We start from the raw sequence: 57,671 nt of genomic DNA on the forward strand, positions 1-57,671 counted from the left end.
CCCTACGGCTTCAAGCGCCAGGACCCGTACACCAAGCTCTTCGAGGACCGCATCATCTTCCTCGGCGTGCAGGTTGACGATGCCTCGGCCGACGACGTCATGGCACAGTTGCTGGTCTTGGAAGCTGATGACACCGATCGTGACATCACCCTCTACATCAACTCTCCCGGTGGATCGTTTACGGCCATGACGGCCATTTACGACACCATGCAGTTCATCCGCCCGGAAATCCAGACAGTCTGCCTGGGCCAGGCTGCCTCGGCCGCAGCTGTGCTGCTCGCCGCCGGAGCCCCCGGGAAGCGTCTGGCCCTGCCGAACGCCCGCGTGCTGATCCACCAGCCGGCTCTTTCCGGTGGCCAGGGCGGTCAGGCTTCCGACTTGGAGATCCAGGCCAACGAGGTCATGCGCATGCGTGAATGGCTGGAGAACACCCTGGCCGATCACTCGGGCCGTACGCCCGAACAGGTCAGCAACGACATCGAGCGTGACAACATCCTCACGGCAGCTCAGGCCAAGGAGTATGGCTTGATCGATGAGGTTCTGGCACCCCGCAAGATCAAGCCGGCAGCGATCACTCGCTAGTTCGGCGTCAATAAATGCCGGAACAAGGGAGGAAAACCCCTTGTTCCGGCGTTTATCTTCCACTCAATGTCCATGCGGTGGCTTAGAGTGGAAACTAGTTTGTAGGACGTTCCTTGCAACAGCTCTGGGACGCATCAGGTTTAGGGTAATTTCGCCACCGGCGAGTTAGTCGCGGAAGGACACATCAATGGCCAGGATGGGCGAAAGCACCGATCTGCTGAAGTGCTCTTTCTGTGGCAAAAGTCAGAAGCAGGTCCGCAAGCTGATTGCCGGCCCAGGCGTCTACATTTGCGATGAGTGCATTGAACTCTGCAACGAAATCATCGACGAGGAACTCTCAGAGGTTGCCGAACTCGACGCCTTCGAACTGCCCAAACCACGGGAAATCTTCGACTTCCTGCAGGAATATGTCATTGGTCAGGAACCGGCCAAGCGATCGCTCGCTGTGGCTGTCTACAACCACTACAAGCGCATCCAATCCGGCCACGCAGTCAAGAGCAACACCATTTCCACGGGTGTTCATGACGAAGTTGAGATTGCAAAATCCAACATCCTCCTCGTGGGCCCTACAGGGTGTGGCAAGACCTACTTGGCACAGACCTTGGCCCGACGCCTGAACGTTCCGTTCGCCGTCGCCGATGCCACCGCACTGACCGAAGCCGGCTACGTGGGCGAAGATGTGGAAAACATCCTGCTCAAGCTCATCCAGGCTGCAGACTTCGATGTCAAGAAGGCCGAACAAGGCATCATTTACATCGACGAGATCGACAAGATTTCGCGCAAGTCAGAGAACCCCTCCATTACCCGTGACGTATCCGGTGAGGGCGTGCAGCAGGCGCTGCTGAAGATTCTCGAAGGCACGGTTGCCTCGGTTCCGCCGCAGGGTGGCCGGAAGCATCCGCACCAGGAATTCATCCAGATCGACACCACCAACGTGCTCTTCATTGTGGCCGGTGCGTTCGCCGGACTGGAAGACATCATTGGGTCCCGCGCTGGCAAGAAGGGCATTGGCTTCGGTGCCCCGCTCAGCGCTCTCAAGCAGTCAGAGGCCAGCTATGCCGACGTCATGCCCGAGGACCTGCTCAAGTTCGGCCTGATCCCGGAATTCATTGGCCGCCTGCCGGTCATCACCACCGTAACGCAGCTTGACCGCAAGGCGTTGATCCAGATCCTCACCGAACCCAAGAACGCCCTGGTCAAGCAGTACCAGAAGATGTTCACGCTCGACGGCGTCGAGCTTGAGTTTGATGAAGAGGCCCTTGCCGCGATTGCCGAGCTGGCGTTGGACCGGGGAACTGGTGCTCGTGGCCTGCGGGCCATCCTCGAAGAGGTTCTGCAGCCTGTCATGTTTGATCTGCCGAGCCGGGAAGACATCGCTACCGTGGTTATCACAGCCGATGTTGTGGGCAAGCGGGCCGAGCCCACCCTGATCCCGCACGAGGTTGTTGCCAAGCGACGGAACAAGTCCGCCTAATTCAAACGGTTGGCTGTCCACGGTGCCCGGAATAGTTTTCAGTCCGGTGCCGTTGGACTAACTGTTGGGCTTTGTCCCCGTCCGTAGCTGGAATCCATGCTCTACCAAGGAGAATTGACGTGTCTGAAACTGCTTTGAACGCCGCCGAAACGGCCGATTTCTGGTTTGACCCCACCTGCCCGTTCGCCTGGGTAACCTCGCGTTGGATCGGCGAAGTGGAACAGGTGCGCGATATCAAGGTGAACTGGCACGTCATGAGCCTCTCCGTGCTAAACGAGAACAAGGAAGACCTCTCGGAGTTTTACAAGGCGCACATAGCCAAGGCATGGGGACCCGTTCGTGTCATCATTGCAGCCGCTCAAGAGCACGGCGAAGAAGTCATCAAGCCCTTGTACGACGCCATGGGCACGCAAATCCACAACAACGGAAACAAGGACCTGGCCGACGTTATCGCCAAGGCCCTTGCCGAGACCGGTTTGCCGGCAGAACTGGCCTCCGCTGCCACGACTGACTCATACGATGTGGCACTGCGCGCCAGCCACGCAGAAGGCATCAGCAAGGTTGGCCAGGATGTTGGGACCCCCATCGTGGCCTTCAACGGGACCGCGTTCTTTGGGCCCGTCATCACCCGCATTCCGCGCGGTGAAGACGCTGGCAAACTATGGGATGCAACAGTAACGTTGGCCAGCTTCCCGTACTTCTTTGAGATCAAGCGCAGCCGCACAGAGGACCCTCAGTTCGGCTAGAAAACAGTGATTTGCAAGGCCAAGGGCGGGTGGGAAAAATTCTTGAGAATTCTACCCACCCGCCCTTGCTCTTGCCGAAACACAGGCGCATACTTGTTCTTACCCAATCCGCCAAGGAACGGGCTGATAGGTACTAAAAATTTCAGAGACTGAACCCCTTCGATCAATGAGCACCGTTTCGACGGGACGCTCGCAAGGGTTCATTAGCACCGGTGACGCGGTGAAAAGTCCTGAAAATCATTAGAACCCATCAGGCTGCGAACGTCACCCGCGGCATGAAAGTCGAAGCCCCACCGACGGCAATTAGCCGATGGGGCTTCCCCTTTGCCCAAAAACAACCCGATCCTCGTGATGCAGCAGTTCACCAACTCTTCACCGCCGCGTTCCCACATTTGCCCGCGACGGCAATCTTGGGCGGTCATGGTTAAAGCGTGAAGGTTGCCATCGTTGCTGAATCGTTCCTGCCCGAGATGAATGGGGTTACCCATTCACTGCTGAAAATCTTGCAACATCTGGATGCGCGCGGGGACCAGGTTTTGGTCATCGCCCCATCCACGCTTGAAAACGCTCCATGTCTGGTGGAGGGGGCAACTGTCAGGCGACTGCCGGCAGTTCCCTTAGCCGGTTACCGGAACATTCGGATAGCCGTTGGTGGAGTCGCCCGGGTAAAGACCCTGTTGGCCGAATTCAACCCGGATGTAGTCCACCTGGCGTCTCCTTTCGTTCTGGGTTGGCGTGCCGTCAGGGGAGCGTCTGCGCTGGGCATTCCCTCGGTAGCTGTCTACCAAACCGATGTCCCCGGATACGCGGCCAGATATGGCATGCCGTTCCTGGAAAACTGGGCCTGGCAGCGGGTGGAACGAATCCATACGGCCGCCACCAAGACGCTGGTCCCCTCAACGGATTCGCTGCAGAAGTTGCGTGGCCACGGCATTCCCCGAATTGAACTATGGCGCCGCGGTGTGGACACGGAGCGTTTCCACCCAGAGAAGCGCAGTGCTGTGTTCCGCCAAAAGGTGGCGCCACAGGGACAGAAAATCATTGGCTACGTAGGTCGCCTTGCCCTGGAGAAGCAGGTCGAGGATCTTGCCGTTCTGGCCTCCATCCCAGACACCCAGTTGGTCATTGTCGGGGACGGGCCGCAACGCGAATACCTGGAACAAATCCTGCCCAACGCGTACTTCACCGGCTTCCTCGGTGGCGAAGAGCTCGCCTCCGCGATGGCCTCCTTTGACCTGTTTGTTCACCCTGGCGAGCTTGAGACGTTTTGCCAGACAATCCAGGAAGCCATGGCCTGCGGCGTGCCAGTGGTAGCCACGGGTCGTGGGGGACCGGTTGATCTGGTCGATTCGTCCCGCACGGGCTGGCTCTACGCACCGGGGGACCTGCTCCAATTGCGGGACTACGTCCTGGACCTCATGGGGGATGAGGCCAAACGTACGGCCTTCGGTGCAGCAGCCTTCCACCAGGTGCAGGGACGCAGCTGGCATGTTGTCTGCGAACAACTCATGGACATTTACTCCCAAGCCATTGCAGACCACCCGCGGCTACCGGCCGCCCTGAAAGGAATCAGATGAAAATTTCGGTTATCGGTGCTGGATACTTGGGCACAGTGCATGCGGTCACGCTGGCGCATATGGGTCATGACGTGATTGGCCTCGACACTGATGCCGCGCGTATCGCACAGCTTTCTTCCGGCGTGGCGCCGTTCCATGAGCCCGGCCTCGCCGAATTGCTCAGCGAAGGACACTCCCGCGGCCGCCTCGCGTTTACCACTGACCCTGCCGATCTCGCCGACGTCGAGGTCCATTTCCTCTGCGTGGGCACGCCACAATCGAAGACGGCCAACGATTCTGACCTGTCCTTCCTGCTGGCCGCGATTGACTCATTGCTGCCGTACTTGCGCCCGGACGCCCTGGTGGTGGGCAAGTCCACGGTACCGGTGGGGACCGCGGTCGTCGTGGGATCCTTGATCGCGCCAACGGGGGCCGCGCTGGCGTGGAATCCCGAATTCCTGCGGCAGGGCACCGCCGTCAATGACTCGCTTGTCCCCGACCGGCTGGTTTATGGAGTTGCCGATGGTGAGCCGGGGGCCCAAGCCGGTGCCATGCTCGACGCCGTTTACGCACCCCTGCTGGAGCGCGGGACGCCGAAGGTGGTCACCAACTATGCCACGGCGGAACTCATCAAGGTCTCCGCCAACGCCTTCCTGGCCTTGAAACTCTCCTACATCAACGCGGTCGGTGAGTTTTGTGAACAGGCAGGGGCCGACGTCGTACAGCTCTCCCAAGCGTTGGGGCACGATGACCGGATCGGCGGCAAGTACTTTCACGCCGGGATTGGATTTGGCGGCGGCTGCCTGCCCAAGGACCTGCGCTCGTTCCGGGCACAGGCGCAACGTCACGGCGTGGACTCCCTCGATGAAATGTTCTCGCTCGTGGACGGCATCAACGCCGACGCACGCTACCGGACGGCGGAGACCGCCGCGCGTCTCTGCGGCGGCTCCTTGGCGGGGCGGCGCGTCACAATTTTGGGGGCCTCCTTCAAGCCACACACTGACGATATCCGCGATTCGCCGGCCCTTGACGTGGCGGCCCAGATGGCGGCACAGGGCGCGCTCGTGACGGTCAGCGATCCCCAGGCAGCCGGCAATCAGTGGCTGCAATTCCCGCAGCTTGCCTTTGAACCTGACGTGGCGGCGGCACTGGCCGGAGCCGAGCTGGTGCTCCTGTTGACGCAGTGGCCCGAATTCACGTCCCTGGATCCAGTCCGCGCAGCAACGCTGGTTCACCGGCCGGTAATTCTGGATGGCCGCAACGCCCTGGACGCGGCGGCATGGCAGGAAGCCGGCTGGGACTACCACGGGATTGGTCGCGCTGGCGTGGGCACTAGTGCCCCGTCGCGGGCCGCCGTCTAACGTCCCGTGATTGATCCAGGACCGGGCCGGTACATTGCCCTGGGCGACTCCTTCACTGAGGGAGTGGGCGATCCCAGCAAGAGCAGGCCCAATGGAGTCCGGGGATGGGCAGACAGGGTGGCAGAGGGGCTGGCTCGCGACAGTCCCGGCTGGGAGTACGCGAATCTGGCCATCCGCAGCAAACGCCTGAGACACATCATCGCGGAGCAATTGGAACCAGCCATCGCCTTGGAGCCCACACTCATCACCTTGTATGCCGGTGGTAATGATGTCATGGATTTTGGCACCAAGGTTGCGGACATCCTCAGTGAGTACGAACGCCTTGTGGCAGGGCTGGCTCAATCGGGAGCCACGCTGGTGCTGTTCACCGGATATGACGTGGAGGTCTCGCCCATCCTGGGGCCGCTGCGCCGCAAGAACCATGCCTACAACGACGGCGTCCGGCTCATCGCCGCGAAGCACGGTGCCATGCTGGTGGACTATGCCAGTTTCTCCGTCTACGCGAACTCCCGCATGTGGGGACCGGACCGGCTCCACATGTCCAAGGCAGGGCACAGGTACTTGGCTGCCAGGGTTCTGGACATCCTCGAGGTGCCACACGAGATCAGGCACAAGACGAAACACCGGGCACCGACACCTACCGCGAAACAATGGGCATTGGAGCAGCACGCGTGGGTCACGGAGTGGGTCTTGCCCATGTTTGCCCGCAAACTCCGGGGGACCACCTTGGGTGATTCCCTGAGCCCCCGATGGCCCGAACCGGTCCGGGTCCCGCCGAAGAAGGGCCTGAAGAAGCTGGCCGGAAAAATCCCCGATCGCCCTAGCTAACCCCGACGCTCGCTCACTTGTGGGCCATTTTTCACGGACGCTCGCTCACGCGCTGCAGGAGCGTTGTCCAATAACGCCCCGGATGTGAGCGAGCGTTGGAAACGGCTGTGGCCGCCACCCGTAATTGGATGGCGGCCACAGCCGTGCTTTCGCCGAAGCTTAAGCCTGTGCCGGCTCCTCGGCCGACGCCAGCACGACGTCGGACACGGTGAGTTCGTCGTCGCCCACGGCAACCGTGAGCTCCAGTGCGTTGGCGGCTGCCTTCAAGTCACCCAAACCAGCTGTCAACTGCGCGGCCTGAACCTCGCCGGCGGTGACGGTGGCGGAAACAACCTGCGTGCGCTGCTTGACCTTGGCCTCGGACTTGGCCTTGCGGATGCCGCTCAAGGCATCGCCGACAGTCGCGAGCAAGGTGGTGTCGCCGTCGTCCACGGCAACAGCTGAAGGCCACGGTGCGCGGTGAACCGAACCGGCACGCCACCAGCTCCACACTTCCTCCGTCGCGAACGGCAGGAACGGTGCGAACAAGCGCAGCAGGGAATCCAACGTGGTGGCCAGGGCGGCCAGCACGGAGGCCTGTCCTTCGTCGCCGCTGGCGCCATACGCACGGTCCTTGATGAGCTCAACGTAGTCGTCCGTGAAGTGCCAGAAGAAGCTCTCGGTGAGCTGCAAGGCGCGGGCGTAATCGTACTTTTCAAAGGCGGCGGTTGAGGCACGGACAACTTCTGCCAGCTGCGCCAGAACAGCGCGGTCCAACGGGTTCGTGAGAACGGCGTTGTCAGCGGCGACCACATTGGCCTCGGTTGCGCCCAGGTTCAGCACGAACTTGGATGCGTTGAGCAGCTTGATGGCCAGGCGGCGGCCAATCTTCATCTGCGCAATCTCATACGCCGTGTCGGCGCCGAGCTTGGCGGATGCTGCCCAGTAGCGGACAGCGTCGGCGCCGAAGTCGTTGAGCACGTCGGTTGGGACCACCACGTTGCCCTTGGACTTGGACATCTTCTTGCGGTCCGGGTCAAGGATCCAGCCCGAGATGGCGGCGTGCTTCCACGGTGCGCTGCCTTGCAGGGCGTCGGCGCGCACGGCGGAAGAGAACAGCCAGGTGCGGATGATGTCGTGGCCCTGGGGACGCAGGTCGAAGGGGTAAACCTTGCCGAAGAGGTCCTCATCCTGGCTCCAACCGCCCACAATCTGCGGGGTCAGGGAGGAGGTGGCCCAGGTGTCCAGGACGTCGGCGTCACCAACGAAGCCGCCAGCCGCGTTGCGCTGATCTTCCGTGTAGCCCGGGGCAGCATCAGCGGCGGGGTCAACGGGAAGCATTTCCGAGGTGGGCAGGATCGGGTGATCGTAGTCCGGGTTGGCGTCGGCATCCAGCGGGTACCAAACGGGAACCGGCACGCCGAAGAAGCGCTGGCGGGAAACCAGCCAGTCGCCGTTCAGGCCGGAGATCCAGTTGTCGTAGCGTGAGCGCATGAACGCGGGGTGGAATTCAATTTCCTTACCGCGGTTGATCAGCTTCTCGCGACGGTCCTCGTCGCGGCCACCGTTGCGGATGTACCACTGGCGGGAGGACACGATCTCGAGGGGCTTGTCGCCCTTTTCGAAGAAGTTCACGGGGTGCATGATCTTCTTGGCTTCGCCGTCGAGCAGCTCCGCCTCGCTGAGCATGGCAACCACGCCTTCCTTGGCGCTGAAGACCGTCTTGCCGGCGATGGCTGCGTAGTTGGCGCGGCCTTCCTCGGTGGTGATCCACTCGGGGGTGTCGCCCAGGATGCGGCCGTCACGGCCAACAATGGCGCGGGTGGGAAGCTGCAGTTCGCGCCACCAGGTGACGTCGGTGAGGTCACCGAAGGTGCAGACCATGGCGACGCCGGAGCCCTTGTCGGCCTTGGCCAACGCGTGGGCGCGGACCTCAACCTCAACACCGAACAAGGGGGAGGTGACCTTCTTGCCGAAGAGCGGCTTGTAGCGCTCGTCGTCGGGGTTGGCCACCAGGGCGGAGCAGGCTGCCAGTAACTCGGGACGCGTGGTCTCGATGTAGATCTTGGTGCCGTCTTCGGCGAAGAACGGGTAGCGGTAGTACGCACCGGCAACTTCGCGGTCTTCCAGTTCAGCCTGGGCAACAGCGGTGCGGAACGTGACATCCCACAGTGTGGGAGCCTCTGCCATGTAGGCGTCGCCGTGGTTCAGGTTCTCCAGGAAGCCTCGCTGGGACACTGCACGGGAGTGGTCATCGATGGTGCGGTATGTAAGATCCCAGTCAACGGAGAGGCCCAGGGTCTGGAAGAGGTGCTCAAAGACCTTCTCGTCCTCAACGGCCAGTTCTTCACACAGCTCGATGAAGTTCTTGCGTGAGACAACATCGAAATCACGCTGGTTCTTGGCCGGAGTTGCCGGCGGGCGGTAGCCGTCAACGTAGGTGTATGTGGGATCGCAGCGAACACCGAAGTAGTTCTGCACACGACGCTCGGTGGGCAGGCCATTGTCATCCCAGCCCATGGGGTAGAAGACGTTCTTGCCGTTCATGCGCTGGAAACGGGCCAGCACATCGGTCTGTGTGTAGGAGAACATGTGGCCCACGTGCAAGGAACCGGACGCCGTGGGCGGGGGAGTGTCAATGGAGTACACCTGCTCCCGGGTGGTCTCACGGTCAAACTTGTAGGTTCCTTCGTCAAGCCAGCGCTTGGTCAGGGACTCTTCCAGGCCCTCCAAAACGGGCTTGTCGGGAACGTTGCTTGTGGTGGGTGCGGGCGTGTCTGTGCCCGGAATGTTTTCAGCCATGCGGCAATTCTTTCATGAGTTGCCCCGGAAGCAGGATTCTGCAGGACAATGGTGCCCGTGAAAATACCTGAAAGCGCGCAGCAACAGTGGCACAAAGCGGCGTTGGTGTGGGCCGATGCGGTCCTCGAGCCGGAAAGTTCCCACTATTGCGCTCACACATTGACGCTTGGCGGGCGCCCGGCCGTGTTTCGCGTGGCCAAGACCACACCCACCAAAGTTGGGCAGTTCGTGACGCTCTGGCAGCGTTCGGTGGAGGGTCCCATCCGCCCCTTTGACATGTCCGACGGTGTTGCCCTGTTTGTCATACAGGCAGGCGAAGGAGCGGGGCTGGGAATGTTCGTGTTCCCGGCAGATACCTTGGCCCACCACGGGGTGGTGTCCATCGAGGGGAAGGGCGGCAAACGAGCCATGCGGGTCTACCCGCCCGACGTTGAGACCACCAGCGTCCAGGCCCGGCGCACCCAGACGTGGCAATGCGAGTACTTCCTGCCGCACGATGCCGGTGTGGCGCGGGTCAGGGAGCTGTACGCAGCCTGACCCGGCCACCGGATCCTCCGAAAATTATGCGCTGAACTCGTGCCGGGTTCTGCGCGTAAACGTCTATGCGCAGAACCCAATGTGAGTTCAGCGCATAAATTCAGTCCACTGAACATATGCTCAGAACTGGCGGCCGATTTGACGCATAAGTTCACGGTTTCATCCAGGGACGGCTAGGCGCAGGGCTAAGATGCGGTCATGGGCACAGTGCGGATATTGCGGGTGTATGAGGAGCCGGAATCTGGGGAGTACCGCGTCCTGGTTGACCGGCTGTGGCCGCGTGGCATCGAGAAGGACACCATTGACCTCTGGCTCAAGGAAATCGCGCCCAGCACAGAGGTCCGGAATGCTTTTGGACACCTGCCTGAGCATTTCAGCACCTTTGAACGCGACTACACCGCTGAACTCAAGGGCAACCCGGCCCTGCAGCAGCTGCGCGGGATCATTGACAGCCACACGAGGGTGGCGCTGCTCTACGGGGCCAAGGATCCTGCGCAAAATCAGGCGGCCGTTCTGCTCGACTTCCTAAACAGCGCCGCATAGCCGCTACATTTGTTGCATGGCTGAAAATACCTCCAAGAATGCAATTGTCACAGGCGCCAGCTCCGGAATCGGGGCCGCAACCGTCCGCCAGCTCCGCAGTGACGGGTGGAACGTGATTGCCGTGGCCCGCCGCGAAGACAGGCTGGCCCACCTGGCCCAGGACACCGGCGCCACGCCGTTCGCCGCAGACATCACCAAGGACGACGACGTCGCACGCCTTCGCGCCTTTGCCACCGACACCTTTGCCCAGTCGGGCGGAGTGGACACCGTGATCAACATTGCCGGTGGCGCTCGCGGTGTGGACACTGTGGCCAACGCCCAGGAAGAAGACTGGGAATGGATGTACCGGGTCAACGTGCTGGGCACCATGAAGGTTCTCAAGGCCTTCCTTCCCGCACTCCGTGAACACGGCTACGGCACCGTGCTGAACCTGACCTCCACCGCCGGCCACACAACGTACGAAGGCGGTGGCGGATACAGCGCAGCCAAGTTCGGTCAGCACGCCCTGACAGGTGCCTTGCGCCTGGAAGAGGCTGAAAACAACATCCGCGTCATCGAGGTGGCGCCCGGAATGGTCGCCACAGAAGAGTTCACACTCAACCGTTTGGGCGGCAACCAGGAAGCCGCGGACAAGGTGTACCAGGGCGTGGAGAAGCCACTCACCGCGGAGGACGTAGCGGGTGTGGTGGGTTACGCCGTGGGGCTTCCGCACCACATCAACCTTGACCAGATTGTTCTGCGTCCCGTGGCTCAGGCCGCAGCCCACAAACTGATTCGCCGCTGATACGCAAGGATGCGCGCCGCAATGGCGCGCATCCCGTAGAATAAGGGACAAAGCGTTGACCCGGCCATCACCGGTGAGCTTCCGGAAGAACGCACCTTCAAAAAAGGTGCCAGTAGAACCGGACGGGTAAGCCCGTCACAGCAGCTAATGAGCGGCCGCACCTGTGTAAAAACGGGGTCGGTAAGCGAGGTGGTACCGCGGCGCAAGCCGTCCTTGCATCCTGAACATGAACACCCACAACCAGGATGATGTGATGACCCACTTCCCGAAGGCCTCTGCCGCCGCCGGCCTGCACGCCGAATCAAAGCACGTTCCCTCCTCCGTGAATTTCCCGAAGGTGGAAGAACTCGTCCTGAAATACTGGGATGAAGACGGCACCTTCCAGGCCAGCGTTGACGCCCGCGATGCCGGGGTTGACGGGTCAAACGAGTTTGTCTTCTATGACGGCCCTCCCTTTGCCAATGGTTTGCCACACTACGGCCACCTCCTCACCGGCTACGCCAAGGACCTTGTGGCCCGCTACCAGACCCAGCGCGGTCGCCGCGTTGAGCGCCGCTTCGGCTGGGACACGCACGGCCTGCCCGCCGAGCTGGAAGCCATGAAGCAGCTGGGCATGACTGACAAGGCCCAGATCGAGGCCATGGGCATCGACAAGTTCAACGACGCCTGCCGCTCCTCCGTCATGAAGTACGCCGGCGAATGGCAGGAATACGTGACCCGCCAGGCCCGCTGGGTGGACTTCGACAACGACTACAAGACGCTCAACGTCGAGTACATGGAGTCCGTCCTCTGGGCGTTCAAGCAACTCCACACAAAGGGCCTGACCTACAACGGCTACCGCGTGCTGCCCTACTGCTGGAAGGATGAGACGCCCCTCTCCAACCACGAGCTGCGCATGGATGACGACGTCTACAAGGACCGCCAGGACCAGACAGTCACCGTCACCTTCCCGATCCTCGCCGGTGAATCGGCGCTTTCCCAGGAGCTTGCCGGCGTTGCCGCCATCGCCTGGACCACCACGCCCTGGACGCTGCCCACCAACCAGGCCCTCGCCGTAGGGCCCAAGGTCAGCTACGCCGTCGTTCCCGTTGGACCCAACGGGGTCTCGCTGGGCGCAACGGCAGAGAAGTTCCTGCTGGCCGCCGACCTGGTTGGAGCCCACGCCAAGGACCTCGGGTACGACGACGCTGCTGCCGCAACCGACGCCGTCACCGCCACCTACGCGGGCGCCGAGCTTGAGGGCCTGAAGTACGAACCCCTGTGGGACTACTTTGCCGACGACGAAAAGTACGGCACCGCCAAGTCCTGGCAGTTCCTGCTGGCCGACTACGTCACCACCACCGACGGTACGGGTATTGTTCACCAGGCCCCCGCCTACGGTGAAGAGGATCAAAAGGTCTGCGAGCAGTACGGCATTCCCGTGGTTCTTTCCGTCGATGAGGGCGCCAACTTCCTGCCGCTCTTTGAAGGCGGCCCGCTCAACGACATCGCTGGCGTGCAGGTCTTCGACGCGAACAAAGCCATCACGAAGGTGGTCCGCGAGGCCGGCCGCCTGGTCCGCCAGGCCAGCTACGTCCACAGCTACCCGCATTGCTGGCGCTGCCGCACGCCCCTGATCTACCGCGCCATCTCCTCCTGGTACGTGGAAGTGACCGCGTTCAAGGACCGCATGGTTGAGCTGAACCAGGACATCAACTGGATCCCCGGCAACGTCAAGGACGGCCAGTTCGGCAAGTGGCTGGCCAACGCCCGCGACTGGTCCATCTCTCGCAACCGCTACTGGGGTTCCCCCATCCCGGTATGGCAGTCCGATGACCCCGAATACCCGCGCACCGACGTGTACGGCTCCATCGCCGAGATGCACGCCGACTTTGGCCGCCTGCCGCTGAACAACGAGGGCGAAGTCGACCTGCACCGTCCCTTCATCGACGAACTCACACGCCCCAACCCGGACGACCCAACAGGCAAGTCCACCATGCGCCGCGTAGAGGACGTGCTGGATGTCTGGTTCGACTCCGGCTCCATGCCCTACGGCCAGGTCCACTACCCGTTCGAGAACGAGGAATGGTTCGACACCCACAACCCGGCAGACTTCATCGTCGAGTACATCGGGCAGACCCGCGGCTGGTTCTACATGCTGCACATCCTCTCCACGGCACTCTTTGACCGCCCGGCGTTCGGCAACGTCATCAGCCACGGCATCGTGTTGGGCTCCGACGGACAGAAGATGTCCAAGTCCCTGCGCAACTACCCGGACGTTTCCGAGGTCCTTGACCGCGACGGCTCAGACGCCATGCGCTGGTTCCTCATGTCCAGCCCCATCCTGCGCGGTGGCAACCTGGTCGTCACCGAACAGGGCATCCGTGACGGTGTCCGCCAGGTCATCCTGCCGCTGTGGAACGTGTACAGCTTCTTCACCCTGTACGCCAACACGGCCAACGGTGGCAACGGCTACGACGCCGAACTGCGCTACGACGGCTATTCCGATCCCATGGACCAGTATCTGCTGGCCAACACCGGCGACCTTGTCCGCGAAATGCAGGCCAAGCTGGACGACTATGACGTCTCGGGTGCCTGCGATTCGCTGCGCAGCTACCTGGACATGCTCACCAACTGGTACGTCCGTCGCAGCCGCGGCCGCTTCTTTGACGAAAACAAGGATGCATTCGACGCGCTCTACACTGCCCTGGAAACCGTGTGCCGCGTGGCCGGCCCGCTGCTGCCCTTGGTAACCGAAGAAATCTGGCGCGGCCTGACCGGCGGCCGTTCGGTGCACCTGACCGATTGGCCCAACGCCGACTTGTTCGTTGCCAACGCCGCCCTGGTTGACCAGATGGACCGGATCCAGCAGATCTGCTCCACCGGCTCCAGCTTGCGCAAGGCTGCCAAGCTCCGTGTGCGCCTGCCCCTGCAGGAATTGACTGTGGTGGCACCGAACGCGGCCGCATTGGACGGCGCCAACGCAATTGTTGCGGACGAGCTCAACATCCGCTCCATCCGCTTCGTCGACGCCGCCGAGGCCTCCCCGGAGGAATTCGGCATCTCCCAGAAGCTCGTGGTCAACGCCCGTGCCGCTGGCCCGCGTCTGGGCAAAAACGTTCAGCTCGCCATCAAGGGATCCAAGTCGGGGGACTGGTCGCTCACCAACGGCGTAGTCACCGCAGGCGGTCTTGACCTGGAACCCTCCGAGTACACGCTGGAGACAGTAGTTGCCGACGCGCACGACGGCGGTTCCACCGCGGTGGCCATGCTGCCGGGCGGCGGCTTCGTGGTGCTCAACACGGAACTTACCCCCGAGCTTGAGGCTGAAGGCACGGCACGCGACATGGTCCGCGCCATCCAGCAGGCGCGCAAGGACACCGGCCTTAACGTCAGCGACCGGGTTCGCACCATCATCAGCGCACCGCAGGACATCATCGATGCCCTGCACGCCAACGCCGACCTGGTCAAGAGCGAGACACTCACGCTCAAGCTTGAACTTATCCCGGGCGACGTTGACACCACCATCACAGTTGAACGGAGCATGTCCTAATGACTGCAGACCACGACGCCTTCTCGGTGGAGAGCGTATACGCCGAGCTTTTGGGCCGGGCCCCCGAAAACAAGATGGAGCCGCGGTTGGCTCCCTTGTTCCGGGCCATGGACATCATGGGGGAGCCCAACAAGGCATTCCCCATCATCCATATCACCGGCACCAACGGCAAGACCTCCACGGCACGCATGATCGAATGTGGCCTGCTGGCCCATGATTTGCGCACGGGCCGGTACACCAGCCCGCACCTGACCCGGGTGACGGAGCGCATCAGCATTGACGGGGCCCCCGTCAGCGATGAGACGTTTGTGCGGATCTGGGATGAGATCCGCCCCTACCTGGACATTGTGGACGCCGAGCTCACCGACGCCGGCGAGGTTCGCCTGACGTACTTTGAGTGCCTCACGATCCTGGCGTTTGCCATCTTTGCCGATGAGCCCGTGGACGTTGCTGTCATTGAAGTTGGCCTGGGCGGAATCACCGATGCCACCAACGTAGGCGACGGTCAGGTAGCTGTGATCACGCCCATCTCGCTGGATCACACAGAGCTTCTCGGCGACACCACCGGGCTCATTGCGCAAGAGAAGTCCGGCATCATCAAGGAAGGCGCGTTCTTGATCAGCGCCGCCCAGCCCACCGATGCTGCCCAGGTCTTGCTGGAGAAAGCCCAAAACGTCAACGCACAGTTCCGTTTCGAAGGTGTGGAATTTGGCGTGGAATCGCGCACCATAGCCGTGGGCGGGCAGATGCTGGACCTGCAGGGTCTCGCGGGCCGTTACCCGGGTATTTTGCTCCCGCTGCACGGTGAACACCAGGCGCAGAATGCCGCCGTCGCTCTTGCCGCACTCGAGGCATTCCTGGGCGGCGGGGAGAAGGAACTGAATCTGGAACTGGTTCAGGAAGGCTTCGGTGCCGCGACATCGCCCGGCCGTCTGGAGGTCATGCGGACCTCGCCCACCATCGTGGTGGACGCGGCGCACAACCCCGCAGGCATCGCCGCCAGTGCCGCCGCTCTGCAGGAAGCATTCTCCTTCAGCAAGCTCGTTGTAGTTCTGGGTGTCCTGGCGGAAAAGGATGCCGAGGAAATCCTCAACACCATCAAGGAGTCCTACGGCGAGGAAGCCAGCGAGATCGCCCTGACCCAGTCCAAGTCCCCGCGGGCGATCCCGGCCGCGGAACTGGCTGAGATGGCAGTTGACCTGGGTTGGGCTGAGGAAGATGTACACATTTCCGAGAAGCTTGACGACGCCATCGAATGGGCCGTTGAGCGAGCCGAATCCAACAATGACCTCGCCGGTGGTGTGCTGATTACAGGCTCCATCACCTTGGTGGCCGAGGCCCGCATCTTGCTGGGACGGCCCGGGGAAAAGGAAGGTGCCTAGCCATGGCCAAGCTGACAAAAGCACAACGCGAATGGAAGCCCAACACGCCTAAGAAGCTCCGTTCCACCAAGATGATGTTCGCCTCGGTGGTGCTCATGCTCGAGGCCTTCGTGGCCTTGTTCCTGGGGTTGGCGTTGTTTGGCATTCACGACAAGAACCCGCTCTACCTTGTGGTGGCAGGCGTATTGGCCGTCCTGCTCGTGTTGGCGTGCGGTGTTGTCCGCAAAGCGTGGGGGATCGCCTTCGGCTGGTTCCTGCAGCTGGTGCTGATAGCCGGCGGCTTCTGGGAGGTGTCCATGTTCATTGTGGGCGTTCTCTTCACGGCGGCCTGGTGGTACGCCATTTACGGCGGTGCCAAAATCGATCGCGAGAACGTAGCCCGGGCGCAGGCTCAGGCGCAATGGGATGCCGAACACACCGAGCAGGCTTAAACGCCAGATGATCGAGCCCGGCCACCCGTTGGTCGAGCCTGTCCAGATCCCAGTAAGCTGATTCTAGATTGTCCTTTTTACCTATTTTATTTGGAGTTACCGTGAGCATTGAGCGCACCCTTGTCCTGGTTAAGCCCGACGGCGTGGCCCGCAACCTTTCCGGAGCTGTCCTGGCTCGCATCGAAGCCAAGGGTTACACCCTGGCGGAGCTGAAGAAGGTCAACGCAACCCGCGAGCAGCTTGAGGCACACTACGAAGAGCACGTTGGCAAGCCGTTCTACGAGCCCCTGGTTGAGTTCATGCTCTCCGGCCCGGTTGTGGCCGCGATCTTCGAAGGCAACCGCGTCATCGAAGGATTCCGCGCGCTGGCCGGCACCACCGATCCCACCACGGCAGCCCCCGGCACCATCCGCGGCGACTTTGGCCGCGACTGGGGCCTGAAGGTTCAGCAGAACCTGGTCCACGGTTCAGACTCGGTTGAGTCCGCCGAGCGTGAGATTGGCATCTGGTTCGCCTAAGCGCAACTAGCGCTGGCCGAGCCTGTCGAGGCCAGGATAGAACGACGAAGGGCACCTTCCCTATGGAAGGTGCCCTTCGTCGTCGTACCTCACCCCGCCTCCCGAACCCCGCCTCCCGACGCTCGCTCACATACGGGGCCTTAAACACAAACGCTCCCGCAGCGTGAACTGGTCAGCGGCTGCAGGAGCGTTGGTCAAGACAGCCCCGCATCTGCAGGAGCGTTTGACGGGTGGTTAGGCGTTGGAGGGGATGATCAGCGACATGAACTTGAAGAAGATCGAGGCCAGGGTTCCTAGGTACAGCAGGCCAACGATGACCCAGGCCCAGTCGTTCAGGAACTTCGTGAGTGCTGGCGGTGCGGCAATGACTCCATGGTTCAGGTTGCGCAGTGTTGTAAATACGAAGATGGGGATCATCATGGCCCAGACAATCATGCAGTAGGGGCACAGAACAGCCAGGACGTAGACGGCCTGGATCCAGAACCAGCAGACCAAGCCAATACCGGCGGTGATGCCCACTTGCAGGCAAATCCAGTACCAGCGGTTCAGTCGGGCTCCGGCCAACAAGACCACGCCTGTTGTCACCACAATGGCGAAGGCGACCACGCCGATCAGCGGATTCGGGAAGCCCAAAATGGCGGCCTGTGGGGTCTTCATGACTTCGCCGCAGGAAATCCACGAATTGAAATCACAACTGATTTTCGCGTCGGGGTTGGTGTACAGATGCAGGCGTTCGAGCACCAGCGTGAAGGAAGAGATCCATGCAATACCGCCGGCAATAACAAGGAACCAGCCAAAGAACCTTGACCGCGACAGGGCTGGCAGGTCCGCGTCCGCTGGTGAGCTGGTTGAAACGTTGGAGCTGGGCATGACGTCCTTACTCAAGGGGCTGGGCTATTTGTGTCCTGATTGTAGCCCGAGTTTCTTGGCGCGCCCTGCGAGCAAACGCGTCGTGAGGGGGTGCGTATGAGACAATGGTTTCGGCTGACCGGTGATCCACATGCGCCCTTCAGTCCAATGGGAAGCCCACTGGCTACCGGTGACGACGCTGCCAACGCGTGCAGCCATCCGCCGGCCAGTTCGTGGCAAACCATTGGCTTTTCAGAGCTTGCGCACCCAGGAGTTGGTGCCGCCTGAGGAGTAATTAGACGACTTCCGTCAGCGCCCGCGGGTGCTGACACATCTGCCGCATTTGGGGCCTGATGTGGGGGCGCCAATTCGGTGCGAAAGTAACGCCCATAATGGAAAATGAACAGCGCACACCTGCAAGCACGGAAGCTGCACCGGTAAAAGCAACTGCCAAAACTACCCGCTCACGCCGCGCAACGGCAGCCGTCACGAGTACCTCGGCCGCCAAAGCTGCTGCCGTGGAAGCACCCGCCGTGGAAGCACCCGCTGCGGAGACCGCGGCACCAGCCAAGAAGGCACCGGCACGCCGCAGCCGCGCCAAGAAGACCACACCGCTGGAAGCCGAGAGCGCAGCAGCAACCAGCGCGGCATCCACCCAGGGTGCAGAACCTTCACTCCTGGATGGCATCCCTGAAGCCGCTGCACCGGCACAGACCGCTGCCAATGAGTCTGTAGCAGCGACTCCGGCCAAGCGGGCCACCCGCCGTCGTGCCACTGCACCTGTCACGGCACCAGCCGCCGCACCGGCCGAACAAGGCGTACAGGGCGAATTGAGCCTGTCGGGTCAGGACGCTACGGCAGCAGCAGCTGTGAGCGATTCCGCCCCGGCTGCTGTTGAGGTGGCCAAGGCGCCCGCCAAGCGGACCCGCCGGGCCAAGGCTCCCGTCACCAGCCCGGGCGAGGCAGCCCCGGCCGCGGAGCTGGACGCAGCTCCCGTGGCCGAAGCGGTCGTTGAGGCTCCTGCCGCGCCAGAATCTGCTCCCGCCAAGAAGGCGCCGGCTCGCCGCGCCTCTCGGCGTGCCGCTGCGCCGGCGCAATCCGCCGCAGGCGCCACCGCTGCGGTCATTGCCGCGGAGGAAGCAGCTGCCCCGGTCGTTGCCGAGCCTGCCGTTGCTGAGCCCGTAGAATCCGAGGAGCCCGCCCCTGTCAAGGCCCGCGCGACGCGCAGCCGGCGGAAGTCTGCTGCCCAGTCAGCACCCGTGCTCCCAACTGGAGCCGAGTCTGCACCGGCGGTTGTTCAGTCAGTACCCGAAGAAGCCGGCGCCGCGGACGTTCCGGCTGCGACTGAAGCACCTGTGGCCGAGCAGCCAGCCGCGGAGTCCTTGTTCCTGTCACCGGCCGCCGGACTGTCTGCACTGTTCCTGGCCCCTGATTTGAGCTTGGCCGTACCTGCCGCCACCGCAAGTGAGGATTCCGAGGAAAAGGAATCAACCACAACAGGTAACGATGGCGACCGCCGTGGCCGTGCCCGCAACAGGAACCGCCGCCGCGGCAACGAGGCTGCAGAGACCGTCGAGGCTGCCGACTCAGATACCGACGAAGATGAAGTCATGGACGACGGCGTGACCTCCCGCCGTCGCCGTCGCCGCCGTCGCGGGGACCAGGACCTGGAACTGGCCGGCGGCACCGATGAGGATCCGCCCAACACCGTGACGCGTGTGCGTGCCCCGCGCACCCCCGTCGAGTCCACCGCCACCACTTCGGATCGCGTCACCAGCCTGCGCGGCTCGACCCGCTTGGAAGCCAAGAAGCAGCGCCGCCGCGACTCCCGCGATTCCGGCCGCCGCCGTACCGTCATCACAGAAGCCGAATTCCTGGCCCGCCGAGAGTCCGTTGACCGTGTCATGGTGGTTCGCCAGAGCGATGACCGAATTCAGATCGGTGTTCTCGAGGACGGCATCCTCGCCGAGCACTTCGTCTCCAAGACGCAACAGGATTCGCTCATTGGCAACGTCTACCTCGGCAAGGTCCAGAACGTGCTGCCCAGCATGGAAGCTGCCTTCGTCGACATTGGACGCGGCCGCAACGCCGTCCTGTATGCCGGTGAAGTTGACTGGGATGCAGCAAACCTCAACGGACAGCCGCGCCGCATTGAGAACGCGCTCAAGTCCGGTGACTCCGTACTGGTCCAGGTTTCCAAGGACCCGGTTGGACACAAGGGTGCCCGCCTGACCAGCCAGATCTCCCTGCCCGGACGCTACCTGGTGTTTGTCCCGGGTGGTTCCATGACAGGCATCTCACGCAAGCTGCCCGACGTCGAACGCAACCGCCTCAAGCGCGTCCTGAAGGACCACCTGCCCGAGAACGCCGGCGTCATTGTGCGCACGGCCGCCGAGGGCGCCAGTGAGGAAGAGCTCACCAACGACATCAACCGGCTGCGGGCACAGTGGGAAGGCATCAACGAACGGGCGTCCTCGCACAAGACCCTTGCCCCGGAAATGCTGTACGGCGAACCGGACCTCACCATCAAGGTTGTCCGCGACGTCTTCAACGAGGACTTCTCGAAGCTGGTTGTATCCGGTGAAGATGCATGGGACACGATTGAGGCCTACGTGACCTACGTTGCCCCGGATCTGCTGGACCGCCTTGAAAAGTGGACCAAGCCCGATGACATCTTTGCCGTGCACCGCATCGACGAGCAGATCAACAAGGCCCTTGAGCGCAAGGTCTTCCTGCCTTCGGGCGGTTCACTGGTCATCGACCGCACCGAGGCCATGACAGTGGTTGACGTCAACACCGGTAAGTTCACCGGCTCCGGTGGAAACCTGGAAGAAACCGTCACCAAGAACAACCTTGAAGCAGCCGAAGAAGTGGTTCGACAGCTGCGCCTGCGTGACATCGGCGGCATCATCGTCATCGACTTCATCGACATGGTCCTGGAATCCAACCGCGATCTGGTGCTGCGCCGCCTCGTGGAGTGCTTGGGTCGTGACCGAACCAAGCACCAGGTTGCCGAGGTGACCTCGCTGGGTCTGGTTCAGATGACCCGTAAGCGCATGGGCACCGGCCTGCTGGAAGTCTTCGGCGAACTCTGCCCGTCCTGTGCCGGCCGCGGCATGGTCACTCACGAAATCCCCGTGGAGCACCGCCGCACCCACAGCCCCGCTGTGGAAGTCGCCCAGATTCATGCCCCGGCTCCCAAGCAGGAAAACCGTGAGAACGAGCGCACGGCCAACCGGTCGACCCGCAGTGAGCGCAAGCGCAACCGCAACCGCAACCAGCAGGGCGAAACCGAACCGCAGCTTGAGGCCGCACCTGTAGTTGTGAGCGACGAGACTGCCGACGCGGCCAAGGCACAGAAGGCCCACGAGGCACGGGCTGCGCTGGCCAACATTGCCGCCGCGGCTGCTGCTTCACACCACGAACGCGTCAGCGCTGAGCCCCACCAGGCGCCCGCCGCAGTGGAGTCCGACGCCGCAACCCTCACCCTGGGCGGGGAAGCCATCGAGCTGCCCCGGGGTCACCGCAGTGAAAGCACGGGTTTCTCCGGCACCACCAATGTGGATCAGGCGGCTGCTCTGGCAGACCTGACGCAGGCACTGGATCAGCTGTCGGCACCCGGAAACTCGGAGACCGATTCGGCTGAGGCGGCTTCGACCGAGGCCGGCGGCAACAACCGCTCACGGTCCCGCCGCGGACGCCGCAACCGCAGCGCACGCAGCGCCCAGGGTGGAGCTGACATGGCCGTGGAAACCTCCGCACAGGCTCCTGCCGGCCAGGGCTCCACACCCCACAGCAGCGCAGTTGCTGACAAGCCCGTAGTGCCCGTGGTCAAGAAAGCATCCGAACCGATCATCCTCGGCGTGGGAGTGCCTGCCTCAGAGCTCTAAGCCGCCTTGGCGTGCCTGCTTGAGCAAGCACAAGCATGAGCCAACCAGCCCGCACACGATGACCCGCACCGCATCCAATAATGCAAACCAGGGACATCTTGTGCGGGCTGGTTGCATATTGGAGGGGTGAGAGCACTAGGGTGGAAGGCGACACGGGGTGCCAGGCCACAAGGGCCGGCTGAGACAATACCCGTTGAACCTGCCCGGTTAGCACCGGCGAAGGGATGTCCCATGACAACCAGTACCTTAGTGCCGTCTCCGCTTCTGCCTTCCGTGACAGTATCCGCTGTGCCCGCGGCGTCCACCCACGCGGGAACCCGCGTGAAGCACCCTAGAATTCTTAGCATTGCCGGCTCCGACCCGTCCGGTGGCGCCGGGATTCAGGCGGACATCAAATCCATCTCGGCTCATGGTGGCTATGCCATGGCAGCCATCACCGCCTTGACGGCCCAAAACACCCAAGGCGTGGTGGGGATCCATGTTCCGCCAGTCTCCTTCCTCACCTCGCAATTGGATGCCGTCGCGGCGGACATCACCCTGGATGCCGTCAAGATAGGCATGCTTGGCAATGCCGAGGTGATGAAAGCAGTAGGGGACTGGTTGGCACGGGTCGCTCCCGCCGTCGTGGTTCTTGACCCCGTCATGATTGCCACCAGCGGTGATGCGCTGGTTGAAGATGGAACCCGTCAGGCGCTGCTCGACTTGCTAAAAGTCACCCATTTGGTGACCCCGAATCTCCCGGAACTGGCGGTCCTGCTGAACCTCCCAGAAGCCACCTCGTGGAGTGTGGCACTGGAGCAGGGGAAGGCCCTTGCCGCCGAACATGGCGTCATGGTGCTCGTCAAGGGAGGGCACTTGCCAGGACCACAGTGCCCGGATGCCTTGGTTGGCCCAGATGGTGCGGTCAATGAATTTGAAGGTGCCCGCATCAACACGGCAAATACGCACGGCACAGGTTGCTCCCTGTCCTCGGCTGTGGCCACGCTACAAGCGCAAACAGGTGACTGGGTCGAAAGTGTGCACAGAGCCAAGCTGTGGCTGGCCGGAGCCTTGGAGGCCGCTGAGGCATTGCAGGTTGGCAGCGGTGCCGGGCCAATCAATCACCTGCATGCCCTGTGGGGGAGTGCCGCGCCTGCCGACCAAACATTTTCCAGCGAACTATGGGCCGACTGTGCGCCCCAGCGTGCGGCCATCTTTGACTTGGACTTCATCCAGGAACTGGCTGCCGGTACCCTCCATCCAAGCCACTTTGCTTACTACCTGGCTCAAGATGCCCAGTATTTGACTACCTATTCCAGGGTTCTTGCCCGGGCGAGTTCGCTGGCCCCTACCGAAGCGGAACAAAAATTCTGGGCGGGCGGGGCGCAGAACTGCATCGACGTGGAGCTGGGCCTGCATCGTGACTGGCTCAGCAAATACCCTCTCGAGTCGCCTCAGGGGCCCGTCACCAAGCACTATGTAGACCATCTCCAGGCCGTGGCGTTCGGTGGCAGCTACGGCGAGGTCGTGGCAGCGGTTCTGCCGTGCTACTGGCTGTATGCCGAGGTTGGACGCTTACTCCATGCCGATTATCTTGGCTTCGAGGGAGAGCACCCGTATGGGACATGGCTGGCAACTTACGCCGATGAAGACTTTGCGCGAGCCACGCAGCAGGCCATCAGCTTCACCGATGCCGCCGCGCGCCGAGGTTCGCCCCTTGAACGCCTGAAGATGCGGGAAGCTTTCGCCTATTCCGCGCAGTATGAGGTGGACTTCTTTGCAGCCCCTCACCTGCTGGTTGAGGGCCTGGCCGGGGCGTCACGTGATTAACCACACCCGGTTTTGAGCGACAAATACGGCGCGTCCAGGCCCAAAATGTCATAAATCGGCAACAAGCGCGCTAAAGTTGCTGAGTCAAGGTTTCTGCGATCTTCACGTAGTTCCTGGATTGAGCATGTTTATCCAGGGCAGCGCAGGGAGTCGAAACCAGTCTCATTTGCCCCCGAAGCCAGAATTAGCGTATTCTTGATCTTCGGTGCTTACGCCAACACCTAGGGCAACCACTCCATGGCAGAACTCCATTGAGGTCCACGGCGTTGAGGCACATAGTATGCACACTGTATTTCCTTTATTTGTGAAGTACGGCTGTATACGGTTGGCGAAAGATCAATCATGATCCGCGCCGGCACAAAAACTTTGTAATAAACGTCGAGAGAAGTGAGTTCCCCAGTGGTGTACGCGATTGTCCGCGCAGGCGGCCGTCAAGAAAAGGTTTCCGTAGGAGACCACGTGACCATGAACCGCGTCCCCGGTGGAGTTGGCAGCACGCTTGAGCTGCCCGCTTTGCTCTTGGTTGATGGTGACAAGCTCACCACAGCCGCGAAGGACCTGGCTAATGTGAAGGTTACGGCTGAGAAGTTGGAGGATCTTCGTGGACCGAAGATCGTCATCCAGAAGTTCAAGAACAAGACCGGCTACAAGAAGCGCCAGGGTCACCGTCAGGAACTGTCCAAGGTCAAGATCACCTCAATCGCTTAATAAGCGAAAGACGTTCGATCCTCTTAGATTCTTTTAGTAAAAAGGCAGGCATTTTCAAATGGCACATAAAAAGGGTGCGAGTTCCACTCGCAACGGTCGTGACTCCAACGCTCAGTACCTGGGCGTAAAGCGCTTCGGCGGTCAGGTTGTCAAGGCTGGCGAAATCATCGTTCGCCAGCGCGGCACACACTTCCACCCCGGCGTTAGCGTTGGCCGTGGCAAGGACGACACGCTGTTCGCATTGGACGCAGGTGCAGTCGAGTTCGGCACGCGTCGTGGACGTCGCGTTGTGAACATCGTTGCAGCTACGGTCTAATACCGAAGCTTTTCCAGTGGAGCGGGCCGCATGGCTCGCTCCACTGGCTTTTAACACCAGCACGGCTTTTTATGCCAGCGCTGTCTCGTAACACCAGCATTTTTCACCACCAGTAGCGCCGACCGGAAACGGGGCGCTGCTTTAGTAGCGGACTAGAATTAGTGCGCACAGGCTTAAGTTCTATTCGAGGAGATTTCAGTGGCCAGCTTTGTTGACCGGGTTGTTTTGCACGTATCCGGCGGGACTGGCGGCCACGGCTGCGTCTCCGTTCACAGCGAAAAATTCAAGCCGTTGGGCGGGCCTGACGGCGGCAAGGGCGGCGATGGCGGCAGTGTCACCTTCCGCGTCAGTGACCAGACCACCACCTTGCTTGACTTCCACCATGCACCCCACCGTCGCGGCGGCAACGGCCAGCCCGGCATGGGTGACTGGCGCGACGGCAAGGACGGGGAATCGCTGATCCTTGAAGTCCCCGATGGCACAGTCATCAAGGACAAAGAAGGCAATGTCCTTGCCGACCTCGTGGGCATCGGCACGGAGTATGTTGCTGCCGCCGGTGGCCAGGGCGGGCTCGGCAACAATGCCCTGTCCTCACTGAAGCGCAAGGCCCCGGGCTTCGCACTGTTGGGTATTGCCGGCTCAGAGGCCGACATCGTCCTTGAGTTGAAGTCCATTGCAGACATCGCGCTGGTCGGGTTCCCGTCCGCCGGCAAGTCCAGCCTCATCGCTGCCATGTCTGCTGCCCGGCCCAAGATTGCCGATTACCCCTTCACCACCCTGATCCCCAACCTGGGCGTTGTCCAGGCCGGCGACGTCCGCTTCACCATGGCCGACGTTCCGGGCCTGATCGAGGGTGCCAGCGAAGGCAAGGGCCTGGGTCACAACTTCCTGCGCCACGTTGAGCGTTGCGCCGCCATTGTGCACGTCCTTGACTGTGCAGCCCTGGAGGCCGACCGTGACCCCATCACGGATCTGGCCATCATTGAGCGCGAACTTGACCAGTACGACGTCGACATGAGCTTCGCAGGAACCGACGGTGACGTGGTTCCCCTGAACGCGCGACCCCGCCTTATCGCGCTGAACAAGGTGGATTCACCGGACGGCCGGGACATGGCCGGATTTGTCCGATCTGACCTGGAAGCCCGCGGCTACCGTGTCTTCGAAGTCTCAGCGGCAAGCCATGAGGGCCTGAAGCAGCTTGGCTTCGCAATGGCAGAAATTGTCACGGCAGCACGCAAGGCTCTCGCCGATGTCGCCGTCAAGGTCACCCCGGTGGTTCTGCGCCCCCGCGCCGTCAACGAATCATCCTTCACAATTCGCCGCGAAGAGCGCAACATGAGTCCGTTGTTCCGCGTTCGTGGTGAAAAGCCCGAGCGTTGGGTTGAGCAGACCGATTTCCAGAACGAGGAAGCCATCGGCTACCTGGCAGATCGGCTGGCGAAGGCCGGCGTTGAGAAGGAACTCTTCAGGATCGGTGCCACACCCGGAGACACCGTGGTCATCGGCGGCGAGCACGGCATGGTCTTCGACTGGGAGCCCACCATGATGGGTGGCGCCGAGCACCTGGCCGCACCTCGCGGCACCGACCTGCGCCTCCTTGACCTCGGTGACCGTCCCACGCGTTCGCAGAAGCGCCAGGAACAGCAGGACCGTCGCGACGCCAAGGCTGCCGCGCGTGCCGAGATGGATGCCGAGCGCAAGGCCGGCATTTGGACCGAGACCCATAATCGCGAGGCCACGAAAGCTCAGTTCATCGAAGCCGATTTGGCTGCTGAAGGTGAATCCGACGACGCTGGCGCAAAGCAGAGCTAATGAGCGCTGAAGCTGTGGGAACGCCGGAAGCCGGTGAAGTATCGTCACTTGAATCACGCAGGGGCATTGCCACGGCGGCGCGCATCGTGGTCAAGGTGGGATCGTCGTCGTTGACTTCAGTGGCAGGCGGAATCTCCGAAGAGGCTTTGACGAAACTGGTCGATGTCCTGGCGCAGCGACGCCTGGCCGGAACCGAGATCATTCTTGTCTCTTCGGGTGCAATTTCTGCCGGGCTGCTGCCTTTGGGCTTGAACCGCCGACCCAAGGACCTTGCCACCCAACAGGCTGCTGCCAGCGTTGGGCAAGGCCTGTTAATGGCACACTACAACCGTGCGTTCCAGTCCCACGGCGTCACAGCCTCGCAGGTGCTGCTGACCGCGGAAGACCTCACGCGACGGCACCAGTACGTTAACGCGCACAGGGCCCTGGAGCGGCTCCTGCTTCTGGGCGTGGTGCCCATTGTCAATGAAAATGACACGGTTGCCACGCACGAGATCCGCTTCGGTGACAATGACCGGCTTGCGGCACTCGTGGCCCACCTGGTCAAGGCGGATGCCTTGGTGTTGCTCTCAGACGTCGATTCGCTTTATGACGGCCCGCCCTCGGAAGGGGCAACGCGAATCAGCCACGTTGATTCATCCGAGGATTTGGAAGGCATTGTCATTGGCAGTGCAGGCAAGGCCGGTGTGGGTACCGGTGGCATGGCAACCAAGGTTCAGGCAGCCATGATTGCCGCCGAAACAGGGATCCCGGCTCTCGTCACCTCCACCGAACAAGCGGCCTCCGCTCTTGCGGGGGAGGACGTTGGAACCTGGTTTGGCATCAACGGCAACAAGCGCCCCGTCCGCATGCTGTGGCTAGCTCACCTGGCCGACATCCGAGGCCGTCTGGTCTTGGATGACGGTGCCGTTCGGGCCGTCAGTGAACGGCACAAGTCCCTGCTTCCTGCCGGCATTACGGCTGTTTCCGGTGATTTTGACGCCGGTGACGCTGTGGAGATCAGCGACGCACAGGGCAATGTCTTTGCGCACGGCTTGGTGAACTACCGCCACTCTGACCTGCCGCAGATGCTGGGACGTTCCACCAAGGCGTTGGCGAAGGACCTGGGCCGGGAATTTGAGCGTGTGGTTGTCCATGTTGATGACCTGGTGCTTCTTAACGGTTAGCTCACAGCGGGATCTGCGGTTGTGCCTTAGAATTGGGGCATGACCGAGCAGATTGTTGAACAAGATGTAGCCGCCGAGGTTCGCGCCATTACCGACCGCGCCCGCCGGGCCGCACGTCGAATGGCCGGCGCCAACCGCGCATGGAAGGACAAGGGCCTGCGCGCCATGGCCAAGTCCTTGCTGGAAAACCAGGACGCGGTTCTCGCCGCGAACGCCAAGGACGTGGCTGTCGGCCGCGACAATGGAACTTCCGCATCCATGCTTGATCGCTTGACGCTCACCAAGGTGCGCATGCAGGGCCTGGCGTCAGCGCTGGAAAACCTCGCAACCCTGCCCGATCCCGTGGGCAATGTTGTGCGCGGGCAGACCTTGCCCAACGGATTGCGCATGCGCCAAATCAACGTTCCCATGGGTGTGGTTGCGGCGATCTATGAGGCCCGCCCCAACGTCACGGTGGATATCGCCGGCTTGGCACTAAAGAGCGGCAACGCCGTAATCTTGCGTGGCGGCACGGCCGCGGCCCACACCAACAAGGCCCTGTTGGGAATCCTGCGCGACGCCCTCGAACTGGTGGGATTGCCTGCCGATGCCGTGCAATCCGTAGACCAATACGGTCGCGAGGGTGCCAACCTCATCATGAAGGCGCGCGGCGCGGTTGATGTCTTGATTCCCCGCGGCGGGCGCGACCTCATCCAATCCGTTGTCAACAACTCGGCGGTTCCTGTCATCGAGACCGGTGAAGGCAATGTGCACATCTTCATTGACAGCAGCGCCAAGGAAGAGATGAGCGTTGAGATCCTGCTGAACGCCAAAACCCAGCGCCCCAGTGTGTGCAACACAGTGGAAACGCTGTTGGTGCACAAGGATGCCAAGGTGCTCCCCGCCGTGTTGCGGGCATTGGCGAAGGCCGGCGTTCGCCTCCACGTTGATGAGCGTGTTCAGGCCGTGCTGCCCGCTGGCGTCACAGCCACAGCGGCGACGGATGAGGACTGGGCCACTGAATACATGGACCTGGACCTTGCCGTGAAAATGGTGGACTCCATGGATGAAGCCATCAAGCACATCCGCACTTGGAGCACAGGTCACACAGAAGCCATCCTGACGAACGATCTCAGCAATGCAGAACGGTTTATTGCAGAGATTGATTCGGCGGCCGTAATTGTGAATGCGAGCACACGTTTCACTGACGGTGGCGAGCTGGGCTTGGGCGCTGAAGTTGGCATTTCGACCCAAAAACTCCATGCCCGTGGGCCAATGGGCCTGACGGAACTGACCACCACCAAGTGGATTGTGCAAGGCGAAGGCCAAGTCCGGAGCTAATCCCCACGCCCTCCCGGAGGGGAACCGCTGGCGCGTTTCTTCTCTGGGGCCCTCGGGCGTGTGGGCCCAGTCAACTCCTCCCCAATTCCAGCCGCTGGCTCGTCTGTATTTGGGGTCCCTCGGAGTTGGGGGCCCGGCTGGCATGGACTTTGCTGCGCGCCGGTGTGCCAGTGTGCACCAAATGCACGTACCATTAGAGGGAATTCACGCAATGACAGGACCGGATGCGGCGATCCCGCCGCCCGGCCACGCACCCTAGGGGAGAAATAATGCTGACCCAGCTTGCCGGCGTCGTACTAGCCGCTGCAGAAGGACATGAAGAACTCGCGCCGTTGATTGCACCGCCGTTGGTCATTGGCGGAACCATGCTGGGCGCACTGTTGTTACTCATGCTGGTGACGGTTTCCTTCATGAACTTGGGCAACCGCCACACGGCCGTTGAGGCAACTGACGATCCCCACCGTCAGCACACCAACAAGCACCTCCATGGCGACGATTCGGTGTCCTCCAATCACTGAGGCTGCACTCCGGGTGCCTTCACCTGTTGGTACCCGGAACCGTCTCCGCGTCGGAGTCATGGGTGGAACGTTCGATCCAATCCACCATGGTCACCTTGTTGCAGCCAGTGAGGTTGCGAGTGTTTTCAAACTCGATGAAGTCATTTTTGTGCCCACTGGCGAACCTTGGCAAAAGGCGAAAAGCCGTGTCAGTGCCGCCGAGCACCGCTACCTCATGACAGTCATCGCGACCGCTGCAAACCCCCGATTCACCGTGAGCCGGGTGGACATTGACCGCCCCGGTCCCACGTTCACAATCGATACACTGCGGGATTTGCACAACGCCCGCCCCGATGCGGACTTGTTCTTCATCACAGGCGCCGATGCCATGTCCCAGATCATGTCGTGGAAAGACAGCGACGAGCTATGGGATTTGGCCCATTTTGTTGGGGTCACCCGTCCTGGGCATGTGCTCGATGACAGGGGGCGTACCGATGTAAGTTTGTTGGAGGTGCCCGCCATGGCGATCTCTTCAACCGATTGTCGAAAGCGCGTAGCCGAGCAGAACCCGGTTTGGTATCTGGTTCCGGATGGCGTGGTGCAATATATTGCCAAGTACGGCCTGTATGTTCAGCCCGGAACGGATGCCAGCGCAGGCATTGTGCCGGTGACAAAAGAGAACCGAATGAGTAAGTGATGAGCAAGGAAACGGAGCCGATTCGTAGCCGCAGGCAATTGCGGGCGCAATCGACACAGGTAGCAGGCGTCGCGGCAAAGCCGAAGACGCCATTGAGCCCTGCCCCCGAAGAAACAGCTGTGCCCGTGGCTTCGCCCGAGAAAGCACCATCTTCTGCGGCGCCTGCCGTTCCGGCAGCACGCCCGGAACCTTCTGCCCACCGCACCGAACGGGAATCACAGATCCGGGCACGCGACAGGGCGGCACTGCGCGCTTACAAGGAACTCGTGGACCCTCCGGGTCTCAGCCCGCTGCCGTCACGCCGTGCCATCCGCCAGGCTCAGCTCGACGCCGAACGCGCGCCCGTCACAGCCGTCAACCCTGTGGTCTCCGTTGTGCCCCCGGCAACAGTGCTCCCGGATGCGCCGTCGAACGCACCTAAAACCCAAGCTGCACCGCAGGTGGAGCCAGCCGCCTCAACCAGCGGAAAGCCCCAGAGCCCGGCGCCGCTGGCATCAGCTCCTCCACGCACCCGCGGTGGCCGCCGTGCCGCCGCAACAGCCGCGGCTCGTGGCGTTTCTGCCGGCCAACCCGCCACAGCGGTTCAAGGCTCGACGCCTGTCACTCACGCCGCCGAAACTGCGGCCGGTGCTGAGCCTGCAACGTCCGGGCCCGTAACGTCGGCACCTCATGCCCCAGGCATCGCCACGACCGAGCTGCCAGGGCCCGCAGCAGAGGCTGCTGAGCCTGCAGCCGCCACATCGGCTCTGTACCCTCCGCTGCCAGGCCTCGTGCCCGGCGGCAGCTACTATCCTGTTTCAGCTGGTCCGCCCCCGGCAGTGGCGGCTCCCACCACCGAGGAACTGCGTATCCTTGCCGCCGAGCGTGCCGAGGCTGAGCGTGCGGCCGTCTTGGCCGAGCGTGCCCAAGCGCGTGAGCGTCTAGCTCAGGAAAGTGCAAAGAACCGGCGCCCGGCCAGCGATCCCACGGCAACGAACAACCTTGCCATGGTCACACCACTGGACTTCATTGAGGTCCCTGGGGTGGATCGCCCGGTGCTCCGCCAGCCCACCACCACGCACGTCCCGATCGTGGCTACCGCCGCTATTCGAGGAGTCTCAAAGCGGTCAGGGGCCACCCCCAACCGGACAGCCGCACCGAAGCTGCCGCCAGCACCCACGGCAGCAACCCCGGTTCAGGCGTTGCCGGACAGCAATCACGATCGAGGCCCTGTTGCCTCAACCGCTAAGTCCCCGTCAACAGTTCCTGCCGTTAGCGCCGAACGTTTTGACGCAGCGCTTGCGGCCAGAGCGGTTCACCGCCCCGGTCCGGGTAACCGCCCACTGACCGGCGGACGGAGCAGTACTCTCAAGCAGGCCGAGGCCATGGCCACCGGCAAGCAAGGCGTACTGCGCGCGGAGCCTGAGACGGTTCCCGTCCAGCGCTCCCAGATGCCACCCATGCCCGCGGACTATGCCCACGGACTTGAGCCGCTGGACGCCATGACAGCTGGATTGGCCCGGACTCAGCGCAATGCGCTGATCCACTGGGGCTTGACCGTCGCAGGAGGCGCCGCTCTTGTAGTTGGCGTCATCATGTTTATCACCTCACTAGCACGCTAATTTTTCACCAATCAAAGGAAACAGCAGTGACAGCAACAGAACAGTCCATCGAACTTGCACGGGCAGCAGCCCGCGCAGCCTCGGACAAGCTGGCCCAGAATGTAACAGCCATCGACGTCAGCGAACGCCTGGCCATCACCGATATCTTCTTCATTGCATCGGCTGCCACCGAGCGCCAGGTCAACGCAATCGCTGACGGCATCGAAGATGAGCTCCACAAGTTCGACCTGCGCCCGGTGCGCCGCGAGGGGCGCTCCAGCGGCCGTTGGGTGCTGCTTGACTACGCGGACATCGTCTTCCACATTCAGCACGAAGAAGACCGTGTGTTCTACGCACTGGAACGCCTCTACGGTGACTGCCCCGTAGTTGATTTGCAGTTGGCTCAGTCGGATCCTTCGGCCAAGTCTGCCGAAGCTGCTGAAGCAGACGTAGAAAACTAGTCCCGCGACGGGCTCCGGAACTAGAGATAGGTCAATCCATGGCTTCCACTGCCCCTGAGCGCTCTGTTTTGCAACCCGCCGGTCCTCGCCGGCGGGTTATTTTTTGGCGCCACGGACGTACCTCGTGGAACGCGGCACGCCGCTTTCAAGGGCAAAGCGATATTGCCCTTGATGCGGTCGGGGAGTCGCAGGCTAGCCGGGCGGCCGGGCTTTTGGCGGGCAAGCTTATGTCCACGCCGGACGCACCGGTGCGAATAGTTTCCTCCGACCTCTCTCGCGCCTATTCGACGGCAAAAGCCCTTGCGGCCCTGACCGGCGATGATGTCTGCGTTGACGCCCGGCTCCGCGAAACGTTCGGTGGCGAATGGGAAGGTCTCACCTTCGACGAGATTATCGATACCTACCCCGAGGAGATCCGCCGTTGGCAGCGTGACCAGCCCGGAATCCGTGCCGGCGGGGGAGAGACCCGGGTTGAGGTTGCCCAGCGAATGGTTGACGCCATCCTTGAGAACCTCCAAGGGCTCCCGGTGGGCGGCACCCTGGTGGTGGCAACCCACGGCGGGGCAACGCGCGTGGCCCTGGCCAAACTGCTGGGCTTGCCCGAGGATCTGTGGCGTACTTTGTCAGGGTTGTCCAACTGCCATTGGTCAGTTGTTGAAGAATCACAGGCCGAGGAACCCCAACACGAGAATTCAGCGACGGTCAGGGCAGTTCCTGCCGCATGGCGGTTGCTTGAACACAACGTTGGCACGCTTCCGGAACCCTTTGAAATACCCGAAGAATTGGGCGAACCGGTGGAGGACTAACGCCCTGGAGACCCTCGATTTGTCAGCTGGGCAAAAGGTGTTCTAGGATAGACGGGTTGCTTCAGCCAAGACCGAAAGGTCAGGGAAAGAAGAAACAAAAAGGAAGTAAAAAGAAGTGCATTGTTTGGGGCTGTGGCGCAGCTGGTAGCGCACCTGCATGGCATGCAGGGGGTCAGGGGTTCGAGTCCCCTCAGCTCCACCAAACACACCAAGGAAATGAAAAGATCTGTGGTGGTTTACAACTGAATAGGATTTACGTTTTGGGGCTGTGGCGCAGCTGGTAGCGCACCTGCATGGCATGCAGGGGGTCAGGGGTTCGAGTCCCCTCAGCTCCACCAAAACAAAGAGTCCGGTCCCCTTTGAGGGGCCGGACTTTTTTGTGGCTTGATCCCGTTTCGCCAAAAGGTGGGAGAATGTTCCAGTGTCCACGCCAGAGCCTGAATCCATTCCAGCAGCCCGCAGCTACGAAGCCGTGCTGACCAGCATCGAAGTCGAGCTTCGCGAGGGCAGGCTCAAGGTGGGCGATCAGCTGCCCGGAGAGCGGGCCCTGGCGCTCAAACACGGAATTTCCCGGGCCTCCGTGCGTGATGCCATCCGAGTCCTGGACTCCATGGGTGTTGTACGTACCGGCGTTGGCTCCGGACCGCAATCGGGAACCGTGGTAATCGCCAACCCCAGCGCCGGCCTCGCCTCGGCCCTGCGCCTGCACATGGCCACCAATCACTTTCCCGTGGCCGACATTGTGCAGACCCGTGTCATGTTGGAAACCTGGGCGGCGCTCGAGGCCGCCGTGCATCCGCGCACCGTGGAGCAGGAATCCAGCCTCAGGGGCGCCCTGGAAGCCATGAACGCCCCTGGCCTGGGCCGCGAAGAATTCCATGTCCTGGACGCCGCCTTCCACGTGCAGTTGAGCTCGCTGGCGGGCAATGCGGTGGTTACGGCCATGATGGAGTCCCTCCGCTCAGCCATTCAGGGCTATGTCAGTGCCGCCATAGACAGCGATGAGACCTGGGCTGCCATGGTGCCTTCTCTGCGCGAACAACACGAGGCGATCATCGAGGCCGTCCTCGCCAACGATGGCAGCAGTGCTGCAAGGGCCCTTAAAGACCACATCGAGTGGTTCCATGCCCAAACCGTATCCGCCACGCCGCCACCAACCACCCAGGAAGAACCCGCAACATGAGATGCCCTTGCAACAGCGGCGAAGATTTTCAGGGTTGCTGCGCCAAATACCTCGGCGGAAACAGTGATGGGACCGTAGCATATCCGCCCACCGCCGAGGCCTTGATGCGCTCTCGGTATACGGCATTCGCGGTGGGAGACACCAGCTACCTCCTGCGCACCTGGCACCCCGACACGCGTCCCGCAGAACTTGAGCTGGACCCTGACCAGCAGTGGTATTTGTTGGAGATTCTCAGCACAAGTCGCGGCGGCTACTTTGACGACGACGGCGTGGTTGGCTTCCGCGCCAGCTACCGCTCGGCCGCGAATCGAAAACTCCGCGACTCGCTCACCGAAACCAGCAGCTTTATCCGCCAGGGCAAGCAGTGGCTCTACGTCGACGCGTTGGAGATTCACTAAGCTCCGAGTTGGGCCGCCTGCCGGGCCTGTGATTTCTGGCACCAAGGGTGGCGGCATGCCCCTCGCAACAAAACGACGGCGGTAGAGTTGCCCGGTGGAGCAAAATATCAGCAGCGGCAGCCCAGGGAACCGCGGTGTCATGGCCTTCGATTTTGCGCAATTGCGCCGGTTTCCTGACATTGAGGCACCAAACCTCTTTGCCCACGACCCCACGGATGAACTGATCTTGAACGAGGCAGCAGCTGCCCTCGCCGAGGCTGGTCCGGGAAACGTGGTCATCGTGGGGGAGCGGTACGGTGCGCTGACACTCGCCGCTGGCACACGCCACTCTCTTACGGGGCTGCGGGTCCATCAGGACGGACTTTCGGGCGAGCTCGCCTTGAGCAACAACGCCAATGCGCTGGGCTTGGCTGGGGCCTACGTTTCCCTGCCGCTTGACGCGGCCCTCTTCGCCCAGGCAACTGTGGTGCTTTGGCAGCTTCCGCGCAGCCTCGAGGAGGTTGCCGAGGTTGCTGAACTGATTAGCGCCCATGCGGCCGCCAACGTTCAGGTTTTTGCCGGTGGACGTATCAAGCACATGACAGTGGCCATGAACGCCGTGCTGGAGCAGTACTTTTTGCAGGTGGCGGCCGGCAGGGCGTGGCGAAAGTCCCGCCCACTTACGGTGGCCGGACCGCGGGAGGATGCCCCGAAGTCGAGCTTCCCGCGCAAGGAATTCCATGGCGAGCCTGGCCTTTGGCTCTGCGCCCATGGGGCAACCTTCGGTGGCACCAAGATCGATCAAGGCACCCGCTTCCTGCTTGATTTCATCCCGCAGATGCCCGCGCAGGATCGTGCCATTGACCTTGGCTGCGGCAATGGCACCATCGCTGCCGCGCTGGCGATGGCCCGGCCCGGGATGCGAATCACGGCAACCGACCAATCCGCGGCCGCCGTGGCGTCGACCCGTGCCACGGCCGAGGCCAACGGCTTAACCGCTCGGATCGAAGCCATTCGGGACGACGCACTGGCTGGTTTTGCGGATGAATCCGCCGGGCTGATTGTGCTCAACCCGCCCTTCCACGTGGGGGCCACGGTTCACGCGGGGATCGCCCTGAAACTTTTTGCCGAGGCGGCCCGTGTCCTGGCACCGGGCGGGGAACTTTGGTGCGTCTACAACCGTCACCTGCAGTACCGCGGTTCGTTGGAAAAGCTCGTGGGCCCCACAGAAGTGGCCGGACGCAACAGCAAGTTCACCGTGACTGTTTCACGACGTCCAATTGTGTAGCAATCCATGTGTGCCGTGGCGTCCACACACAAGAGTCTGGCTCGGGTAATCTTGCAGTTGGATTCCTGAGGATTCCGCCACCGCTTGTAAGTCATCTGTCGAGGAGTAAATTTTGGGTGTTCCCGAGGTTGGGTTGCCGCAGCGCCGTCGAGGCACGAATCTGCCCAAGATGGGTGATTACAACCAAGCGGTCATCTTGGACTCCATCCGGCGCGCCGAAGAGGGCCTGAGTCGCGTTGAGCTGGCGGCCTCGGCCGGCCTCGCGGCGCAGACCGTTTCCAACATTTGCCGCAGACTCCTTGACTCTGGACTCATTGTCGAAGCAGGCAAGGAAGCCTCCGGCCCGGGTAAGCCACGAACCATCTTGCGCCTGAACCCGCGTGGCATGTATGCCGTGGGGATCCATATTGATCCGGCCCTGACCAGCTATGCCCTGCTGGACGCTGTGGGCACTGTGCTGGTATCCGTCGATGAGGCCACGGACCTCGCCGGAGACCCCGCTGAGGTTGTCGCCGCGATGGGCGCAACCGTCCGCAAAATCATCGTCGAATCCGGCGTCGACGAACAGAGAATCGCCGGAGTCGGAGTCGCTACGCCGGGACCGGTCGACGCCGCCAGCGGCACAGTGGTTGACCCGCCGCACATGCCGGGGTGGACCCGCGTCCCGTTGCGAGACATCCTGCACGAAGCCACGGGCCTGCCCGTGGTGGTTGATAAAGACGTCACGGCCTCGGCCGTGGCCGAAGTCTGGGCCGGATCGGCCAACAGCGCCAGGAATTTCGTGTTTGTTTACATCGGCACCGGTATTGGTGCAGGGCTGGTGCTCAATGACGAAGTGGTCCGCGGATCCTCAGGCAATGTTGGAGAAATCGGCCACATCATCGCTGATCCAGATGGCCCTGACTGCGATTGTGGCCGCCGCGGATGCATCAAGGTGACCTGCATGCCTGAAACTCTGGTGGCGCAGGCCCGCGCTGCCGGGATCCTGCCGGCCGTGGGGCCGCCGGAGGACTCTTCATTGCCTAATGACATGGCCGCATTGGCCCAGGCCGCCGCCGAAGGCAACGCGTCCGCGGTCGAAATCCTGGCGCAGTCGGCGATCAGGCTTGCCGGCGCCGCTTCGGTGCTGACGAACCTCTTGGACGTCGAGCGTGTTGTCTTTGGCGGACCATTCTGGCCGGCTCTGGCAGCAACCCACCTGAAAGCCATCCCGCCGCTGTTGGAACACCTCAGCGTCACCACGAGCGTGCATTCAGTGGATGTCATGGGGACGATCGTGTCCTCGGGCGAGGAAGCTTTTGGTGCCGCATGCTTGGTCATGGAGAAGACCTTCAGCCCCAGCGCGACCCGCCTGCTCCTGGATTCCAAGAACTAGAATCCCTCGGGTTGGGAAAACGGCACCAAAACGACTTAGTCCACGGCCTCGCGGATCTCACCAAAGGGTATGGTTTCATCCGTGTGGGCTTGGACCACATGTGCGCTAACAACCACGTGGACGCCGTGGGTTTTCTCGGCGACTGATTGCAGCATGACGGGCATGATGGTATCTACGAACGCTTCGCTTTTGCCCTGAAGATATTCTGTATACGCGGCTGGCAACTGGGTCATGAACCATACTGTAGTCCTCTCCGGGGGCACTCAACAGGTATTAATGGGAAGTTGTCCCCATTGCGCCGAGCCCGTCCATCGTGTGGGCTGGTCTGTAGGATTCAAGTCTTAGCCATGCCCAGTGAAAGGCCCCGATCGTGTTGCCCACCAGCGTTAGCCCGCACATTGATTCCGCGCACATTGATCCCCAGGAGCTGGCCAGTGCGCAGCAAGTGGTGGCCAACATTGCGCACAGCTTTGAAAGCAAGGTGGTCGGCCAGGGGCGGCTGCGTGAAACCTTGCTCATCTCGCTCATGACGGGCGGGCATGTGCTCCTTGAATCGGTGCCCGGACTGGCAAAGACAACGGCCGCGCAAACCCTGGCCGATTCCATCAGCGCACTTTTCCACCGCATCCAGTGCACACCGGACTTGTTGCCCAGCGACATTGTGGGAACCCAAATTTATGATGCCGCCAAGGGCGGTTTCGTCACGCAACTTGGCCCGGTCCACGCCAACATCGTCCTGCTGGATGAGATCAACCGTTCCAGTGCCAAGACCCAATCGGCCATGTTGGAAGCCATGCAGGAACGCCAAACCACCATTGGCGGTCAGGTTTACCGCTTGCCGCAGCCCTTCATGGTGATGGCCACCCAGAACCCGATCGAGCAGGAAGGAACGTACCAGCTGCCCGAGGCGCAGATGGACCGGTTCATGCTCAAGGACGTGCTGGACTATCCCAGTCCGGTGGAGGAAGTCGAAGTCATCCGGCGCATCGACGCCGGTGTGTTCCGCGTCGAATCCACCCCGCAGCCGGTGGCCACGCTGGACCAGGTGCGAATACTGCAGGAAACGGCCAAAAAGGTTTACCTCGACCCCTCCCTGGTGACCTACATCGTTGGGCTGGTCTACGTAACCCGGCATGCCGGAAACTATATTGATCCAAACCTGGCCAAACTCATTGAGTTTGGTGCCAGCCCCAGGGCCAGCATCGCGTTTACGCAGTCCGCGCGAGCCCTGGCGCTGTTGCGGGGACGTGACCACGTGATCCCGGAGGACATCAAGGACCTCGCGGAGCGGGTTCTGCGGCACCGCATCATTTTGGGTTTTGAGGCCGTGGCGGAGAACATCCGGGTGGAAACGATCATTGCCGCGATCGTTGATTCCGTCCAGACTCCGTAGGCGCCCATGGGCAGCTTGCTGATGGCCGTCAAGTCCAAGATGTACATCTTTACCCACCGCCGGGCCCGAGGAATGCTCGACGGCGAATACGCATCGGTTTTTCGCGGCCGCAGTCTGGACTTCGACGACCTGCGTAACTATGTCCCCGGCGACGAGGTCAGGGACATCGATTGGAAAGCCACGGCACGGACCGGCACGCCACTTATCAAGCGCTATGTTGCCACCCGCCGCCAGCAACTCTTGATAGTTGCCGACACTGGCCGTAATTTGGCAGCCACCGCACGGGGCGGTGAACTCAAGAAGGACATTGCCGTCATGGCCGTGGGGGTGCTTGGTTCACTCACCATCCGTCACGGAGACTCGGTGGCCCTTGTCCACGGTGCTGGAGAAAGCACGGTGGCCTTGCCTGCCAAGGGCACCGAAACCCACCTGGAAAGCATCCTGCGCTGCCTCGATGCCGCCTCCCTGGCCTCGGGCCCGAGCAGGCTCATTGACCGGCTGGAGTACGTTGCGGCACACTACCGTCAGCGCATGCTCCTGGTGGTGATCGCCGATGAACTCGTTGCCGATGAACCTTTGGCCAAGGTGATGCGCCGGCTCAGCGCGCAGCATGAAATCCTGTGGGTCCAGATCGCCGACGCCATCCTTGCAGGCCCCGAAGCAGTGGCGGGCAACGGCCTTGACGTGGCTGGCCTGGAGCCGCTTCTGCTCCTGCTTGATTCCGAAACGGAGTTGGCGCGCGGCTATGCCGAGGCCGAAGCTGACCGGGCCAGGGGTGTGGAAAACCTCTTGAAGAACTGTGGCATCGCCACAACCAGCATCGGTGCCACCGGCGAGGTCATGACCCAGATCTTTGCACTGTTGGAGAGGCACCGCCGTGCCCACTGACGGAACGTTTTATGCCCCCGTGGGCTACTCGGCATGGTGGCCGCTGGCAGGAGCAGCAATCCTGGTGCTCTGCCTTGGTTGGTGTGCGTGGATCTGGATCTCCACCAGGGCTCAGCCCAGCGCCGACGTGCCTGGCTTTATCGCCCCACGGAACGCCGAGACGGTGCGGAGGAAGTATCTGATGTTGATCAGCTCCATTGAACAACGGCACAGCACCGGGGCACTGACCGGTCGGGCTGCCCACCTTGAATTGAGCTTGGCCGTGCGCACCTTCGTTCACGAAATGACAGGGGTGAAAGCCCAGCGAATGACATTGAAGCAATTGCGTGATCATCAGCTGCCCCTGGTCGCCGACGCCGTGGAACAGTTTTACCCGGGGGAGTTCGCAGCCTATTCCGAACAGCCGAGCGTTGCCGCGTCGGCCCAGGCTGCCGGAAGTGTGGTGAGCTCGTGGCGTTGACCTACTGGTGGTTGCTGCCGCTGGGCGCGGTGGGGCTCGCCGTCGTCGTCGTGTTCTTCTGGCGTCGGCGAGCAGACGGTGCACGGCTGATTCCTGTAGCCCATGCGGACCGCCTGACGGCGCTGCCCGCCTATCAAAAGGCCGTGCGACAACGCCGGAGCTGGCTGCTGGCCGCGCTCGCCGCCGTTGTGGTTCTGGCCTTGTCATTGATGACCGCCGCGGCACGTCCCGTGACCGAAAGGACCAGCATTCCGGAACGGCTCAACCGGGACATCATGCTGTGTTTGGATGTTTCCGGCTCCATGCTGGACACGGACGAGGCCATCGTCACGGTCTTCTCCAAGCTGGTGGGAAACTTCAAGGGCGAACGGATTGGCCTGACTATTTTTGATTCCAGCGCCGTGACGGTCTTTCCCTTGACGGATGACTATGAGTTTGTCGCCGAGGAACTCAAGACGGCGCAAAAGGCCCTGGGGCTGGACGCGGACAGCTTTGAATACTTCGCAGGCACCTATGAGAGGCCGGGCTCCTCGCTTATCGGTGATGGGCTTGCCAGCTGCGTCCAAGGGTTTCCGGCAACGGGTCAGGACGAACAACGCTCCCGGTCCATCATCTTGGCCACCGACAACATGTTGGCGGGCAAGCCCATCTTCACGCTGGCCCAGGCCTCGGACTTGACCGCCAAGGCCAAGATTCGCGTCTACGCGCTCAACCCCAATGACTTTGGCCAAAGCACCCTTTTTGGTGCTGCGGCCGAGAACCTGAAAAAAGCAGCCACCACAACAGGTGGTGCCTACTACCCACTGGAATCAGAATCCACGGTGGCTTCCATTGTGGACAAGGTCCAGGCCACCGAAGCGGCCACCCTGAAAGGTGCACCACAAAAAACGGTGCTTGACCATCCCGCCTGGCCCTTGGGACTGGCCCTGGCCTCACTGCTGGTGCTCGGGGTAGCGCTCTGGAGGTTGCGCCGATGACCTTCCTCCCGATCCTGACGCCCTGGCTCTTTTGGACCCTGAGCCTGCTGCTGATCGCCGCCGCCGCTTATCTGTTGGTCAAGGGACGCAGTGCCGCGCGATGGCGATACGCGCTGGTGGTTCTTCTTGTGGTTTTGGCTGGTGCCCGGCCTGGCTTTGCAGGTGCGCCCGCGCCAGTGGCCAGCACAGACCTCAACGTTTTCTTTGTTGTTGACATGACCCCCAGCTCCGCGGCCGAGGACTTCAACGGTGCAGCGCCACGCCTTGAGGGCATGAAGGCCGACATCTTGGCCCTGGCCAATGAGTTTGCCGGCGCCCGGTTCTCCCTCATCAGCTTCGACAGCAAAGCCAAAGTGGTACTGCCGCTCACCAGCGATGCCACAGCATTGGCGACCCTCACCGAAATTCTTACGCCCAGCTCAGCCCTCGTGTCCCAGGGCAGCAGCATTAGCGTTGCCAACAAACTCCTGGCCCAGCGTCTGGCAGCAGCCCGGACCTCCCACCCGGAACGGCCGCGGCTGGTGTACTACCTCGGAGACGGTGAGCAAACTGCGGCCGCCAGCCCCGAACCGTTTACCGCCACCGCCAAGCTCACCGACGGAGGCGCCGTGCTCGGTTACGGGACCACGGACGGGGGAAAGATGCGTGACTACACCTTCGGCTCCGACAAGCCTGGAGCTTATATTCCTGACAAGGCCAATGACTTCAAGCCGGCCCTTTCCGTGATCGATGAGCCGGCCCTGCAGACCATTGCCGGCGCGCTCAAGGTGCCCTACGTTCACCGGACGTCCACTGAGGGTCTCGGCTCTGCCCTGAGCAAGGCCGCACCCACCGCGGCATCCACGGCCGAATCCCCTGCTGGAATGGACAACGGCGCCGGCCGCTGGGAGATCTACTGGTTGCTGGCACTGGCAGCGTTCGGCATCCTGCTCTGGGAAGTTGGCGATCTCACGCGCTCGTGGCGTGCGCTGCAGCGCCCCGCAATGAGAGGGAAACCATGAGCGTCAAGGCCGCAGAGGCCCCCACACTCGAACCACAAGACCGCAGGTTGCGACGGCGGCGGAGGCTTGCGCTGACGTCGGCACCCGTAATGCTCGTTGCCTTGGTGGTGGCCGTGAAGCTGTTGACTCTGCCAATTTCTGCAGGTCAGGCAACCACGGCCTATGCGGCTGGCCAGGCTGATGGCACGGTGCGGGCGGGGCAGGCAATGGGTGTGCTGAACCTGGTTGAGCGTTACAAAGCCCATTTCGCACTGGGAGACGGCCACGTTCTGCGCGGCGATTTTGATGCTGCCCGGACAGAATTTGCGCGTGCGCTGGACCTCGTGCCGCAGGGGGAGTCCTGCAAAGTTCGCGTCAACCTCATCCTCAGCCTGGAGAAGCTGGGCGAGGCTAAAGAAAAAGCCGGAGACCCGGCGTCGGCCGCAGACCTCTTTGACCAGGGTGAGGCGATCATTGCCCAGGCTCCGCGCGATTGCTTCACGCCCAACAGCGAGAACAACCAAGATGGCGAAGGGCAGGCCCTGAACGACGCCAAGGAGCGGCTGACGCAGAAACAAGAGGGCGGCAAAGCCGACGACGACCAGGAACCCGCGGACAGCGGCAGCTCCAGCCCCGCCGAGGAACCACCGGCGAGCCAGCTCGAGCAACTTCAGAAGAGCGGCCAACAAGCCCAAAAGGAACGCAGCAAGAGTGAGAAGCTGAAGGAAGACTACGCCGATTCAGAGCCGGAACAGTTTGCTAAACCCTGGTAGGTACCGCGCGAAACGCGCGCAATATTCGGCTTGAGGGTATATTCGGCACCTCAAATCGAATGGATGTTTCGAAACATTGCGTTACGTAGCGCCATAATTCGGTGCCGACTTTGTGTTGCGGGGGCGAAGTGCGTAATGTAGGCGGCACGTTACTTCTTCAACGTGTGTCAGCGACCCTTGGACCATTCGAGGGTGTGGGTGCCCCCATGTGGGCCTGACATTTGCTGGCGGAACGCTTTCGTGACCTCGTTGCACCTGGTGCAGCGTTTGGCCATGCGCCCGCCCCCTTTTACGAAAAAAATTGGTCAGGTCCCTGATCGTGTTCTAGACACGAGAGGCGGCACGGGCCAACCCCATCCTCAAGGACCTAAGCAAATGTCTCCTCCGAGCCTTAACCGGGCATCGGCGCCGCTGACACATAGCGCGCCGACCGCCCTCTCCTATGAATTGTTCCCACCCAAGAACCAGGCCGCCGAGGCTGCCCTGTGGAACACGATCAGGGAGTTGGAATCCACCAACCCCGACTACGTGTCTGTCACTTATGGTGCCAACGGGAGTAATCGTGACACGGCGGTAGAGCTGTTGAACCGGCTCCTGACTGAAACTTCGCTGCTCCCGCTGGCCCACCTGACGTGCGTAGGCAATACGGCCGATGAATTGGCCGAGATTATTTCCGAGCTGTTGGACCACGGTGTCCGGGGAATCCTCGCCCTTCGCGGCGATCTTCCCAAGGATGCTCCGTCCCAGCCGCGGCCCGGATCCCTCAACTACGCTGCGGACCTGATCGAACTGATTCGCCGAGTGGAACAGCGCCGTTCGGCTCTGCTCTGCGCAGGCAAGGTAGCCATTGGTGTAGCCGCCTACCCGGCCCAGCATCCTGAATCGCCCTCCGTGGAACACGATGTTGAGGTCCTGCTGGCTAAGCAAAACGCCGGAGCTGACTTTGCCATCACCCAGGTCTTCTTCCATGCCGACCAATACAAGGACCTGGTGGTTCGGGCCCGGCGCGCCGGAGTGATCATCCCGATCATCCCGGGGGTCATGCCACTCACCTCGCTGCGGCGAGTCAAGCGTCTGGGCGACATCACAGGTGTTGCGCCGTCGACCTCCCTGCTGGATGCGCTGGGCCGAGCCGACGACGCCGCCGAAAGCCGCCGCATAGGTGTGGCGGCCACGGTGGACCTTGCCCGGGCCGCACTGGACGCCGGAGCGCCCGGCATTCACCTCTACACCTTCAACGAACATGCTGCGGCCCTGGAGGTCCTGGATAAACTCCAGCTGCTTCGACCGGGCCGCCCACCCGTGGCGCCCCGCGCAGCACCAACAGATTCGGCACGGTTAGTCCGAGCCTAAGCAAGTAGCTTTCCCAAAAACTTCCATCATTTTTGCACTTCACAGTTAAGGAATTTCCATGACAAACACCGTTGCATTCCCCGCCGCCTCCCTGCTGGGCTACCCCCGCATTGGCCGTCGCCGCGAATTGAAGAAGGCCATCGAAGCCTTCTGGGCCGGCAAGATCGACGCCGTTGAGCTGGACGCCGCCGCCAAGGAAATCCAGTTGGGCACGGCACGCCGCCTGACCGAGCTGGGCCTGAATGAAGCTGCCGCCATCCCCGGCACCTTCTCCTACTACGACCAGGTGCTCGACGCCGCAACCCACATCGGTGCCGTGCCGGCCCGCTTCGGCGATCTGCGCAACGCCGAAGGCCAGCTGGACATCAACGCCTACTTCACTTTGGCCCGCGGCACGGTAGAGCAGCAGCCGCTGGAAATGACCAAGTGGTTCGACACGAACTACCACTACCTGGTGCCGGAAATCGGACCGGAGACCACCTTCTCCCTGACCTCCACCCGCGTAGTTGAGCAGTTCGAATACGCACTGGCCAAGGGTTTTGAAACCCGCCCCTACCTGGTTGGTCCGGTCACGTTCTTGCTGCTGAGCAAGGCCTCCGATGAAGCTCCCGCCGGCTTCAACCCGCTCTCACGCCTGGATGACGTGTTGCCGGTCTACGTCGAGCTGCTCAGCCGCTTGGGCGCCGCAGGAGCTAGCTGGATCCAGCTGGACGAGCCGGCCCTGGTTGCCGACCAGGACGTCCCCTTGGCGGAGATTCAGGCCGCTGTGGCACGCTCCTACGAGGTTCTTGGTGCTGCTGCAGGCCGACCCTCCATCCTGGTCTCCACCCCGTTTGGCGCCCTCGCAGAACTGCTGCCCACCCTGGCCGCAGCCCCCATCGAGGCCCTGCACATCGACGCCTTCAAGGGTGCCGTTCCCTCCGCCGATGAGCTGGCGCTACTGGCCGGCAAGACTGTTGTTGCCGGTGTAGTTGACGGCCACAACATCTGGCGCAATGACCTGGCCGAGTCCGCAGCCAGGCTCGCCGCCCTCAAGGCTGCCGGCCTGAACGTCACCGTCTCCACCTCCACCTCCACCCAGCACGTTCCCCACGACGTCACCGAGGAAACCCAGCTCTCCGCAGGGCTGCGCAGCTGGTTGGCGTTTGCCGACCAGAAGGCCACCGAAGTGGTGACGCTGGCCGCCCACCTGGTGGACCCGGCGTCGTCAGCTGCAGCCATTGCAGAAGCCTCCGCCATCATCGCCTCACGCGCAGTTGCCCCCGGCGTCAAGCGCCCCGAGGTTCGCGACCGCCTGGCCGCCCTGACCCCGGCTGACTTCAACCGATCCGAATACTCGGTCCGTGAAGCAGCCCAGGAAGAGGCACTGAACCTGCCGCCGCTGCCCACCACCACCATCGGCTCCTTCCCCCAGACCAGCGAGATCCGCTCAGCCCGTGCCCGCGCCAACAAGGGCGCCATCACGGCCGATGACTACACCACGCTGATGAAGGAAGAGATCAAGCGCGTTGTGGACCTGCAGGAAGAACTCGACTTTGACGTGCTGGTGCACGGCGAGCCCGAGCGCAACGACATGGTCCAGTACTTTGCCGAGAACCTCGAAGGCTTCGACGTCACTGTCCACGGCTGGGTCCAGTCCTACGGCAGCCGCTGCACCCGCCCGTCCATCCTCTGGGGCGATGTGACCCGCGAGAAGGCCATCACCGTTGAGTGGGCCGAATACGCACAGTCACTGACGGCCAAGCCCATGAAGGGCATGCTCACGGGCCCCGTCACCATCCTGGCCTGGAGCTTTGTGCGTGACGACCAGCCCTTGGGCGACACCGCCAACCAGGTGGGCCTGGCCCTGCGCGACGAGATCGCCGACCTGGAAGCCGCCGGCATCAAGATCATCCAGGTGGACGAGCCCGCACTGCGCGAGCTGCTGCCGCTGCGCAAGGCTGACCAGGCTGCGTACCTGGACTGGTCAGTGAACTCCTTCCGCCTCTCCACCGCTGGTGCAGCCGATGGCACCCAGATCCACACCCACCTGTGCTACTCCGAATTTGGTGTCATCATCGACGCCATTGACGGACTGGATGCCGACGTAACCTCCATCGAGGCTGCCCGGTCCCGCATGGACGTTGTGAACGACCTGGAAGCGCACGGCTTTGGCCGCGGCGTAGGCCCAGGCGTGTATGACATTCACAGCCCCCGCGTCCCCGGCCAGGCTGAAGTCTCCGAACTGCTGGGCACCGCCGTCAAGCACGTTCCGGCCCGCCAGCTCTGGGTCAACCCGGACTGTGGCCTGAAGACCCGCGGCTACGCCGAGACCGAAGAGTCCCTGCGCAACCTGGTCAACGCGACAAAGGAAGTTCGCGCACAGCTGGTCTAGTCCCCGGCTGCTCCCTAACCTCGTACCTCGGCTAGGGTCCCTCGCAGCTGTGGGCCCAGCGTTGATCGCCAGTTGGCGTTCCTTGTTTCCCCCTGGGGGAGGCAGGGAACGCCTTCTGCGTTTAAGGCTGGAAGAATGAGCGTCATGCAACCGCAGAACGCGTATGCACCACCTTGGGCCATCGGGCATTCGTCAAGGCTGTTAGTGCGGCTTTGAATGAATCCTCTCCCGCCTTTTACGGGAACGAAGCGGCGCTTGGTGCTGCTCTTCCATTCGCAATGCCTGCTGCTTCGGTGCGGGATGGGTGGATGCCCTCTCGGTCCTGATGAACGTCCGCATGTTTGACGCAACCGCCAACGTGGATTCCGTCCCGGCTGCACGTTGGACGATTCGCTCCCCACTTAGGCCTGGACGACCTTGGTGTGCGCAGCCTGCCATTGACCACGGAGCCCCGTATGACTGTTCACTGTGGAGTCCGCACCAATCAAATTCGAATATGTGTTCGAATTTCCTTTTTGCGGGAATTGCGGGCACAAAGCGCACGCTCGGGCAGTGCATTACCTACCTGGCGGGCCGCTGACCGTGTCCGGGACGGTGGGCGAGCGCTCAGACTGGCTCGTCGCCCTGTGGTGGCGTACGCGAACCTGTGCTGCACGCCTATACCGAGCACGCCTTGCGCTCAGAGTGAGGGGAAGGATCCAACCCACCCTCACGGAAGACTAGGACGCCTTGGGATGATGGGAGCGCCCGGCTATGGGTGGCGCAGGAATTCCCTCCCGTTTACGGGGAGGAAACCTTTCTCGACCAATCCCTCGCCAACAAGCCTGCTGAAATCGAGAACCACTCTCGGGGAGTAGATTGGGGCCATGAGCGCACAGAACCTGGATACCCTGGCACAAACCTCCATGACACCGAACGCCATCGAAACAACGGTTGGGCAAGCAAGGCAACTCTTCACCACTGGCGTGACAAAACCGCTCGCCTGGCGCAGGCAGCAACTCACGGCCATGAACCAGATGCTGATAGATCACAAGGATGACTTCACGGCTGCGCTCGCAGCCGACCTCGGCAAACATCCCGCCGAGGCATGGCTGACCGAGATAGGCTTCCTTGCCGCGGAGATAGCCCACACACTCAAGCACCTCCAAGACTGGCTGAAACCACGCAAAACCTCGGTACCGCTGGCACTGCAACCAGCAACAGCAACCACAGTGCTTGAACCATTGGGCGTTGTCCTGGTTATTGCGCCCTGGAACTACCCCATTCAACTTCTCCTTGGACCAGTCATCGGCGCGCTCGCAGCCGGGAACACCGTGGTGGCCAAACCCAGTGAGATGGCACCAGCCAGTTCAGCCGCGCTCGCCCGGTGGATTCCGGAGTACCTCGCCGGCGCCGTGACGATCGTCGAGGGTGGCGTGCCGGAAACCACTAACCTTCTTGACCAGCGCTTCGACCACATCTTCTACACGGGCAATGGCCGGGTGGGGCGCATTGTCATGAGCGCAGCTGCCAAGAACCTCACCCCAGTGACCTTGGAACTGGGCGGGAAGTCGCCCGTCTACATTGACGACTCCGTGGACATGATTACAGCGGCGCGCAGGATCGTGTGGGGCAAGTTCATGAACGCAGGCCAGACCTGCGTTGCCCCCGACTATGTGTTGGGCACTGACTCCGCGCTGGCCAAGCTAGCCAAGGAATTGCCAGAGGCCATCGAGGAGCTTTACGGGGCGGACCCGTCGCACAGCCTGGCCTATGGCCGCATGATCAACGACGCCGCCTTCTCCCGCGTTGCCGGTCTTCTCGCCATTGACTTACTCGAGGAGAGCGGATCGGCCCTTGTTGCCGGAGGTTCAACTGACGCTGCCACTCGCTACATTGCGCCCACGGTGGTCCATGTGGACGCCGAATCTGCACTGATGAAGGAGGAAATCTTCGGCCCGGTCCTGCCCTTGGTCAGCGTTGAGTCTGCGCAGGCTGCCATCGAGTTCATCAACCAGCGTGAAAAGCCGCTGTCCCTCTACGTCTTCAGCGAGGATGGTGGGGTGCGGGATGCGTTCACGCTGCAAACGTCGTCGGGCGCGCTGAACTTTGGCGTGCCGGTGGCGCATCTGAGCGTCCCCGGATTGCCGTTCGGCGGAGTGGGGGAAAGCGGCATGGGCAGCTACCACGGGCAGCACTCGATTTACACGTTCTCCCACCAAAAGGCCATTCTGGAAAAGCCCCTCTCACTCGACACCTTGGGTTTGATCTACCCGCCCTTCGGCGCCGTCAAGAAGCAGATCATCAAGCGGTTCGTGGCGCCGGCCAGAAAATTCCGGAAGGGCTAACGGCACTTTCTGGGGCTATGCGCAGGCCCAGCTGGTCAGTGAGGCTCACGACTGTCACTGGCGCCACCCTGGGCACTGGCCGGACGCATGGGCAAAGTGACTTCCCTGTCTGCGCCGTGCCAACGCTGTCGCTACTTTCGTGTCGGGTGCGCGGTTTCGCCCAGATGGCTGGTGCGGTTCAGCTCAGCCAGAATGCCGGCCAGCTTGTCCACGAACACTTCGATGCGCGCTGTCCGCTTGTCGTTGATGAGCAGGGCAAAAATGTTCCGGGCCAGCCGAATTTCCGGTACGTCCAGAACCACCACGTTGTCCGGCTTGTTTTGCAGGGCAAGCTCCGGAACCAGGGCTGCGCCCAGGCCCACGCTGGCCAGTTGCAGGCTGGCATTGAAGTCGTCGCTGTAGGCGGCAACACGAGGGTGCAGATTGCAGCTGGCAAAGAGCCTTTCAATCACGGCGGCGTCACTGGTTCCGGGGTGGTGCATGATCCAGGGCATGTCGGAAAGATGCCCTGCCTCCATCACCGAGCCGGCACGAATGCCCCATGCCTTGGGCAGGACCACCCTAAAGTTGTCATCGCCAATCCATTGCCGGTTGATGGTGTGCGGCCATGCCAAGCCGGACTGGCCCACCTGATAAACCAACGCAACGTCCAATTCGCCGCCGCTGCGCAATCCGCCAATGGTCTGCTGCGGCTCGCCGACCGACACATGCAGGTTGATGCCTAGGCCCGGCCACTCGGGACTGCTTAGCAGCCGGGGGAGTGCGTACGTGGCAAGGGAGGGGAAAATGCCCAAACGCAGCTCCTGGCTGGTGCCCTCCTCCGTTCGGGAGCTGGCGGCCAGCAAGGCATCGATGTCCGTGAGTACCTTCCCTGCATGCCGGGACATGACCAGTGCGGCGTCGGTGGGCAGCACACTGCGGGCCGAACGCTTGAACAAGATGACCCCGCTGTCGCGCTCCAGCGCTGACATCTGTTGTGAAACGGCCGACGCCGTGTACCCCAGTTGGGTGGCCGCCGCCGCAAACGAACCGCGGCGGACCACTTCCAGCAGTGTTTGCAAATGCACGGGGTTGATCACGGAAAGTCTCTCTCTCGGGGCCGGGCGGGTTCCTAGGCAAGCATAGGCCGCGGGGTGCGCCCGCGTAATACACCGCAGTGGCGGCTGCCGCAACGGCATCGTTGTGTACATTTGTACATAACGATTTTTATACCGAAGAATGGACCAAGCCGTGACGCACCCATATTTTGCCAATGACCCACGCAGCATGCGCCAGCGCATGGAGGCAGGTGACCTGTACCTGGCCGAGGACGCCGAGTTGGCGGTGGCATCGCAGCAGGCCATCACGGCCGCCCATCGTTACGGGCAGTTGTGGCCAGAGGACCGGGATGCTGCCGAACTGCTGCTCGCGGAGCTCATCGGCTCGCTGGGCGAGGGCGTGGAGATTCGCCCGCCGCTCTTTGTGGACTATGGCCGGTACATCACCATTGGCCCCGGAACGTTCATCAACTACAACTTCACGGCCCTGGACGTTGCTCCCATCACCATCGGCGCTGACGTCATGATTGGGCCCAATGTCCAGCTCCTGACACCCACACACCCCCTCGATTCCCGGCTGCGCCGCGACAAGCTGGAAGCGGCGAAACCCATCACGATTGGCGACAACGTGTGGCTCGGTGGTGGCGTGATTGTGCTGCCCGGCGTCACGATTGGCGAGAATGCAGTTGTGGGGGCCGGTTCCGTTGTGACCCGCGACCTGCCGCCCAATGTGATGGCGGTGGGCAACCCCGCCCGCATCAGCAAGGAACTCGCGTGAGCACGCAGCCTGGGCCCGCCGGGGCCACGCCACGCCGCCGCTATGACCCCGACCGCCGCGCGAACATCAGCGACGCAGCTCTTGATGTTGTGGCCGAGCACGGAGTGGCCGGGACAACGTACCGCAAGATTGCCGCACGCGCAGGCGTGTCCCTGGGCTCGCTAACCTATCACTTTGACTCCCTGGACGAGCTGCTGGGTGAGGCGTTCACCAAACTGGCCAACCACACAGCCGACGGCTTTGACGCGGCCATGGCGCAGGTCGGCGATGAGGCGGCCGCCCGCGCCGCCGTCGTCAGTCTCATCACGGGAGAGCTTCTCAACGACCCACGCACCATGGTGCTCTCCTACGAGCTGTACGCCCTGGCCACCCGCCGCCCCGACATGCGCCGCGTGACCGACGCCTGGATGGCGCGCAGCAGGGTTGCCCTGGGCAAATTCTTTGACCCGGAGACCACCCTCATGCTCGATGCCCTGATCGAAGGGCTGTCCATGCACCGAGCACTGTCCCTGACCCCCATGCCCAGAAGCACCGTTGTTGCTGCTGTTAAACGAATTGTGAGAACACCATGAGCTTGAAAACGGCCGAATCACCGGCCCTTCCCGTCCACCTTCGCCGCGCCAGATGGGCCGTGGCGGCGTTGTTCTTCACGAACGGCGCCCTCTTTGCCAACCTGCTCCCACGCTTTCCCGCCATCAAGGAAGCCCTGGGACTCAGCAATGCGGAATTCGGCTTTGCCGTGGCCGCCTACCCCTTGGGCGCCCTCTCGGCCGGGCTTGCCGCCGGTCTGCTCATCAGGCGGTTCGGCTCCGCCAAGGTTGCCGTGGCTGGAACGCTGGGAACGGCGCTGGGGTTGGTCATGGCGGGAATTACCCCCACGGGGATCCTGTTTGCCACGGCACTGTTGCTGGCCGGCGCCTTCGATGCCATCACCGACGTGGCGCAAAATTCCCACGGCCTGCGCGTGCAGCGCCTGTATGGCCGCTCCATCTTGAACTCCTTCCACGCCGTGTGGAGCATTGGCGCCGTGACCGGCGGCCTGATGGGTGCTGCGGCCGCCGGCTTGCAGATTCCGCTCTGGCTTCACCTGCTGGTCTCCGGCGTCCTTTTCGCGGCAGTTTCGCTGGGCAGCCTGCGCTTCCTGCTGCGGGGCGCTGACTCACCGGAGCCCGCCGCGGAAGAGCACGGTGCCATTGCGCCCCGCAGCTCCGCGGGGCTGGGCAAGTACCTGGTCATCCTGGCGCTGGTGGTCATTGCCGCCGGAAGCACACTCGTGGAGGATGCCGGCAGCACATGGGCGGCTGTTTACCTCAGCGGTGACTTCGGTGCGGGGGCCTCGGTGGCGGGGCTGGGCTTTGTGGCCCTGGTGGGTGCCCAGTTCATTGGCCGGCTGGTGGGCGACTCCCTTGTTGACCGCTTCGGCCAGCGGCTGGTGGCCCAGGCGGGCGGAGTCATTGTTGCCCTTGGCATGGGCCAGGCCCTGCTTTTCCCGTCGGTGCCCGGCACCATTGCCGGTTTTGCCTTGGCCGGCTTTGGTGTGTCCACCTTGGTCCCGGCGGCCATGCACGCGGCAGACAACCTGCCGGGGCTGCGTGAAGGAACGGGCCTGAGTATTGTCAGCTGGCTCATGCGCGTTAGTTTCCTGCTGTCACCGCCCATTGTGGGGGCCGTTGCGGATGCCACATCACTGCGCACGGGGTTGCTGGTGGTGCCGCTTGCAGGCCTTTTGGTGGTGCTGCTCTCACCCGTGCTGACCACTAGGGCCGACACGCCCGAAGAACAGACACGCCGCGGAGATTTTTGTGACTAAGTACTCCACAACCTGTGGACAGTGCGATTTAAACCTTGAATTTTAGGGCTTTTAAATCCACCAGCCTGTGGACGACGGGTGCATAAAATGACATACTTGTAATACATCATGTAGGGGTCAACGACGGGGCCCTGCACTACATGTAGTATCTAATACAGAATTCAAGCGGTTCCCAAGGAACCGCTGAGAACAGCTCAAAAGCTGGCGAGACCGTGGCGTGAAGCGTTGGTCCCACCGACTGTGAGTGTGCCGATAGCGGCAGTAATAGGCAGTAATAGACAAGGGGAAAAACGATCATGACCGTCACGGTTTACACCAAGCCTGCGTGTGTCCAGTGCAACGCCACCTACCGCGCGTTGGATAAAAAGGGCATCACCTACCAGAGCGTGGATATTTCCGAAGACCCGGCCGCTTTGGAGCATGTGCTGAGCCTGGGTTACCAGCAGGCACCGGTTGTTATCACCGACGCCGATCACTGGTCAGGTTTCCGCCCGGACAAGATCGCCGAACTGGCTGCCGCCTTCGAAAGCGAAGTTAGCGTAGCGTAGTGGCCGCCGGGCCACGGCCCGTTTGGAACCACCATAATTTCACGTGCGTCGCAGCGCACAAGAGTGGGGCTGACCAGTCACAGGGTTGGCCCCACAGCAGCAAGTTAAGCAGTTGGAAAGCGATTGTCATGTCAGCCATAACAGCAGAATCCGCTGTTGCTCCGGTTACCTCGCGGCACACCAGCAGCCGGTTGATCTATTTTTCATCAGCCTCCGACAACACGCACCGCTTCGTCATGAAGCTGGGCATGGAGGCGGCTAGGCTGCCACTGCACACCTATGAAGAAACTCTTCTGGCCCAAGAACCATTCGTCTTGGTCCTGCCAACCTATGGCGGAGAAAACCGGTTGGGCGCAGTACCAAAACAGGTCATCAAGTTCCTCAATGTGGCGGAAAACAGGAACCTTATCCGCGGCGTCATTGGCGCCGGGAACACAAATTTCGGCGAAACATATTGCATCGCCGGCGACATTGTCGCCGAGAAGTGCAAAGTACAGCATTTATACCGGTTTGAACTCATGGGCACATCTGTTGATGTGGACCGCGTTCACGAAGGATTGGAAGAATTTTGGACACGATTGTCTCAGAACAGGACGCAGCTGTGAAGGCGTCCAAGGAGATGCCAGCAGCATGGGAGGGCTTGGGTTACCACGAGCTCAACGCCATGCTCAACTTGTACAACGCCGACGGCGAGATCCAGTTTGACGCCGACCGCGCCGCTGCCCGCCAGTACTTCCTCCAGCACGTGAACAACAACACGGTGTTCTTCCATGACCTGGAAGAAAAGCTGGAGTACTTGGTGAAGAACGAGTACTACGAGCGCGAGACGCTGGATCAGTACACGATGAACTTCATCCGCGAGCTCTACCAGCGCGCGTACAAGAAGAAGTTCCGCTTTGAGTCCTTCCTGGGCGCGTTCAAGTTCTACACGTCCTACACGCTGAAGACCTTCGACGGCAACCGTTACCTGGAGCGCTACGAGGACCGCGTGTGCATGGTTGCCCTGCACCTGGCCCGCGGCAACGAGGAACTGGCCACGAGCATTGTCGATGAAATCATCGACGGCCGCTTCCAGCCGGCCACCCCCACCTTCCTGAACGCCGGAAAGGCACAGCGCGGCGAGCTGGTCTCCTGCTTCCTGCTGCGCATTGAAGACAACATGGAGTCCATTGGCCGCTCCATCAACTCCGCACTGCAGCTGTCCAAGCGCGGTGGCGGTGTCGCTTTCGCGCTGACGAACATCCGTGAAGTGGGCGCGCCCATCAAGCAGATCGAGAACCAGTCCTCCGGCGTCATCCCCGTGATGAAGCTTCTCGAGGACAGCTTCTCCTACGCCAACCAGCTCGGTGCCCGCCAGGGTGCAGGTGCCGTTTACCTGCACGCCCACCACCCGGACATCAACCGCTTCCTGGACACCAAGCGTGAAAACGCTGATGAGAAGGTTCGCATCAAGACCCTCTCCTTGGGTGTTGTGGTTCCGGACATCACCTTTGAGCTGGCCAAGCGCGATGAGGACATGTACCTGTTCTCCCCGTACGACGTCGAAAAGGTTTACGGCATGCCGTTCTCCGACATCTCGGTCACCGAGAAGTACTACGAGATGGTTGACGACGCCCGCATCAAGAAGACCAAGATCAAGGCCCGCGAGTTCTTCCAAACGCTCGCCGAGATCCAGTTCGAGTCCGGCTACCCGTACATCATGTTTGAAGACACGGTGAACCGCGCCAACCCGATCGACGGCAAGATCATCATGTCCAACCTGTGCTCCGAAATCCTCCAGGTTTCTGCGCCCACCACGTACAACGATGACCTCTCCTACGCTGAGACCGGCAAGGACATCTCCTGCAACCTTGGCTCATTGAACATTGCCAAGGCCATGGATTCGCCCAACTTCGGCAGCACCATTGAGACCGCGATCCGTACGTTGACTGCTGTCTCTGACATGTCAAACATCACCAGCGTGCCGTCCATCGCCAAGGGCAACGACCAGTCGCACGCCATTGGCCTGGGCCAGATGAACCTGCACGGCTACCTTGCCCGTGAGCGCGTCCACTACGGCTCCGAAGAGGGTCTGGACTTCACAAACATTTACTTCTACTCGGTTGTGTACCACTGCATCCGGGCCTCGAACCTGTTGGCCATTGAAACCGGCAGCAAGTTCGCCGGCTTTGAGAAGTCCACCTATGCCAGCGGCGAGTTCTTTGACAAGTACACCGACGGCGAATGGGTTCCGCAGACCGCCAAGGTTGTTGAAATGTTTGACGGCATCCACATTCCCACCCAGGAAGACTGGCGGGAGCTGAAGGCTTCAGTCATGGAGCACGGCATCTACAACCAGAACCTGCAGGCCGTCCCGCCCACAGGCTCCATCAGCTACATCAACAACTCCACGTCCTCGATCCACCCGGTCGCCTCGAAGATTGAAATTCGCAAGGAAGGCAAGCTGGGCCGCGTGTACTACCCGGCTCCGTACCTGACCAACGACAACCTCGAGTACTACCAGGACGCGTACGAGCTTGGTTTTGAAAAGGTCATCGACACCTATGCTGCCGCCACGCAGCACGTGGACCAGGGCTTGTCCCTGACGTTGTTCTTCAAGGACACCGCCACAACGCGTGACATCAACAAGGCCCAGATCTATGCCTGGAAGAAGGGCATCAAGACCATTTACTACATCCGTCTCCGCCAGCTCGCGCTGGAAGGGACCGAGGTAGAGGGCTGCGTCAGCTGCATGCTATAGCACCACACAACTGAAGAGCACGACGGCGGGTGCCTCCCGCCGTCGTGCCTTTGGCTTAAGATTGATCTGGCCCATGCGGCCACCAAGATTTACACAAGGAGAGAAGCAGCCATGACACCGGACAAGCTGAAGTTGGCGAGCCATGTAACGGCCATCAACTGGAATCGGATTGAGGACGAGAAAGACGTAGACGTCTGGAACCGCCTGGTCAACAACTTCTGGCTGCCGGAAAAAGTGCCGCTGTCCAACGACATCCAGTCATGGGCCACGCTGACACCGGACGAGCAGCTGCTCACCATGCGCGTGTTCACCGGGTTGACGCTGCTGGACACCCTGCAGGGCACGGTTGGTGCCGTCTCGCTGATCCCGGACGCCATCACTCCTCACGAGGAAGCCGTCTACACGAACATTGCGTTCATGGAATCGGTTCACGCCAAAAGCTACTCCTCGATCTTCTCCACCCTGTGCTCCACGAAGGAAATCGACGAGGCCTTCCGCTGGTCCGTTGAGAACCCGAACCTGCAGAAGAAGGCTCAGATCATTGAGTCCTACTACTACGGCGACGATCCCCTCAAGCGCAAGATTGCCTCCACCCTGCTTGAATCCTTCCTGTTCTACTCGGGCTTCTACCTGCCCATGTACTGGTCTTCACGGGCCAAGCTGACAAACACCGCTGACCTGATCCGCCTGATCATCCGCGATGAGGCCGTGCACGGCTACTACATCGGCTACAAGTACCAGAAGGGTCTTGAGGGCCTCTCCGAAGAGCGCAAGGCAGAGCTGAAGGAGTACACCTTCGAGCTCATGTTTGAGCTGTACGAGAACGAAGTTCAGTACACGCACGATCTTTACGACTCCGTTGGCCTGGCCGAGGACGTCAAGAAGTTCCTGCACTACAACGCCAACAAGGCGCTCATGAACCTGGGCTACGAAGCCATGTTCCCGGCTGCCGTCACGGACGTGAACCCGGCCATCCTGTCCGCGCTGTCACCGAACGCCGATGAGAACCATGACTTCTTCTCCGGTTCGGGCTCCTCCTACGTCATCGGCAAGGCCGTCAACACCGAAGACGACGACTGGGACTTCTAACTCCTCGTCCTGCCAGCGATATCACTGAGCGCAAGCTGACCCCTCGGGATTGGCTTGCGTTCAGTCTCTTAAGCGATGAAGGCGCCGGAGGTGTGGCGGACGGCGCGAGTTTGACCATATGATGGACAAACTCGTGTGGAAGGGTATCTCTTCGCTTATGCTGATGTTTCAACAGAACAGCATCAAGCTGTCGCAAGGATTGGGGAGCACGAATCATGAGCGTGACAAATCAGCTGGGGAAACCAACGGGAGCATTCATAGGCGCTTCCTGGATTGCTTTGGGGCTGGGAATGGGCGTCTACTTCGTGGGCCTCTGGAACGCCAAAATGGAGCTCAATGAGAAGGGCTTCTATCTCACCGTGTTTCTGTTTGGGCTCTTCGCGGCAGTGTCACTCCAGAAGGCAGTGCGTGACAGGGCAGAAGACATCCCCGTGACACCCATCTATGTGGGTATCGCCTGGTTTGCCTTGCTGGCCTCACTCTTGCTCTTGGCGACAGGCCTCTGGAACGCTGACTTGTTGTTGTCGGAGAAGGGCTTCTATGGCATCGGGTTTGCCATGAGCTTGTTCGCGGGTGTGGCGGTGCAGAAGAACATCAGGGACCTTGCTTCGTATAGGGCTCTCTACCCTGAGTCGCACGTGCGGCCGAGGCCGGAATTTCTGGACAAGTCGGAATTCTAGGCAGCAGGAGTTGCGCAGTTGGTACTGTGAAGTCCATGAATGAGCGCACCACCCACAAAGAGCAGAGAGCCGCGGCAGCCCGTTTTATCCGGGAGGCCGCGGCTGTTGTGCGCCCAGGCCATCTGGGAAGCAACCGGGATCCTGGCGACGCCTGGGTTGAGGGGGAGGCAGGCAAGTTCTGGGGCCGCTTCGGCTCGGCCGGTCTCCTCGTGTTCGACGCCGGACGTGGAGTCCTGCTGCAGCACCGAGCCATCTGGTCCCACCACGGCGGCACG

The 57,671-nt window shown here is 61.8% G+C and carries 51 protein-coding genes, 2 tRNA genes and 1 riboswitch (2 of these 54 cut by a window edge); of the genes, 49 read left to right on the plus strand and 4 right to left on the minus strand.

Features of this window, described 5'->3' with window-relative positions; genetic code table 11:
* The 6 genes from BLV41_RS03150 to BLV41_RS03175 form a co-directional block, all read left to right on the plus strand.
* Positions 1 to 582: the 3' portion of an ATP-dependent Clp protease proteolytic subunit gene (locus BLV41_RS03150; RefSeq protein ID WP_044573605.1), read on the plus strand. It extends 93 nt beyond the left edge of the window; 582 of the gene's 675 nt are visible here — the last part of the coding sequence; its start codon lies off the left edge, out of view; it ends in the stop codon at positions 580 to 582.
* A gap of 187 nt (positions 583 to 769) precedes the next feature.
* The gene (gene clpX, locus BLV41_RS03155; protein WP_044573608.1) at positions 770 to 2,056 is read left to right on the plus strand and encodes an ATP-dependent Clp protease ATP-binding subunit ClpX; all 1,287 of its coding nucleotides are present in this window, start codon (positions 770 to 772) and stop codon (positions 2,054 to 2,056) included.
* 119 nt (positions 2,057 to 2,175) lie between these two features.
* Positions 2,176 to 2,802 carry a mycothiol-dependent nitroreductase Rv2466c family protein gene (locus BLV41_RS03160; RefSeq protein ID WP_074710426.1) on the plus strand — a complete coding sequence of 209 codons (627 nt, stop codon included), beginning with the start codon at positions 2,176 to 2,178 and terminating at the stop codon, positions 2,800 to 2,802.
* Positions 2,803 to 3,233: 431 nt separating this feature from the next.
* A complete protein-coding gene (locus BLV41_RS03165; protein ID WP_074710428.1) occupies positions 3,234 to 4,379 on the plus strand; it encodes a glycosyltransferase family 4 protein in 1,146 nt (381 codons plus the stop codon).
* Positions 4,376 to 5,719, plus strand: coding sequence for a UDP-glucose dehydrogenase family protein (locus BLV41_RS03170; protein ID WP_074710430.1), 1,344 nt, complete (start codon positions 4,376 to 4,378; stop codon positions 5,717 to 5,719). The genes BLV41_RS03165 and BLV41_RS03170 overlap by 4 nt, the downstream gene beginning before the upstream one ends.
* Positions 5,720 to 5,725: 6 nt before the next feature.
* Complete coding sequence (locus BLV41_RS03175) at positions 5,726 to 6,547, plus strand: SGNH/GDSL hydrolase family protein (protein ID WP_074710432.1); 822 nt, start codon at positions 5,726 to 5,728, stop codon at positions 6,545 to 6,547.
* A 159-nt stretch (positions 6,548 to 6,706) separates the two neighbouring features.
* Here BLV41_RS03175 and valS read toward each other — a convergent pair whose 3' ends face one another.
* Entirely contained in the window at positions 6,707 to 9,328 is a 2,622-nt protein-coding gene (gene valS / locus BLV41_RS03180) for a valine--tRNA ligase (protein WP_074710434.1), read from the minus strand.
* Positions 9,329 to 9,385: 57 nt separating this feature from the next.
* Here valS and BLV41_RS03185 point away from each other — a divergent pair, with 57 nt between their 5' ends.
* From BLV41_RS03185 to ndk, 7 genes are all read left to right on the plus strand, one after another.
* Complete coding sequence (locus BLV41_RS03185) at positions 9,386 to 9,865, plus strand: MepB family protein (RefSeq protein WP_211481600.1); 480 nt, start codon at positions 9,386 to 9,388, stop codon at positions 9,863 to 9,865.
* A gap of 198 nt (positions 9,866 to 10,063) precedes the next feature.
* Positions 10,064 to 10,408 carry a DUF488 domain-containing protein gene (locus BLV41_RS03190; RefSeq protein ID WP_074710438.1) on the plus strand — a complete coding sequence of 115 codons (345 nt, stop codon included), beginning with the start codon at positions 10,064 to 10,066 and terminating at the stop codon, positions 10,406 to 10,408.
* A 16-nt stretch (positions 10,409 to 10,424) separates the two neighbouring features.
* Positions 10,425 to 11,192, plus strand: a complete 768-nt coding sequence (locus BLV41_RS03195) for an SDR family oxidoreductase (protein WP_074710440.1) — start codon at positions 10,425 to 10,427, stop codon at positions 11,190 to 11,192.
* Between the two features lie 253 nt (positions 11,193 to 11,445).
* On the plus strand, positions 11,446 to 14,724 hold the full coding sequence (ileS, locus tag BLV41_RS03200) for an isoleucine--tRNA ligase (RefSeq protein ID WP_074713079.1): 3,279 nt from the start codon (positions 11,446 to 11,448) through the stop codon (positions 14,722 to 14,724).
* Positions 14,724 to 16,106 (plus strand): bifunctional folylpolyglutamate synthase/dihydrofolate synthase, encoded by a 1,383-nt coding sequence (locus BLV41_RS03205; protein ID WP_074710442.1) that lies wholly within the window; start codon positions 14,724 to 14,726, stop codon positions 16,104 to 16,106. Before ileS ends, BLV41_RS03205 begins: the two co-directional genes overlap by 1 nt.
* A 2-nt stretch (positions 16,107 to 16,108) precedes the next feature.
* Positions 16,109 to 16,537, plus strand: coding sequence for a DUF4233 domain-containing protein (locus BLV41_RS03210; protein ID WP_074710444.1), 429 nt, complete (start codon positions 16,109 to 16,111; stop codon positions 16,535 to 16,537).
* 101 nt (positions 16,538 to 16,638) lie between these two features.
* The gene (ndk, locus tag BLV41_RS03215; RefSeq protein ID WP_074710446.1) at positions 16,639 to 17,055 is read left to right on the plus strand and encodes a nucleoside-diphosphate kinase; all 417 of its coding nucleotides are present in this window, start codon (positions 16,639 to 16,641) and stop codon (positions 17,053 to 17,055) included.
* Positions 17,056 to 17,289: 234 nt separating this feature from the next.
* Here ndk and BLV41_RS03220 read toward each other — a convergent pair whose 3' ends face one another.
* Positions 17,290 to 17,925: a vitamin K epoxide reductase family protein gene (locus tag BLV41_RS03220; RefSeq protein WP_074710448.1), complete on the minus strand. Its 636-nt coding sequence runs from the start codon at positions 17,923 to 17,925 to the stop codon at positions 17,290 to 17,292.
* A gap of 371 nt (positions 17,926 to 18,296) precedes the next feature.
* On the opposite strand from BLV41_RS03220, the gene BLV41_RS03225 reads away from it, so the two are divergent.
* From BLV41_RS03225 to BLV41_RS03310, 18 genes are all read left to right on the plus strand, one after another.
* Positions 18,297 to 21,794: an Rne/Rng family ribonuclease gene (locus tag BLV41_RS03225; RefSeq protein ID WP_083360578.1), complete on the plus strand. Its 3,498-nt coding sequence runs from the start codon at positions 18,297 to 18,299 to the stop codon at positions 21,792 to 21,794.
* Between the two features lie 143 nt (positions 21,795 to 21,937).
* A riboswitch (TPP riboswitch) is annotated at positions 21,938 to 22,036 on the plus strand.
* Positions 22,026 to 23,603, plus strand: a complete 1,578-nt coding sequence (locus BLV41_RS03230; RefSeq protein ID WP_074710450.1) for a bifunctional hydroxymethylpyrimidine kinase/phosphomethylpyrimidine kinase — start codon at positions 22,026 to 22,028, stop codon at positions 23,601 to 23,603. It overlaps the preceding riboswitch by 11 nt.
* Positions 23,604 to 24,002: 399 nt before the next feature.
* Entirely contained in the window at positions 24,003 to 24,311 is a 309-nt protein-coding gene (gene rplU, locus BLV41_RS03235; RefSeq protein WP_044573640.1) for a 50S ribosomal protein L21, read from the plus strand.
* Positions 24,312 to 24,369: 58 nt separating this feature from the next.
* Positions 24,370 to 24,627: a 50S ribosomal protein L27 gene (gene rpmA, locus BLV41_RS03240; RefSeq protein ID WP_044573643.1), complete on the plus strand. Its 258-nt coding sequence runs from the start codon at positions 24,370 to 24,372 to the stop codon at positions 24,625 to 24,627.
* A 198-nt stretch (positions 24,628 to 24,825) separates the two neighbouring features.
* A complete protein-coding gene (gene obgE, locus BLV41_RS03245; protein WP_074710452.1) occupies positions 24,826 to 26,439 on the plus strand; it encodes a GTPase ObgE in 1,614 nt (537 codons plus the stop codon).
* Positions 26,439 to 27,605: a glutamate 5-kinase gene (gene proB, locus BLV41_RS03250; protein WP_044573651.1), complete on the plus strand. Its 1,167-nt coding sequence runs from the start codon at positions 26,439 to 26,441 to the stop codon at positions 27,603 to 27,605. The genes obgE and proB overlap by 1 nt, the downstream gene beginning before the upstream one ends.
* 39 nt (positions 27,606 to 27,644) lie before the next feature.
* A complete protein-coding gene (locus BLV41_RS03255) occupies positions 27,645 to 28,925 on the plus strand; it encodes a glutamate-5-semialdehyde dehydrogenase (RefSeq protein ID WP_074710454.1) in 1,281 nt (426 codons plus the stop codon).
* 269 nt (positions 28,926 to 29,194) lie between these two features.
* Entirely contained in the window at positions 29,195 to 29,443 is a 249-nt protein-coding gene (locus tag BLV41_RS03260; RefSeq protein WP_420836164.1) for a hypothetical protein, read from the plus strand.
* On the plus strand, positions 29,412 to 30,119 hold the full coding sequence (gene nadD / locus BLV41_RS03265) for a nicotinate-nucleotide adenylyltransferase (protein WP_074710456.1): 708 nt from the start codon (positions 29,412 to 29,414) through the stop codon (positions 30,117 to 30,119). The genes BLV41_RS03260 and nadD overlap by 32 nt, the downstream gene beginning before the upstream one ends.
* On the plus strand, positions 30,119 to 31,720 hold the full coding sequence (locus BLV41_RS03270) for a hypothetical protein (RefSeq protein ID WP_074710457.1): 1,602 nt from the start codon (positions 30,119 to 30,121) through the stop codon (positions 31,718 to 31,720). The genes nadD and BLV41_RS03270 overlap by 1 nt, the downstream gene beginning before the upstream one ends.
* 26 nt (positions 31,721 to 31,746) lie before the next feature.
* A complete protein-coding gene (gene rsfS, locus BLV41_RS03275) occupies positions 31,747 to 32,160 on the plus strand; it encodes a ribosome silencing factor (RefSeq protein WP_044573663.1) in 414 nt (137 codons plus the stop codon).
* A gap of 38 nt (positions 32,161 to 32,198) precedes the next feature.
* Complete coding sequence (locus tag BLV41_RS03280; RefSeq protein WP_074710458.1) at positions 32,199 to 32,966, plus strand: histidine phosphatase family protein; 768 nt, start codon at positions 32,199 to 32,201, stop codon at positions 32,964 to 32,966.
* Positions 32,967 to 33,092: 126 nt separating this feature from the next.
* Positions 33,093 to 33,168: transfer RNA gene (locus BLV41_RS03285), tRNA-Ala, on the plus strand.
* A 60-nt stretch (positions 33,169 to 33,228) separates the two neighbouring features.
* Positions 33,229 to 33,304 (plus strand) — tRNA-Ala (locus BLV41_RS03290).
* Positions 33,305 to 33,387: 83 nt separating this feature from the next.
* Positions 33,388 to 34,149: a FadR/GntR family transcriptional regulator gene (locus BLV41_RS03295; RefSeq protein WP_074710460.1), complete on the plus strand. Its 762-nt coding sequence runs from the start codon at positions 33,388 to 33,390 to the stop codon at positions 34,147 to 34,149.
* A complete protein-coding gene (locus tag BLV41_RS03300) occupies positions 34,146 to 34,547 on the plus strand; it encodes a YchJ family protein (protein WP_074710461.1) in 402 nt (133 codons plus the stop codon). The genes BLV41_RS03295 and BLV41_RS03300 overlap by 4 nt, the downstream gene beginning before the upstream one ends.
* A gap of 94 nt (positions 34,548 to 34,641) precedes the next feature.
* Complete coding sequence (locus BLV41_RS03305; RefSeq protein WP_342028164.1) at positions 34,642 to 35,814, plus strand: class I SAM-dependent methyltransferase; 1,173 nt, start codon at positions 34,642 to 34,644, stop codon at positions 35,812 to 35,814.
* A 169-nt stretch (positions 35,815 to 35,983) separates the two neighbouring features.
* Complete coding sequence (locus BLV41_RS03310; RefSeq protein ID WP_074713081.1) at positions 35,984 to 37,189, plus strand: ROK family protein; 1,206 nt, start codon at positions 35,984 to 35,986, stop codon at positions 37,187 to 37,189.
* 35 nt (positions 37,190 to 37,224) lie between these two features.
* Here BLV41_RS03310 and BLV41_RS03315 read toward each other — a convergent pair whose 3' ends face one another.
* Complete coding sequence (locus BLV41_RS03315; protein WP_044573674.1) at positions 37,225 to 37,422, minus strand: hypothetical protein; 198 nt, start codon at positions 37,420 to 37,422, stop codon at positions 37,225 to 37,227.
* Between the two features lie 137 nt (positions 37,423 to 37,559).
* On the opposite strand from BLV41_RS03315, the gene BLV41_RS03320 reads away from it, so the two are divergent.
* The 9 genes from BLV41_RS03320 (at position 37,560) to BLV41_RS03360 (ending at position 48,714) form a co-directional block, all read left to right on the plus strand.
* Positions 37,560 to 38,582 carry an AAA family ATPase gene (locus BLV41_RS03320; RefSeq protein ID WP_074710465.1) on the plus strand — a complete coding sequence of 341 codons (1,023 nt, stop codon included), beginning with the start codon at positions 37,560 to 37,562 and terminating at the stop codon, positions 38,580 to 38,582.
* Between the two features lie 6 nt (positions 38,583 to 38,588).
* Positions 38,589 to 39,470: a DUF58 domain-containing protein gene (locus BLV41_RS03325; RefSeq protein WP_074710467.1), complete on the plus strand. Its 882-nt coding sequence runs from the start codon at positions 38,589 to 38,591 to the stop codon at positions 39,468 to 39,470.
* On the plus strand, positions 39,460 to 39,930 hold the full coding sequence (locus BLV41_RS03330; RefSeq protein WP_074710469.1) for a hypothetical protein: 471 nt from the start codon (positions 39,460 to 39,462) through the stop codon (positions 39,928 to 39,930). Before BLV41_RS03325 ends, BLV41_RS03330 begins: the two co-directional genes overlap by 11 nt.
* Positions 39,921 to 40,907 carry a VWA domain-containing protein gene (locus tag BLV41_RS03335; protein WP_074710470.1) on the plus strand — a complete coding sequence of 329 codons (987 nt, stop codon included), beginning with the start codon at positions 39,921 to 39,923 and terminating at the stop codon, positions 40,905 to 40,907. Before BLV41_RS03330 ends, BLV41_RS03335 begins: the two co-directional genes overlap by 10 nt.
* Positions 40,904 to 41,908, plus strand: a complete 1,005-nt coding sequence (locus BLV41_RS03340) for a vWA domain-containing protein (RefSeq protein WP_074710472.1) — start codon at positions 40,904 to 40,906, stop codon at positions 41,906 to 41,908. Before BLV41_RS03335 ends, BLV41_RS03340 begins: the two co-directional genes overlap by 4 nt.
* Positions 41,905 to 42,660: a hypothetical protein gene (locus BLV41_RS03345; RefSeq protein WP_074710474.1), complete on the plus strand. Its 756-nt coding sequence runs from the start codon at positions 41,905 to 41,907 to the stop codon at positions 42,658 to 42,660. The genes BLV41_RS03340 and BLV41_RS03345 overlap by 4 nt, the downstream gene beginning before the upstream one ends.
* A gap of 375 nt (positions 42,661 to 43,035) precedes the next feature.
* Positions 43,036 to 44,013 (plus strand): methylenetetrahydrofolate reductase, encoded by a 978-nt coding sequence (locus BLV41_RS03350; RefSeq protein WP_074710476.1) that lies wholly within the window; start codon positions 43,036 to 43,038, stop codon positions 44,011 to 44,013.
* 58 nt (positions 44,014 to 44,071) lie between these two features.
* Entirely contained in the window at positions 44,072 to 46,387 is a 2,316-nt protein-coding gene (gene metE / locus BLV41_RS03355) for a 5-methyltetrahydropteroyltriglutamate--homocysteine S-methyltransferase (protein WP_074710478.1), read from the plus strand.
* An 866-nt stretch (positions 46,388 to 47,253) separates the two neighbouring features.
* Positions 47,254 to 48,714 (plus strand): aldehyde dehydrogenase family protein, encoded by a 1,461-nt coding sequence (locus BLV41_RS03360; RefSeq protein ID WP_244516717.1) that lies wholly within the window; start codon positions 47,254 to 47,256, stop codon positions 48,712 to 48,714.
* A gap of 131 nt (positions 48,715 to 48,845) precedes the next feature.
* Here BLV41_RS03360 and BLV41_RS03365 read toward each other — a convergent pair whose 3' ends face one another.
* Positions 48,846 to 49,793: a LysR family transcriptional regulator gene (locus BLV41_RS03365; RefSeq protein WP_044573712.1), complete on the minus strand. Its 948-nt coding sequence runs from the start codon at positions 49,791 to 49,793 to the stop codon at positions 48,846 to 48,848.
* A 151-nt stretch (positions 49,794 to 49,944) separates the two neighbouring features.
* Here BLV41_RS03365 and BLV41_RS03370 point away from each other — a divergent pair, with 151 nt between their 5' ends.
* The 9 genes from BLV41_RS03370 to BLV41_RS03410 all read left to right on the plus strand — a co-directional run.
* Positions 49,945 to 50,529 (plus strand): sugar O-acetyltransferase, encoded by a 585-nt coding sequence (locus BLV41_RS03370; RefSeq protein WP_139244191.1) that lies wholly within the window; start codon positions 49,945 to 49,947, stop codon positions 50,527 to 50,529.
* Positions 50,526 to 51,101: a TetR/AcrR family transcriptional regulator gene (locus BLV41_RS03375; protein WP_074710482.1), complete on the plus strand. Its 576-nt coding sequence runs from the start codon at positions 50,526 to 50,528 to the stop codon at positions 51,099 to 51,101. Before BLV41_RS03370 ends, BLV41_RS03375 begins: the two co-directional genes overlap by 4 nt.
* Entirely contained in the window at positions 51,098 to 52,339 is a 1,242-nt protein-coding gene (locus tag BLV41_RS03380) for an MFS transporter (RefSeq protein ID WP_074710485.1), read from the plus strand. The genes BLV41_RS03375 and BLV41_RS03380 overlap by 4 nt, the downstream gene beginning before the upstream one ends.
* 296 nt (positions 52,340 to 52,635) lie before the next feature.
* The gene (gene nrdH / locus BLV41_RS03385) at positions 52,636 to 52,887 is read left to right on the plus strand and encodes a glutaredoxin-like protein NrdH (RefSeq protein ID WP_044573726.1); all 252 of its coding nucleotides are present in this window, start codon (positions 52,636 to 52,638) and stop codon (positions 52,885 to 52,887) included.
* Positions 52,888 to 53,015: 128 nt separating this feature from the next.
* Complete coding sequence (gene nrdI / locus BLV41_RS03390; RefSeq protein ID WP_044573729.1) at positions 53,016 to 53,492, plus strand: class Ib ribonucleoside-diphosphate reductase assembly flavoprotein NrdI; 477 nt, start codon at positions 53,016 to 53,018, stop codon at positions 53,490 to 53,492.
* A 14-nt stretch (positions 53,493 to 53,506) separates the two neighbouring features.
* Entirely contained in the window at positions 53,507 to 55,627 is a 2,121-nt protein-coding gene (gene nrdE, locus BLV41_RS03395; protein WP_044573789.1) for a class 1b ribonucleoside-diphosphate reductase subunit alpha, read from the plus strand.
* A gap of 111 nt (positions 55,628 to 55,738) precedes the next feature.
* Positions 55,739 to 56,716, plus strand: coding sequence for a class 1b ribonucleoside-diphosphate reductase subunit beta (gene nrdF / locus BLV41_RS03400; protein WP_044573732.1), 978 nt, complete (start codon positions 55,739 to 55,741; stop codon positions 56,714 to 56,716).
* Positions 56,717 to 56,931: 215 nt separating this feature from the next.
* Positions 56,932 to 57,396, plus strand: coding sequence for an inner membrane protein YiaA (gene yiaA / locus BLV41_RS03405; RefSeq protein WP_074710487.1), 465 nt, complete (start codon positions 56,932 to 56,934; stop codon positions 57,394 to 57,396).
* A 35-nt stretch (positions 57,397 to 57,431) separates the two neighbouring features.
* Positions 57,432 to 57,671, plus strand: the 5' end (the start) of a protein-coding gene (locus BLV41_RS03410; RefSeq protein WP_083360579.1) for an NUDIX domain-containing protein. 312 nt of this gene lie beyond the right edge of the window; only the first 240 of its 552 coding nucleotides appear in the window; its start codon is at positions 57,432 to 57,434; its stop codon lies off the right edge, out of view.

The sequence above is a fragment of the Arthrobacter alpinus genome, assembly GCF_900105965.1.
Taxonomy (GTDB): Bacteria; Actinomycetota; Actinomycetes; order Actinomycetales; family Micrococcaceae; genus Specibacter; species Specibacter alpinus.

What these genes read in the sequence shown, in the direction of transcription:
- clpX (WP_044573608.1), top strand. Translation starts at nt 770, where the DNA reads ATGGCCAGGATGGGCGAAAGCACCGATCTGCTGAAGTGCTCTTTCTGT.
- BLV41_RS03170 (WP_074710430.1), top strand. Translation starts at nt 4,376, where the DNA reads ATGAAAATTTCGGTTATCGGTGCTGGATACTTGGGCACAGTGCATGCG.
- valS (WP_074710434.1), bottom strand. Translation starts at nt 9,328, where the DNA reads ATGGCTGAAAACATTCCGGGCACAGACACGCCCGCACCCACCACAAGC.
- BLV41_RS03190 (WP_074710438.1), top strand. Translation starts at nt 10,064, where the DNA reads ATGGGCACAGTGCGGATATTGCGGGTGTATGAGGAGCCGGAATCTGGG.
- BLV41_RS03195 (WP_074710440.1), top strand. Translation starts at nt 10,425, where the DNA reads ATGGCTGAAAATACCTCCAAGAATGCAATTGTCACAGGCGCCAGCTCC.
- ileS (WP_074713079.1), top strand. Translation starts at nt 11,446, where the DNA reads ATGACCCACTTCCCGAAGGCCTCTGCCGCCGCCGGCCTGCACGCCGAA.
- BLV41_RS03205 (WP_074710442.1), top strand. Translation starts at nt 14,724, where the DNA reads ATGACTGCAGACCACGACGCCTTCTCGGTGGAGAGCGTATACGCCGAG.
- BLV41_RS03210 (WP_074710444.1), top strand. Translation starts at nt 16,109, where the DNA reads ATGGCCAAGCTGACAAAAGCACAACGCGAATGGAAGCCCAACACGCCT.
- BLV41_RS03220 (WP_074710448.1), bottom strand. Translation starts at nt 17,925, where the DNA reads ATGCCCAGCTCCAACGTTTCAACCAGCTCACCAGCGGACGCGGACCTG.
- BLV41_RS03225 (WP_083360578.1), top strand. Translation starts at nt 18,297, where the DNA reads ATGGAAAATGAACAGCGCACACCTGCAAGCACGGAAGCTGCACCGGTA.
- BLV41_RS03230 (WP_074710450.1), top strand. Translation starts at nt 22,026, where the DNA reads ATGACAACCAGTACCTTAGTGCCGTCTCCGCTTCTGCCTTCCGTGACA.
- rpmA (WP_044573643.1), top strand. Translation starts at nt 24,370, where the DNA reads ATGGCACATAAAAAGGGTGCGAGTTCCACTCGCAACGGTCGTGACTCC.
- proB (WP_044573651.1), top strand. Translation starts at nt 26,439, where the DNA reads ATGAGCGCTGAAGCTGTGGGAACGCCGGAAGCCGGTGAAGTATCGTCA.
- BLV41_RS03255 (WP_074710454.1), top strand. Translation starts at nt 27,645, where the DNA reads ATGACCGAGCAGATTGTTGAACAAGATGTAGCCGCCGAGGTTCGCGCC.
- BLV41_RS03260 (WP_420836164.1), top strand. Translation starts at nt 29,195, where the DNA reads ATGCTGACCCAGCTTGCCGGCGTCGTACTAGCCGCTGCAGAAGGACAT.
- nadD (WP_074710456.1), top strand. Translation starts at nt 29,412, where the DNA reads ATGGCGACGATTCGGTGTCCTCCAATCACTGAGGCTGCACTCCGGGTG.
- BLV41_RS03270 (WP_074710457.1), top strand. Translation starts at nt 30,119, where the DNA reads ATGAGCAAGGAAACGGAGCCGATTCGTAGCCGCAGGCAATTGCGGGCG.
- BLV41_RS03280 (WP_074710458.1), top strand. Translation starts at nt 32,199, where the DNA reads ATGGCTTCCACTGCCCCTGAGCGCTCTGTTTTGCAACCCGCCGGTCCT.
- BLV41_RS03300 (WP_074710461.1), top strand. Translation starts at nt 34,146, where the DNA reads ATGAGATGCCCTTGCAACAGCGGCGAAGATTTTCAGGGTTGCTGCGCC.
- BLV41_RS03310 (WP_074713081.1), top strand. Translation starts at nt 35,984, where the DNA reads ATGGGTGATTACAACCAAGCGGTCATCTTGGACTCCATCCGGCGCGCC.
- BLV41_RS03315 (WP_044573674.1), bottom strand. Translation starts at nt 37,422, where the DNA reads ATGACCCAGTTGCCAGCCGCGTATACAGAATATCTTCAGGGCAAAAGC.
- BLV41_RS03325 (WP_074710467.1), top strand. Translation starts at nt 38,589, where the DNA reads ATGGGCAGCTTGCTGATGGCCGTCAAGTCCAAGATGTACATCTTTACC.
- BLV41_RS03340 (WP_074710472.1), top strand. Translation starts at nt 40,904, where the DNA reads ATGACCTTCCTCCCGATCCTGACGCCCTGGCTCTTTTGGACCCTGAGC.
- BLV41_RS03345 (WP_074710474.1), top strand. Translation starts at nt 41,905, where the DNA reads ATGAGCGTCAAGGCCGCAGAGGCCCCCACACTCGAACCACAAGACCGC.
- BLV41_RS03350 (WP_074710476.1), top strand. Translation starts at nt 43,036, where the DNA reads ATGTCTCCTCCGAGCCTTAACCGGGCATCGGCGCCGCTGACACATAGC.
- metE (WP_074710478.1), top strand. Translation starts at nt 44,072, where the DNA reads ATGACAAACACCGTTGCATTCCCCGCCGCCTCCCTGCTGGGCTACCCC.
- BLV41_RS03360 (WP_244516717.1), top strand. Translation starts at nt 47,254, where the DNA reads ATGAGCGCACAGAACCTGGATACCCTGGCACAAACCTCCATGACACCG.
- BLV41_RS03380 (WP_074710485.1), top strand. Translation starts at nt 51,098, where the DNA reads ATGAGCTTGAAAACGGCCGAATCACCGGCCCTTCCCGTCCACCTTCGC.
- nrdH (WP_044573726.1), top strand. Translation starts at nt 52,636, where the DNA reads ATGACCGTCACGGTTTACACCAAGCCTGCGTGTGTCCAGTGCAACGCC.
- nrdI (WP_044573729.1), top strand. Translation starts at nt 53,016, where the DNA reads ATGTCAGCCATAACAGCAGAATCCGCTGTTGCTCCGGTTACCTCGCGG.
- nrdE (WP_044573789.1), top strand. Translation starts at nt 53,507, where the DNA reads ATGCCAGCAGCATGGGAGGGCTTGGGTTACCACGAGCTCAACGCCATG.
- nrdF (WP_044573732.1), top strand. Translation starts at nt 55,739, where the DNA reads ATGACACCGGACAAGCTGAAGTTGGCGAGCCATGTAACGGCCATCAAC.
- yiaA (WP_074710487.1), top strand. Translation starts at nt 56,932, where the DNA reads ATGAGCGTGACAAATCAGCTGGGGAAACCAACGGGAGCATTCATAGGC.